The sequence below is a fragment of the Shewanella baltica genome (assembly GCF_900456975.1).
Lineage (GTDB): Bacteria > Pseudomonadota > Gammaproteobacteria > Enterobacterales > Shewanellaceae > Shewanella > Shewanella baltica.
Genome location: NZ_UGYM01000002.1, coordinates 3,574,665 through 3,632,335, shown reverse-complemented (window position 1 = coordinate 3,632,335; position 57,671 = coordinate 3,574,665). Strand labels below are relative to the sequence as shown.

The following is a 57,671-nucleotide window of genomic DNA, read 5'->3' as shown; positions in this document are numbered from 1 at the left end:
CCCTAACCTTTGAAGTTAAAAACAAAGCATTAGAAGTCGAGCGCCAAACCCTTGCGGTGCATGAACTCGAACGCCAAGTTGAGGCCCTGAATATCAAAGCCCCCGTGGGCGGCATTATCGGCAACTGGATCACCGAGCAGAAAACCCGTCTTAGCGCTAATCAACCGATTCTAACCGTTGTGGATTTAAGTGCCTATGAGGCCGAACTTGCTGTGCCAGAGTCCTACGCCGACGATTTGGGTTTAGGGATGGAAGTTGAGCTCAGTTTCGGCAGCGTGAAGTTAATGGGCAAGTTATCGTCCATCTCCCCCGAAGTACGTAACCGTGAAGTGACCGCAAGAGTGCAGTTCGTTCAAGATAACAGCTTGAAACTGCGTCAGAACCAACGTATCTCCGCCCGAGTCTTGTTAGAGCACAGACCCGATGTGTTGATGGTGAAACGCGGCGCCTTTATGACCAGCGGCGGTGGCGATGTGGTGTACCAAATTGAGGGCGATCTAGCCAGCCGCCGCGCGATCAAACTCGGCAGTACAAGCCTGAGCCAAGTCGAAGTGCTGGATGGCGGCAAAGCCGGAGACGAGTGGGTGATATCCAGTGTCGAGCCCTTTAATCACACCGAACAGGTCAGGATTCATTGATGACCGATATTCGTAAATTACTAAATAACCAATCTGATGAATTTAACAGCGCAGTGATCAAGGTGAATGACGAAACCTGCTGCGACATGGACAAGAATAGGAGCCGAATATGCGTGATACACAATTTGATTTCAGCATGTTGATGTCATCAAAAATGTTTGGCGTGTTGGCCTTACTGCTACTGGTGGTCGCGGTGGAGTTGAGTATCGGTGAAGCCAATAGCTGGTTTTTCCTTGGACTGAATGCGCTGGAATGGACCAATCCTTTGGATGAGGTTCGCCAAGTGGGTGAGGTTTCGGTCGAAAGTGCCGACCTTATATTGGGCGTTTTTGTGTGGCTTGTAGAGTCTGTCGTTGAGCCATTTTTCGGCTGATGACGCTGCCATGCATCGAGTCGTTTAGATGCAGCGTAAAATTGATTTGATTATTTTAAGGAAATTAACATGTTATCAATGAAGAGTGTGAGCAAGGTTTTTAAAACGGATTTAGTGGAAACCCACGCCCTGCGCGATTTTAACCTCGAAGTGAATGAAGGCGAGTTTGTCGCGGTCACGGGTCCTTCTGGCTCAGGTAAAACGACTTTTTTAAATATCGCGGGTTTGCTCGAAGGTTTTACCCACGGTGACTATTTTCTCGATGGCATTAACGTGTCTAACCTGAGCGATAACAAGAGCGCTGCTATCCGTAACGAGAAAATCGGCTTTATCTTCCAAGGCTTTAACTTAATTCCCGACCTTAACTTGGCAGAAAATATCGAAGTGCCGCTGCGCTACCGTGGTTTTAATGCCAAGGAACGCCAACGCCGCGTACAGCAAGCATTAGAACAAGTGGGTTTAGCTTCACGACTCAAGCATTTTCCCACTCAGCTTTCGGGCGGACAGCAACAAAGGGTGGCGATTGCTCGTGCTTTGGCGGGTGAGCCACGCTTCCTGCTCGCCGATGAACCGACAGGTAACCTCGACAGCTTAATGGCGCGCCAAGTGATGGAATTACTTGAAAATATCAACCAAGCGGGCACAACCATCATCATGGTGACACATGATCCTGAACTCGCTCGCCGTGCCCAGCGCAATATTCAAATTGTCGACGGTCAAGTGTGTGATTTTACTATGTATCAGCCCCATGGCAGTGTGCAAACTGCGGCGACCCCGCACCCATTAGACAAACTTGTCGCCAACGCTGACTAAGGATACGCATTATGTTTTTTTATTATGTTGATTTAGCTTGGCGCAGCATTAAGAAAACCCCCGCGCTGTCGTTGTTGATGGTGTTGGCGATTTCGATTGGTATTGGTATCACGATCACCACGTTAAACGTGTACAAGATGATGTCATTTAATCCTGCGGGTGAACGCTCTGATGAGTTAAATGCGGTTCAACTTTGGAGCCAAGGCCCAGATTCTTGGGATGAGTTTAACTCATTAGTGACTTATCAAGATGCGATGAATCTGCGCAACAATACCTTACCTAAACGCCAAGCGGCGATGTTTCGCACTGGGATGGCAGTGCAAACGGAGGATGCTAATTTTGCGCCTATTTTAGAAAGCATTCGGGTGACGGACAGTGACTTTTTTAAGCTGTTTGACGTGCCATTTTTGTACGGTAATGCGTGGGATAAATCCGTCGACACTGAACCTGCTTATCAAGTGGTGATTAACGATAAACTCAATCAAAAATTGTTTGCTGGTCAAAACAGTGTTGGCAAGGTTATCTATCTTAATCGTAAACCTTATCAAGTGGTTGGGGTGATTAAAGTCTGGGATCCTAAGCCTAAATATTATGATCCCACTAACGGTGCCTTTAACGACACGGAACAAATTTTTGTGCCGTTTTCGCTGACGCCTATCGAAGAGTTTGATATATGGGGTAACACTTCAGGTTGGAAGTTTGAGACGATGAATAGTTACAGCGATCGCCTTAACTCTGAAAAAGTGTGGTTGCTGTATTGGGTTGAGTTGCCAAATAAAGACGCAGTAGCCAGTTACCGTTCTTGGCTCAGCAATTATGTGGCGGAGCAAAAAGCCCTGGGCCGTTTTACGGATAATAAATCAGCCGCTGACTCAGTCAAAGTCTCCGATGTGGCGACTTGGCTTGAATACAATAATGTGGTGCCCGAAGACAATAAAATCTTGGTTGGCTTGAGTGCACTATTTTTAAGTGTTTGTTTAGTCAATATATTAGGTTTGATGCTGACAAAGTTCCTCAAGCGTGCACCCGAGGTGGGAGTGCGCCGTGCAATCGGTGCTAGCCGTGCCCAAATCTTCGCTCAATACATGGTGGAAGTGGGCATGATTGGTTTATTCGGTGGTTTGCTGGGACTTGCTTGGGCCTACGCGTCACTTTACGGCTTATCGGCACAGTTTGAGGTCTCGAAGGGGTTAACCCATTTATCGGCGAGTATGTGGATTATCACCCCAAGTATTGCGGTAGGCACAGCCTTGTTGGCTGGCTTGTATCCCGCGTGGGTTGTTTGTCGCACTAAACCTAGCGTTTATCTGAAAAGCCAGTAAGGGACTCATTATGTTGCATATTAAACCTATTCTCAGCAGTTTATTGCGCAGTAAAAGTGGCCCAATCTTACTGCTTATTCAGATTATCTTGTCTGTGGCGATTGTGGCGAATGCGAGCTTTATTATTCAAGAGCGTTTAGCCCTGATGCAGCGTGATTCGGGGATTAAAGAGTCAGAAGTTTTGACCTTTAGCTTGTTTAACTTTGATCCATTGATTGATAAAACCGCGCAAAACAAAATTGATCAGCAAATTTTGCGGGGGCTACCCAATGTGATTGATGCGACCTCAACCAATATGTTGCCGTTAAGCGGTGGCGGCTGGTCGAGCACGTTAAATCTGGGCCCCGATCCAGATAGCGCTAAATCGACACCGCAATTTGCCATGTATCTAGGGACAGATCATACCATTGAGACCTTAGGCATTAAGCTGATTGAGGGGCGTAACTTTTATCCCCATGAACTAAAGGACAGCCTCGATAGCCCGAGTCGCTTAGCGATCATCTCCAGTGCGTTAGCTAAAGCCGTTTGGCCTGATGAATCCGCACTTGGCAAAGTGTTGTACGAGGGCAAGGATGCGCAGATCACTGTGATTGGGGTTGTCGAAAAACTGCAAGGCGCGTGGATTGACAGTTCTAGCCTTGAAAACAGTGTGATTCAAAATGTGGATTATGGTAGCAGTTCTTACATGGTAAGGGCTAAACCTGAGTTTCACGCCGAGCTTAAAGACGCGATAAAAAAAGCGCTGCTGGCGGAGAATCCCAATCGAGTACTCGATGGCTTTAAGTCAATCGAGGCCTTAAAAGATAGTTCATACCGCGATCATAAATTAATGATTACTGTGTTAACTATGATGGTGGTGTTGCTGCTGCTGATCACTTCGCTCGGTTTAACGGGCATGGTGATGTTTAATATCCAGCGCCGCACTAAGCAGATAGGTACCCGCCGCGCACTGGGTGCTAAAAAGCGCGATATTATCAGTTACTTCCTCGTGGAGAACTATTTGATTTGCTTAGCGGGAGGCGTGCTGGGCGGCTTGTTAGCGATACAGTTAGGCCAACAGTTAATGAAAATCTATAGCTTGCCTATGTTGGACTTAAGTTACCCACTATTTACTGTGGCAGGTTTATTTATTGTCACCACGCTGGCGGTTTACTTACCGGCGCGTAAGGCGGCAAATATTTCGCCAGCAACGGCAACCCGCAGCGTATAGCGAAATATTTGATGTCACTCAAGGTACGATAAAAGCCCGATAAAAGTGCGATAACAATAGGATGTTATTGCACTTTTTGTTACTTTACGGTTAATAGTTTTATATAGGACAACACTCATACTTATGGATACTATCCTTATCGTCGACGACAATCATGCCATCTGCCAAGCCCTAGGTTTGATGCTAGAACTCAATGATTATCGGGTGCTGACTTGCCATAGCCCAGAGGACGCCCTTGGGTTATTGGCGACGCAGGATGTGGATTTAGTGATCCAAGATATGAACTTTACTCGGGATACCACATCGGGCGAGGAAGGCAAGCAGCTGTTTTACGCCCTGCGCGAACGCCAAGGGGATCTACCGATCATTTTGATGACGGCGTGGACGCAACTCGAAACCGCCGTTGAATTAGTCAAAGCGGGCGCGGCCGATTATATGGGTAAACCTTGGGATGACGCTAAGGTGCTCAATAGCATTACCAATTTGATCGCGCTTTATAAACTCTCCCGTGCTAACCATCGTCTCGAGCGGGTGAATCATCAACGCCAAGTGGCGATCGCCGATGCGGACCTCTGTGGGATTGTTTTTGGTAGTGGCGCGATGCAGCGTTGCATTGATTTAGCCTTGCAACTGGCGCGCTCCGATGTGTCGGTCCTCATCACTGGCCCTAATGGTGCGGGTAAAGACAAGCTTGCCGATATTCTCCATGCTAATTCTCCCTTAAAAAACAAGCCTTTTATCAAGGTCAATGTCGGCGCTTTGCCGATGGATTTATTAGAGGCAGAGTTGTTTGGTGCCGAGGCGGGGGCTTTTACGGGGGCGACTAAAGCGCGTATTGGTCGCTTTGAAGCGGCCGACGGCGGCACACTGTTTTTAGATGAAATCGGTAACTTGCCCTTATCTGGCCAAGTAAAACTGCTGCGCGTGCTGCAAACCGGTGAATTTGAACGCTTAGGTAGCCATAAAACCCAAAAAGTGAAAGTGCGGGTGATTAGCGCGACCAATGCGGATCTGGCCCAAGATATTGCCGAAGGGCGTTTTCGTGAGGATTTGTTTTACCGCTTAAATGTTATCGAACTGGCGCTATCGCCGCTGAATCAACGTACCGACGATATCTTACCTTTAGTGCAGCATTTTATCGGCAGCGATTTTAGCTTGAGTAAACCGGCATTGCAGGCGTTATTGCACCATCGCTGGCCGGGAAATGTACGCGAGCTTGAGAATGCCTGTAAGCGAGCGGTATTGTTGGCGCAAAGTCATGTGTTGACCGAAGCTGACTTTGGTTTAGCACCTGTCGTGAGTGTCGTAAGAGCTACTTCCCATATTTCGGCAGCTTCTGAGCCTCGACGCTTTGATCAGCGACAGTATGATCCGCGCATCTGTGGACAGCGACAATTTGATCCTCAGCCCGTTTATGTGCCAAGTTCTATTCCCACTCATGCCACTTTTTCTGATGGCTCTGAACGCGGTCAAGCACTGTCTGCCAATGAGGCGATAGAGGTGAGTCGAGAAGATATCGAAGCGGCGCTAAAACAGCACCATGGTGTGATTGCTAGGGTCGCCAAAGCGCTTGGACTCAGTCGTCAGGCGTTGTATCGGCGCATGGATAAGTTTGGTTTAGATAAATCATAGGCCAAGCGCAGATGCTAGTTCGTAGCTTTTAGACAGCAGCTACTAGGCTACAGATTCTAAGCTTCAGCTTCTAGGCCACAGAAAGGCTATCGATTAAGGAATGTGAGTGTTAATTCGAACTAAACTGATCATTTATTCAATGGCTTGCTGCGCCTTTGGCGTCTTGCTCAGCTTCGCCTTAGTGAAATATTTCTCACCTAATGCTTCGTCTGTTGCCACGTCTAACACGATTGAAATCCCTGATATGAATGTGCAACTCGATTTTGTGGAGCTGGAGAAAACCGTCGCTTCCATCGAGCTTGCCCTTAAAAATACAGAACAATTACAGCTGATGGCAGCAATGCAAGCGCGCCAGAGGACCGAGCAGATTAAGGCTGAACTGCAAAAACTTGAACAACTTAAGCAAGAACAGTTACAAATAAAACTCTTCAAGTTAGAACAGCTTAAAGAAGGGCAGTTTAATTTCAGCGCCCATATTGCAGAGCCTTTACGTGTAGAACCGCTCTCGATTTTACCGCCCAAAGCCCCAGCATTCCCTGTGGCGCCCACTGAAATAGCAGACAACGAGCGAGTCTCGAGTTTAACCTTAGGTGAAGGTTTGCTGGTGTTATTGCTCGCTTGTGGCGCGTGTGGCCTAAGTGTCGCTTGGTTAACACGGCATCTGGGTCGTAGCTTGGATTCCCTTGAAATAGGTCTGCTGAACTTTAGCGATAATGATTTTAGTGTGAGTATTCCAGAACATGGTGAAGGTCAGCTACAAACCTTGGCCCAGTTATTTAATTATTCTGCGGCAAAATTGCGCCAAGAAAGGCAATACATTTACCAGCGTGAGTTGTTGCTGGATAAGGTGATCCAAAGCTCTCCCAACGTGATGTTATTGCTCGACGACCATCAGCGGCTAATTTACGCCAACGATGCAGCGCGTCACCTATTCCACAAAAAGGGCAAAATGGAAGGTTTGAGCCTAGATGAATTGTTAGTGGACTTGCCCGAAGTATTGGCCTTAGCGCTTAAACATGAAAAGAACGGTCTCTTTGCCATGGGCGAAGATGATGTGGAAACTTGGTATTTGAGTCGCGGCCAGTTTTTGTTGAATAACCAACAACATAACTTGATTTTACTTAAGCAGATGACCCGCGAGCTTAATCGTCAAGAGGTGGCAGTATGGAAGAAAGTGATCCGCATTATTAGCCATGAACTTAATAACTCAGTGGCGCCCATCGCCTCTATGGTGAACTCCGGCCGACTGCTAACCAAAGATATCGATAATCCCAAGTTAACCTTGATTTTCGATACGATCGAGAATCGCACCAGTCATCTGAGCCAGTTTATCTTCAACTATGCCCGCTTTGCTAAGTTGCCGCTCCCGCAGCGGCGTCAGGTGAATTGGACGCAATTTACGACCCAGTTAACCCAGCATTATCCCTTTAAACTTAGGCATGATTTGCCTGAAGTCGATGGTTATTTCGACCAAGGACAGATGGAGCAAGTGCTACTCAATTTGCTTAAAAACGCCCATGAATCGGGTTCAAACCCAGAGGAGGTTACCCTGTCGATTCGGTATCAAACCTTAGTGGATGGTGCGGGTTTTAGCATTGCGATCGAGGATCGCGGTACTGGCATGTCTGGCGAAGTATTAGAGCAAGCGCTGTTGCCGTTTTACTCCACGAAACAATCGGGTACTGGGCTTGGTCTACCTCTGTGCCGTGAAATTATCGAAGCCCACGATGGCAGTATTAGCATGCATAACCGCAGCGACGGTGGCCTGTTGGTTCGGCTGTGGTTACCACAATGACTATGGTTTCCACCATAGGGGCCACAATAATCCGCACGTTTTGTATTAGCACAGCAATGCGACCCTAGGGTCGCATTTTTATTGCTTCTTCATTTGTTCGTTTACCCTATGACTCCGGTCTTAACGGCTTCTTAGCGTATTAGCCAAATGGGCTATTTTTGCCTTTTTACCTTAGCTCTTCGGGCTAATTTGCCTCCCAGCGTAATGACGGGAGATCTTTAACCCTGTTAACCTGCTTTATCGAAAATTGGCGCTTAAACTCCCGTTGTTAAAACAGAAGTTGGCGCGGTTTTTAAGGTTCGATTAAAAGGTTAAGGAGGGATAAGTGAAACAGTTAAAACAGCGTCTGCTGATCTGCGTTTTATGTCCATTCCTGCTGCTGGCTTCCCCTATCACTCTTGCCGACAACGACATTGAAATTAGTGGTTTAGTGATAGATAGAACCTTGACTCGGTTTGGTAAGGATTTTGGCTTCTACTACTCAAGCTATTGGCGCGAGCTGCCCTTTACTCAAGGCTTTAACGTGACGCTGTACGAGACTGTGTTTCCGCAGGCCGGAACCGTTTTAACCTTAGAAGTAAACGGGACACGGATTTACACCACCCATTTTGGTCGTCGTGCAAATCCGGTTAAAGAGAGTGCAGAGCAGGCGATTTTGATCACGATTGATTATTTAGCGCAAGTCAGAGCCAATGCAATAACAGGTGATTTTTCAGGAACATCGGACGACTTTTAGGATAATAATAATGACATACAGGACGTTACTTGCCCTTGTCACGCTATGTGTGGCAAGCAGTGGCCAAGCCACTGAATTGATTTACACGCCAGTGAATCCCAGTTTTGGCGGCAATCCACAAAATGGGGCTTTTCTATTAAATAAAGCCCAAGCGCAGAATGACAATAAATCCAACTCGACCGAGAAGGACTTTGTTACCCGTTTTAAAGAATCCCTAGAGCGTAACATCATCAACTCGATCACCCGCGGTGTCGCTGATGGCGAAATCACCGATGGCGTTTACGATACTGGCGATTTTCGTATTGAAGTGGCATCGACAGGAAATGGCGTGATGTTGACCATCACGAATACTGAAACCGGTGAAATCACAGTGATTGAAATGCCGACGTTTGGAGGTATCAACTAATGGCCCGTTTAGTCTTTTTGGGTCTATTGCTGTTAAGCATGTCGGCCTGTAGCTTGATCCCAAAACCCGATTTAAATATCACGCCTGCCGAGGTTAACCCCTTGAGTGAGGTGATGCGTGGGCTACAAACTCAACCTGGCCCTAAGTTTCCCATCCCAGTAGCCGTGTATTCCTTTCGCGATCAAACTGGCCAATATAAACCACAGGCGAACGTGAGTTCGTTTTCGACTGCGGTGACTCAGGGCGCAACTTCGATGTTGATGCAGACCTTGCTCGATTCTAAATGGTTTACCCCAGTAGAACGTGAAGGGCTACAAAACCTGCTGACTGAGCGCAAGATCAGTAATAAACAGAGCGGTACTAAGGGTGATGATGTGCCCGTATTATCCACCGCCAGATTGTTACTCGAAGGTGGCGTCATTAGCTATGAGACTAACACCAGCACAGGCGGTAGCGGTGTCGAATACTACGGCATTGGCGCTTCGGAAATGTACCGTGAAGATCAGGTGACCATTTATCTTCGCGCCGTCGATGTGCACACAGGTAAAGTGATGATGTCGGTCTCGACCAGCAAACGTGTTTTATCCCAAGAAATGCGCGCGGGTTTATTCCGTTACACCAGTTTAAATCGCCTCGCCGAGGCCGAAATCGGCTTTACTACCAATGAGCCAGTGCAGTTTTGCGTGTTGCAAGCCATTGAATTAGCTGTCGCTGAGCTGATTGATAAGGGCATTAAGCAAGGCTACTGGAGTCCAACTCAAGTCACCCAGCCAGTCGAGAAAGCGCAGGAATTGAGTCAGAGTTAGGCGCTAGACGTCGGAGTTAGATATCGCTGAAAGCAGGCCTCTGCTTTAACTCTTAGTCACTATATGTGTGAATACGTAAAAGAAGACCGAGCCAGTTAAACTGACTCGGTTTTTTATTGGATTAATTTCTGCAGTGGGTGGACATTGGCAGTGTTGTGGGCAGTGTGGTGTTAGTCCGCTTGCATGGCCTTCCAAAACAGTTCAAAACTGGCATCGCGGTACGTTTTATTCGTGCCTAAGTGCGGGTTATCGATGAAGAATCGGGTTGCCGCCAGATATTGGCCATGGCAGTTTTCTAGCATCAGCTCCAGCGGATAGTAGGCGATTAATCCCTCTATTTGTCCTTGCTTAATCAGTTCGCTAATAAAGCCTAAGATGCTGTTCATCGCCTGATCGCGCACCTTAGCGGCAATCATGGGCGACATTGAATATTGTTGAAAAAACAGCTGTTTGACAGGGTTGTCCAGCGACCAATCAATCGCACTTTGCCATAGTTGTAGGGCATTGAGCTTTAGATCGCTGCCCTTATGGGTGTTTAACAGTAAGGTATCGGCAAATTCTTGTTTTATAGTAAGAAACAAAGATTCCATCAAGGCTTCCTTGGAAGGAAAGTGATGGAACAAGGTACCTGTTGCTACGCCTGCTTGCTTAGCTATCGAGGCGGTGGACGTGCCATGAAACCCTTGGCTGACAAAGAGTGCTAAGGCCGTGTCGAGAATGGCTTGGCGCTTATCTGTCATGGTTTTAATAGGTTGCGGCGTTAATGGCTGATTCAAAATTTATCCCCCAATGACTAACGCAAAAATAACTTCATTAAGATGCGCTGGATAACAGTGCCATAGGGCGGGTGCACCAATTTGCCCGTGTTGAATCGACCACGGCTGAGTACCGTTTTAGCGTGGCTGAAGGTTAAAAATCCTTCCTTGCCATGGTAGTGCCCCATGCCAGATGGGCCGATTCCGCCAAAGGGCGCATCGTCGGCGGCGACATGGAACACGGTTTCGTTAATGCACACGCCGCCAGAATGGGTCTGCTGGAGGATTTTTTGCTGAGTTGGCTCATCGAAACTCATCACATATAGCGCTAGCGGTCTTGCTCTCTGGTTGATGTATTGAATCGCTTCATCTAAAGAGTCGTAGCCAATGATCGGCAGTAATGGACCAAAGATTTCCTCTTGCATCAATAGCATGTCTTCACTGGTATTCGTGATTAGCTGAGTTGCGAGTTTGCGATGTTGGTTATCTATGGCTTCGTCTGTCGCCGAAATAACATGGGCACCCTTAGCTTTCGCGTCGTCGAGCACTGTCATCAAGCGGTCAAACTGACGGGTATTAATGATGCTGCCGTAGTCATTGTTGTGGTTTATCGCGCCGTACATGGCATTAAATTTAGTTCGGTAGGCGGCAATAAATTCATCCACTTTTGATTTTGGACATAGAACATAATCCGGTGCGACGCAGATTTGTCCGGCATTCAAACACTTACCATAAATCATTCGTTCTACTGCTATCTCAAGCGGCATATCGGGGGCGATAATGACTGGCGATTTACCGCCCAGTTCGAGTGTCACTGGGGTGAGATTATTGGCCGCGGCGCGCATCACATGGCGGCCAACTGTGGTGGAGCCGGTAAAGAGTAAATGATCGAAGGGCAGGGCTGAAAATGCGGCGGCAACATCGGCCTCACCTTCAACGACTGCCACGTGTGACTCATCGAAAACGTGTGCCAGTAGCTGTTTGATCACTTGGTTGGTCGCAGGGGTAAATTCAGACAATTTGAGCATGGCGTGATTACCCGCGGCGATGGCGGTCACTAGTGGGCCAATCGACAGCATGACGGGGAAATTCCACGGCACGATAATACCGATAACGCCTATAGGCTGATAATGCACTGTGACTTTGGCGGGTGCGAGCAACAGCCCCGCATGGCGAGCACTGGGCTTGAGCCATTTTTTTAGATTTTTCAAACTGTAATTGATGTTGTTGATGACAGGCATAATGTCTGAGATCAGGCTGTCATCAATCGATCTATGGCCATAGTCTTGGCTTAAGGCTTCGACTAAAGGCGTTTTAAATTGCAGTATGGCCGCTTTAAGTCGAGTTAATTGCTCCACTCGCGTAGCGTAATTTGGATTCGGCGCCGCTAAATAACTGCTGCGTTGGCGTTGGAGCAACTGAGTCAGTGGCGAGGCATTACGGTGTTCGGTGGCCATATTCATAGTGGTTGCTCCAAGCGAGATTATAGGCTGAGTCTTATTCGGCACTTTAGTTAAGGTTTAATCTTAACGATTGAACCTGTTATTAAACAAAGACAGATAAATAAGTACCGACTGATTAGTCGGTTTTATCCTAGCTTGCTTAGTGAGATGGTGCAAGGTATCTGGTGTATTTTTGAGCAAGATCACGGCTTGTTGTGGCGTTAGCTTTTACACTAAATCAAGGGTTGTTACATAAGGAGCATGTATGGCATTGTTAAAACATGGAATTTCAATTGGTATTGAACGCTATGATGATGATTTCTTCGTTGCCTTTAAAGCTATCGGTACCTTAACTCATCACGACTGCGAGATGATGGTGCCTGTGTTGGAGTCGGCACTGGCGGGCGTAAAAGATCCCGATATCTTCGCTTTAGTGGATGTGACCGAGTTGGATGGCTTGGAATTACAGGCCGCTTGGGATGATCTCAAACTTGGGGTCAAGCATATTCGTCATTTCGAGAAGATTGCCATAGTCGGTAAGACGACTCTGCAGGAAGTACTGGCTAAATTGGCAAACTGGTTTACGCCTGCTGAGGTCAGGTTTTTTGTTGACAATGGCGACGCCGTTGCTTGGTTAAAAGACTAGTTGCTCAGCAATCCATTCGCGCCATAGAAGGAGTACAGATTATGCGTACAGGTCAAATACTCTGGCCCACAGATTTTTCGGAAACTGCGGCCCATGCACTGAGTTATGCCATTGAAATGGCTAATCTATACCATGTAGGACTAAAAATTTTACACGTGGTTGAACAGCCGCTCGGCGATGAAAACTTTATGATTCTATCGATCACTCCAGAAGAGCTGGCTAAGAGTATGGAGGAAGCGGCAGCAACCAAGATGCAGGCGCTGTTAGAAGGGTTAAACACTGAACTTTCCATCACGACCTTGATCCGCCGCGGCGATCCTGTGTATCAGATTTTAGAAGAGGCCAACAGTAAAGATATTGGCATGGTAGTGATAGCGAGCCATGGCCGAACTGGGATTTCGCATTTTTTACACACCAATGTCGCAGAAGCGGTAGCTAACGGTGCGGCTTGTCCTGTGCTGGTGGTGAAGTAAGTGAGTTAGTGGCTTGACTCAATAAATCCAAAGGACGCTTATTGCGTCCTTTCTTTTTGATTGATAAAGAATAATTAATTGAAATGGGTACGCAAGAAGCATAGCTAACTGCTATAAAATAGTGGTATTTTGACTTTAATAAATAGCCTGATTAAAACTCAAATGATGGATAAGCTTATGCGTACTCAAGAAGTGTTATGCCCTACGGATTTTTCATCCACCGCAGCCCATGCGCTCAAATATGCGGTTGAAATGGCTAATCTTTATCATGTCGATATTCGATTATTGCATGTGACAAGCCCAGCCCGTGGCGCCCATTGCTATGGTATTGCGGTCGATATTCCCGCCACATTGGAAAATGAACTTCAAGCCTTTGTCGATGCAAAAATGCAAAGTTTGCAGCAGGAAATGCAGCAAGATCTCAACGAGGGACTCAATATTAAGCTAGTGGTGCGCCATGGTGATGCTATTGATGAGATTTTAGCGGAAGCCGTCGATGTCGGCATGGTGGTGATTGCCAGTCATGGCAGCAGTGGTTTAGCGGATTTTTTAAAGCCCCATGTCACACAAGACATTGTTAAGTATGCGAAATGCCCTGTGCTAGTGGTGAAGTAAAACTTTTGCATAAAGAGCCTTAAATAAAGAGCTATAGATAAAGCTCCTCGAGAAAACCTAGTAGGAATCGTTTTTAATTATTTTAGGTTCTGTTAGCTTGGTTGACGCCTCGGCTTCATTTTCTAATGACATCAGGCGTCGATATTTTTCCTGCAAGGCCACTAAGCTCCCATCTTGGGTAATTTGTTTGAGTCCCGCATTAAAATCATCTCGAATTTGTTCACTGAGAAACGCAAACTTATACTCCGTTGGTGGGAATATTTGGTGGCAAATGGCCTGTTGTTTTAAATCTTTTTCAGTTAGTTTTCCCTCAAGATAGGCCTGTTTTAGGTAATATTTGAAGATATTTTTATCCATTACCACGACATCGGCTCTGTGTTTCATCAGCATATAAACTTGCTGCACTTGCCTCGCTTGTTCTTGGTAGCCGCTATTGGCCTTAACCATTTTGGCAAATTCTTCCCCCAGTAACGATGATGAGCGCTGAAAGGCGACGACTTGCTTGTTTTTTAAATCATCTATGCTATTGATAGTAAAATTATTGGCTTCGAGGCTAATGGCGCAGTTTTGGTAGGTTATCGCAACATTGGAGTAAAAGACGTTGTCGAGCATGCCATCTTTAATGTTGATGATACCATCGAGTTTACCTTCCTTGAGTTCATGGAAAGTGCGCGCCAGTGGCAAGTAGTGGATAGAAGCGGTATGACCTTTAACGGCGAGGGCTTGGTTCAGTAATTCGAGTTCGAGTCCGCTATTGGTTGCTTGGATAACATAGGGGGGAATAGACAGGCTGACGCCTATCTTAATTTCTGCCGCTTGGCCGAGCTGAGCGCCGCATAAGGTGAGTAACCCCATCAATTTATAGCGGTTACGACGAGCCACTGAGCTATTTGGCTTATTTAGATTTTGCGCCATAAGTTACCAATACCTCCGCGGTACACACTTGCAACTGTGTTTGATACTCGCCAGTCTTTCCATGACTCGATTGAGTAAGTGTAGTGTGCCTGTGAACTCAGCACGGCTTTATTTATTCAAATACGCTAAAGAATGAGCAAATTAAAAGGATGAGCCAGGTTCACGCAGAAAGGCAATTTCCTCTGCTGTCGATTCTCTGCCTAAGATGGCGTTTCTATGTGGATAGCGACCAAATCTGTCGATAATTGCCTTATGTCGCAATTCAAACGCTAAGTTAGCCATCGCCGCCTCGCGATTAAACAGTTTAACCGCGACTTGATGGATCATGGCTGACTCGCTGTGCATATAGGGCATAAAGAGAAACGGCACTTGCTTAGGTTTGATTGCCAAATCAACCTGTTGGGCAACGGCTTCTTGGGCGAGCACTAAGGCGAGGGTATCAGCTTCGAATGCGGCAGGCGTATCACGGTAAATATTACGGGAGAATTGGTCGAGTACTATGATCTCCGCTAATCGGCCTTGGGGCGTGACTCGCCAATGGGAAAGCTCACCACGTTTAGCTTGAGCTAATATGTCCCCAAAGCGCTGTTTGATTTGTTCATCAAATTCAACATCTTTAATCCACCAAAGCTTTGGCTCAATTTCTTCAAACCAAAATGTCAGTATTTGATCGGCTGTAATTGTCTGGCTCATCTTAGCGTTCCCTCATAGGTGGTGAGTGACATTACAAATAACAGTTGTTGGGGGAGGATGACAAGTCGTTTCGCTTGATTTAGGGGGAGATTGGTTATCTGAAGAATTGGTCGCTCAGCGGAAGTATTTAGTGTTGGCTATTGCCTTATTGACTGAATATAAAGTAGTTTTGATGATAATTACTTTTGTCTCTAGGCAGGTCATTCTATGTCATCTTCAATGCCAGTATCCCAACAAGTTTCGAAGCAACATAAGGCGTTTTTGCGTAAGCTCTATTTAGCGCATTTAATGGATGATGACCGCCATAACCTTTTATCACTCAATAAGTTAACTGGAATGCCGCGCCGCACCTTACAGGATGCAATCGCCGCATTTGAGGATATAGGTATTCGGGTCGAGTTTGTGCAGGAAGGAAGCCGTAACAATGCTGGATATTACCGCATAGTGACGTGGGGCCCAATCAGCAGCGCTTGGGTTGATACCCATCTAAGTGAAATCGCCGATCTGATAGGTGTTGTTGAGAGCGGCGAAACCGCAGTGTGAAGCGGTAAGTTTTAAGTTCGGCAATCACGTCATAAAAAAATAGGCGGCAAATCCTGCCCAACTTAACAGTAGTAGGGCGATGGCAACCCAAGTGGCGCGGGTGAACTGGCTTTGGGAGTCGAAGGCTTCGTCAGCATCGTCTAGATCATTGATGTCATTCACTGTGCGAGATTTCGCTTTCAACTGTTGTTTACGGACTTTATCCCGCTCACGGGCTTTGGCTTTAAGCAGTTTTTTATACTCGGCGATGCCTTTTTCAATCCCTTGGGCAATGAGCTTAGTTTGCTCTTTGGTTTGTCCTGGCTTTTGGGTGGCTTTGGCTGCGACCAGTGCTTCTTGCTGAGTTTCTGTCGAGATAGTGGGTTTCATCTGGATTCTGCCTGATTTAACGCGACTTAAGTTAACGCGACTTAAGTGAATGCGGCTTAAGTTAATGCGGTTTGAGTTAACGCGCCTGCGGCTGAAATATACTCGTGAATACGAGAGTCAATATGCCCGCGAAGCTGCTCGCTAATTCGTTAGTAATAAGCGAGCGAAAAGTGTCATAGCCAGATTATACCCACATTAGACATTAAAACTTACAGCCAATATCTTCATTTCATTAAAAAATCAGTGGATGTCCACCTTGTGGTGCAGGGACGTACACAGGTTCATAGTCCCATACTTCACGAATGGTATCGACCGACAAGGCTTCCGCTGGCGTGCCTTCGCTCACTATTCGCCCTTGTTTTAATACAATTAATTGATCGCTATAGCGAGCGGCTTGGTTAAGGTCGTGCAGTACCACTATCACAGTGTACGCGTGCTGATGAGCTAAGTTTTGGGCTAACTCAAGCACTCTGTGTTGCTGGGCGAGATCTAATGCCGATGTTGGCTCATCCAGTAATAGTATGGGCGGGAATGGCGATTGACTGAGTTGAGTCAAGACGCGGGCGAGCTGGACTCGCTGTTTTTCGCCGCCAGAGAGAGTTGGATAACTGCGCTTAGCCAGATGGGTTAAGCCCACTTGCGCTAGCTGCTCGGCAACTAACGCTTCACCCTCTTTGTTACTGATGGTTAAGGGATAAAGACCCATAGCGACCACTTCGGATACAGTAAAGGGGAACGTCAGACTGGCGTGCTGTGGCAGTACGGCTAAGGATTTTGCTAGTTCGCGCCTCGGCCAATCCACCAGCTGGCTATGGCCTAGGCGGATACTTTGCCTTGGCGTACTTATTTCTTGGCAAAGGGCTTTGAGTAGCGTCGATTTCCCCGCGCCATTGGGGCCGAGTAGGGCGGTTACTGCACCGGGTTTAAATTGCACATTAATATCGCTGAGCACCGTTTTCTGCCCAATGCTGACATCGAGCTGACTAATGCAGAGCTCAGTGCGCTCAAACTGTGCATTAGCTGAATGAGTTAGGTGTGCTCTAGGTGCTAATTCAAAATCTGATCTTGATTCTGATTCGGCATAGGAAGTGGCAGTCATAACGCCTCGCTTAGATGAGCTTACTGCGTTGTTGCAGTAGTAAGAAGATGAAGAAAGGCGCACCGATGAGCGCGGTCACTAACCCAACCGGTAACTCTGCTGGTGGCAAGAAGGCGCGAGCGCCGATATCGGCTAAGGCTAATAGGGCGGCACCTAAAAGGGCGCTGATGGGCAGCAGTTGGCGATGATCTGGCCCTAACATCATGCGGACTAAATGCGGTACCACTAGGCCGATAAAGCCAATAATGCCGGTCGCCGCGACGCTTACGCCAACGCCTAAGGCACAAAGTAAAATAAGTCTAAGCTTGAGCCTATCGACATCTATCCCTAAGTGGCGCGCTTCGGATTCGCCAAGCAATAAGGCATTGAGCGCCGCCGCATCTTGGCGAAATCGCCAGCTGAGTAATGCTAAAGTCACGAGACACAGGCTGACATACATCCACTGCGCACCCGCTATCGAGCCCATCTGCCACAAGGTTAAGTCACGCAGCGCCATGTCGTTGGCAAGATACGTGAGCATGCCAATTCCTGCGCCTGCCAGTGCTGCAATAGCGACCCCCGACAGCAGTAACAACACGACCGATGTTCCGGTTGGGCTACTGGCGAGGCGATAGACAACAAGGGTGGTGATTAAACCCGATACAAAGGCACTGATGGGGATCATAAATGGATTTGCATTTGGTAACAGCACGATACAGATGGCCGCGCCAAGAGCTGCGCCAGATGACACCCCGATAATACCGGGATCCGCCAAGGGATTACGAAACAGTCCCTGCATCACAGCGCCGCACTGGGCGAGCGTGGCGCCTACTGCCAGTGCCAATAATGTCCGCGGCAGGCGAACATTGTTGATCACCAGTTGCTCATGGGGTGCAATATTGCCGATGTTTTGCTGGGTCGCCCAATTAAGCACCGCGCTTAGGGTATCCACTAGGCTGATACTGACCGGCCCTGTGCTGACCGAGAGTAAGCAGCTTAGGGCTAACAGTGTGACTAAACTGGGCCAGAGCCAGCGATTGAGGAACATCTCAACTATCCTTTCTATTTTTATCAGGTGACTAATCTGGTGTGTGAGTCAGTGGCGCTAATCTGCGAGTCCGATTAGTGGCTCATACAAGCCATTCAAATAAGTGACTCATATAATCAACATGAGCCCCCTGAGTAGTGACGGTATTCGTTACTATGCAGGTTACCGATTTTGTTTGAGCAACGTGCTAGCAAGCGTATCGGCTGCGCTAATGGCGCTGATGCCTAAACCGCCGAGAAGGGCTTGCGGCGCGAGTGTTTGTATATGGCCATTTTTACCCGCAGGAGTATGAGCGAGTAGTGGCATCTCTTTCATCAGTTCTTGGGCAATTTGTGCGTTGGTTTGCTCGGCGGGTTTATCGCTGCGCTTCGACAGCAAGATAATGTCGGGCTGCAAGGACAAAATCCCTTCCTGAGACATACTTTTGTAGCCATCAAACTCGGCGATATTCTGTGCGCCTGATAGCGCGATAATGGTATCAGCGGCAGTGCCTTTACCGCCGACCCGTGCGCCACGGCCTTCTTGTAGCAGCATAAAGAGGATTTTTGGCTGAGCGCCAGCATCGCTTATTTGCTGTTTTTTATCCGCCAAGCTTTGCAGTTGTTGATGTAAGTCCTGCTTTAACTTAATGGCGTTATCTGGGCGATTGAGTAATTGACCTAAGGTATCCACATTGCTCATTAGCTGCGGCTCATCGTTCGTTGCGGGTAACTGCACAACTTGGATATTGGCTTGTTTTAATACACTGAGCGTGGTCTCAGGCCCCATGACATCCGAGCCGACAACGAGTGTTGGCGAGAGCGCAATAATGCCTTCGGCGGAGAGCATTCTGTGATAGCCAAGCTTAGCCACATGGCTTAAACCGTCAGGTACATAGCTGGTGGAATCTATGGCAACCAGCTCATTACCCGCATCGAGGGCGAGCACGAGCTCAGTGACGCCCGTGCCCGCACTCACGAGTCTTATCTCATGTTCAGATTCAGCACTAAAGACGCTGGACGATAGCAAAGCTGCAAATGCTGAGGCGATAAATACCACTTTGCTTAATGGCTTAAATCGGCTTAACGGATTAAATGCGCACTTAGGCTTATGCGGATGGCCAAGGGCGCTAGTATCTATTTTTAATGACATTTTAGTTGCTTGAAACAACATGGTTGAACTCCTAATACAAACTTGTTCGCCACAGGCTTAGATACTGTTTCTAATCATCAGACTTTTAAAGTAGTTGCTTTAAAAATCAATACGTTAAGTTCAGTAGATTAAAATCAGTAAGTTAACAGTCGTGGTTTACTGCCTGCATCTTTTCGTGTTGGTTTTGGTCTTTAGCTAGAGAGGCTGTACTAGCTGTGTCTCTGGCTCATTATCTAGCTTGCTCATTTGGCTTTTGGGGGCAGATAGCGGGCTTGGCAACGCGCTAATGCTCCATCAATATTTGAGTCTGGCTGATGGACTGCGTCTGCAACAGCGCGAGCAGTTGCATCAAGGGCTCCACGGGCGCGGCCTTATCGGCGGCAATAATGACGGTCGCCTCTGGCATAGTGTTAAAATGTGCGGTAAACGCGGCGGTAAAAGTCGCTAAATCATCAAATGTCTCACTATCGATTGCCCAATAAGGCGCTGTCGCCATGATATTGATGGCAATCGTTGGCTTGTTGTCGATTGCTGTGATGGCCGAACTTGGGCTTTGCGGCACATCTACCGGCAAGCTGAGTAGTTGGGTGTTTGCCGTCAGCAGTAGAAATACCAACACGATAAAAATAATGTCGATTAACGCGGTTAAATCTAGGCTCGGAAGTTGCTCAGGCGAAGCAATGCCTGCCTGCGAGCGCGGTGATGCATCTGCACTTATCATGTCTGTGGCTCAATCTGGGAATGAGAGTTGAATGCCGATTTTTGCTCAGTGCTGCTGTTGCTGACTTGGTTGAATGCTTGGTATTGATTGTTATCGATTGAAATATCTTCGATACCCGCTAACCACAGATTGAGTTGATTGAGCACGTGCCCTGCGCGCAGACATTGTCCTTGAGCCCAAATGCCAAATAGATGGGCGGCGGTAATGGCGGGCACGGCGATAATAAGTCCGGCAGCTGTGGTGTTCATCGCAAGGCCGAGTCCAGCGCTGAGTTGCGCTGGGGTAACTGGGCCTTGTGATTGCCCAAGCTGGGCAAACATATCGATGAGGCCTAGTACGGTGCCAAGTAGGCCGAGTAATGGGCTGATAATGCCAATCACTTGTAGAACCTTAAGCCCGGCTTGCAAGTCGCGTTGCTGTTTGTTGAGCCACAGACTGAGTAATTCTTCCCTTAGCACTTTGGGCTGGTGGACTTGTTTGAGTAACAAGGTCGCGCCACGGGCGAGTAAATCTTGCTGTGCGCTGGTTTGCGCTAGCAGCGCGCTGACGTTTTCAGTGGTCGCCATCGAGCTTGATTGACGCAATGACATTACCCAAGCCTGTTTTTTCGGCCAGATTGACAGCAGAGTTTGATGCAAAAACAAGGCGCTACGTTCAAGGCAGATCATCAAGGCCAAAAATGCACATAACAACAAGGGCCAAGTCAGTACGCCAAGCTGAGTCTGTAGGGTTGAAAAATCAGTTATGGGCATTAAGCCTCTCCAATCGATTGAAAAATCAGTTTTATACGTCAGTGAGTGAATCAAAAAGTGAGCTTTACTATGGCTCACTATTTAGCGCTTTATCTTTCGTACTGCAGGCTTTCCTGTTGCCTGTTTTCCTATGGCTAGCTTTTCAGCGATAAGATTGAGGCCCGCTAGTTAAGCGCGAAACGAATAGGCACTCTGACCTTGTAGTGACTCGCTAACCTTGGCGTCGGCGCCGCAAATTGCCAGTTTTCAACCGCAGCGATTGCTGCTTGATCTAGCAGGCTGAAGCCTGAGCTTGTGACTAACGTCAGTGCTAGCTGCTCGCCGAGTTCGTTAAACATCACTTCTATAGTTGCAGTTCCTTCGAATCCTTTCTTACGTGCTATTCGCGGATAAGTCGGTTGCGGTGGCGCTGTAGCAAACAGCGGTTTGGCTAATTCCACTATGTTGGTTTGGAGGCTGTCGTTAAATGGGGCATTGTCAGCGGCTGCACTGTCTACATTTTGAGTCGCTTTTGCATCTAGTTCGGCTGCGTTAGCGATTAAATTCGTTAGTTCATGTGCTGTTTTGGGCTCTGTTTTTAGCTCTAATTCTTGTTCAACATGTTCGGGTCGCTTATGTGCTAAAGCGTTCGTCACTAAAGGATCTGCATCTGGATGACTTTTAGTCGTGGGCTTTGCGGCTGAAGATTTTTTGACTAACTGGCTGTCAATTCGTTGATCCGCTTTGGTTTTTTCAATAGCCTCGATAACCGTTTTATCGACAGATTCCGCTGTTGATACTTTTCGCGCGGTGCTGTTTACGCTTGCTAGCTTGGATTCTGCTTGCGTTATGGGCTCGACACTGGCGTTGCTGCTTGTCGTGCTCGTCGCAGCAGAAAAATTGAGGGTGACACGATTCGCGCTGGGAGCGTTCGATGCTTGATTTGCACTCGATGCTTGGGCGCTTTGCAGCATAGTGATAGCAGGCTGCGAGGCGATAACACCCGTTTGGATGGCAACAGTTAACGCGCCAAAGGCAAGATATCGTTTCGGTGTCACAGCAACCTCTTTTTCCTAATAAAGCACTTCTGCTCATTTATCTTCGCTAATTAAGATATCTCAATATAAACAAGATCGCAAATGATAATGATTTGCATTTGATCTATTTTGTTATCTCAGGTAGAGTGCCTGCAATAGCTCGAATGAGCGCTTAAAAAAACAGCTAAACCGACAATTTATCCTACTTTATGGGTACTGATTGCCTTGGGCTCGATCTGGAAGTGGCTCAAGTTTGAAAGAGCCTAATTTGGAAAGGAGCATCTGTAACAGACTCAATCTCAAAAGGATTGGTGTCTGGAAAGAGACTCTGGGCTCAGTATTGAATTGCACGGGAACAGCTGATTATCACTTGAGGATGAAGAGATGAAGAAAAAGCCGTTAGTGATCGCCATGGCGATAGCACTGAGCAGTACGGCCCTAAGTTTTACGTTAGCGGCAGAAGAAAATGTTAAGCCTGTTGTGCAAGGTGATACGGATAAAAAACTCGTTACGAGAGAGTTTGATGAAGTGTTAGTGAGCGCAACCCGCATCAGCGAGAAAGCCTCCGAAACCAGCCGCAGCGTAGCCGTGGTGGGTGAAGAGCAACTTGCGGTTGCTCAAGCATCATCCGTGGCCAATGCCCTTAAAAACGAGGCGAATATTACGCTAACGAATGGCCCAAGAGCTTCATCTCAAGGGGTTGAAATCCGTGGTTTAAGTGGCAGTCGAGTACTGCAGACTATTGACGGAGCAAGACAAAATACCGGCTCTGGCCACAGAGCAACTTACTTTATGGACCCTGAGTTGCTGAAATCCATTGAAGTGCTGCGCGGTCCAGCCAGTAGTTTGTGGGGCAGTGGCGCACTGGGTGGCGTCGTTGCGCAAAATACTAAGTCAGCGCAGGATTTCTTAGCGCCCAATGAAACCTTTGGTGGCTATTTCAAACAAGGTTATGAAACCAATGGCTCGCGCACTAAAACCAGTGGCGCGATTTATGGTCAACAAGACAGTATCGATTGGTTACTGAACGGCTCTTACACCGACTCAAACAATATAAAAACCGGTAATGACGAAACCCTAAGCAACAGTTCATCTAATGGCAGCAGTGGTTTAGTTAAATTCGGTTGGCAAGCCGATGAGGCATCACGTTTAGAGTTATCTGCGAGAGTCAATAAGATCAATGAATTAGTGCCAAGTAATCCTTCTGCGGCAGCCAGTAATTCAATACCTTTAGTGCGTCGCAAGACAGACGATCAAAATATCACCTTAGATTACAGTTTCAATCCAGCCAATAACCCGTATCTGGATACTAAGATGCAAGTGTATTGGAACAGTACCGACTACGATGAAGACCGCATCACTAAAGGTCAGCTAGACAGCACTGAGTATCGTACAGTGGGCATTAACCTCAATAACAGTTCGCGCTTGGGCAATACTTTGTTGACCTACGGCGTTGATGGCTTTCGCGATACCATAGAAACGACGCGTGATGATTCGGGTCAAGTGGGCCAGCGTCCGGGAAATATTGATGGTGAAACCACAGTATGGGGCGCTTTTACGCGGGCAGATATTGAGCTGACTCAGACGTTAAATCTGGATGCGGGTCTGCGTTATGATAGCTTTAAAAATGACAGTAATAACCTCAATTTATCCTCCGATGATAATGAGTTATCGCCATCACTAGGGCTAGTTTGGCAGACTCAATCTTGGTTGACCTTAAGTGCCCGTTACGATCAAGCCTTCCGCGCACCTTCGGTAGAGGAAATGTATTCTAGCGGCACCCATTACTGCATTCCACCTATTCCGGGATTTTTGCCCCAAGGTCTATGCAACACCTTTGCGACCAATCCGGATCTAAAGTCTGAAAAAGCCCGCAACAAAGAAATCAAAGCAGACTTACGTTTCAGTGAGTTAGCCGGTGATGATGAATTAGCGTTGACGTTCAACATCTTCCGTAACGATGTGGACGATTTCATCGTGCAGCAAGTGTCTAATCCTTGGCATGGTATTCCTGGGTTCGAGCAAACGACCTCATGGAATAACGTCGAAGATGCGCGTTTAACTGGCTTTGAAATTAGCGGTCGTTACCGAATTGGCCAAACTCGCTTAGCGATGAATTATGGCCAAACCCATGGTGAAGATCGTAAAAATGGCGGCGATATTGAAGGTATACCCGCCAATAAATTTAACGTTGATTTATCCCAAGGCATTATGGAAGGCGACATGAAGCTCGGCACTCGCGTCACTTATGTGGCGACGCAGTCGAATACGCCTGATGGCTTCAAAGTGGCGAAATACGACGATTACACCCTATGGGATGTGTATGTCGCGTGGGAGCCGACTATGGGCGCGATGGCGGGTGTGAGAGTGGATTTCGCCATCGAAAACATCGGCGATGAGAAGTACCAACAAGCGTGGCAAACCTTGTATCAACCGGGCCGTAATATGAAGTTATCGGCGCGCTATATGTTCTAAGCCCTGCATTAAAGTGCTGACTTCCGTTTCGGCAAATGCTGAGTGTTAAATCTGATCAAGCGGTAAACGGGAGCCAGCGTTTAATGCCAAGCCACTCAATAGTCACTACCGCTGGAGACAGTAAAATGAAGATGACACTCGATAGCGAGCTCGATGTCGCGCCAGATTTAGGCTCTGAGCAACGTCAGCTAAGTGAGCAACAAACGCAACTGCGACAACGATTTGAGCAACAAGCTGATTTAATGCCAGCGCAGCTCGCCAGTGAATTAGGTATTGCCGAGCTCGAAGTCGTTGCCGCCCTGCCGCCCGAACAAGTGGTGTTTGTCCCGTTAACTCAGCTCGATACATTACTGCAAGCCTTACCCGAATGGGGAAAGTTAACCACTATTGTGATGTTATCGGGCAGTGTATTTGAATTTAAAGGGGATTTTCCCGAGGGAAAATATGCCCACGGTTATTACAACCTCTACAGCAAGGGCGACGGTTTGCACGGGCATCTCAAATTAGATGCCATGCGTGGCATCGCTTTGATCAGCAGACCTTTTAGAGGCAGCGAGAGCCATTCGATTAACTTCTTCGGCAGCGAAGGGGAGGTCGTATTCAAAGTATATTTAGGTCGTGATAAACAAAGAGCGCTGTTTCCTGAGCAAGTTCGCCAATTTAAAGCACTCGCGACTGCCTTTGCCTCGGTGCAATCACATATCTGAATTGCAGCATTAACGACAGTATTTAAGGAACACAGCAAATGAAGCCTGAAATGACCGAACAAGAACAACGTTTAAGAGACAAGCTTTTACCTGAGATAGAAGCCTTCAAACAGCAAAGGGAAACCTTACAACTGGCCACGCTAGGTACAGATGGCCAGCCTAATGCGAGTTATGCCCCCTTCGCACTGGCTGATGATGGTTTTTATATTCTGGTGAGTGACTTAGCCCGTCATGGTCATAACTTAAAGCACTCATCTAAGGTCTCTGTGATGCTAGTTGAGGATGAAACCGCGGCCAAATCGGTTTTTGCCCGCAAGCGTTTGACCTTTGATGCGATTGCCGAGGCCGTGCCCCGTGATACGCCCGCCTTTATTAAGGGCGTTAGTGTGTTATCGGCCCGTTTTGGCGAAATGTCCGATAACCTTGCGGCATTAACCGATTTTAACTTATACAAGCTCGCGCCCCATCAAGGTCTTTATGTGAAAGGTTTTGGCCAAGCATTTAGCCTGAGCGGCGCAGAGTTGTTAGATGTGGATTGGAAGCGTGATGGCCACCATGGCACGCCAAAAACGCCGGAAAACCAGCAAGTCGCTTAAGTCGCGCTAAGCGATGGCAATAAAACCAACCCGCACTCGCTGCGGGTTTCTTTTATGCTTTTCTTTTGAGTAAAACCACGCTTTGCCCTTGAATTTACCCGCAACAGGTAGCATCTAATTGATATGCTTTAAGCAAAGCTGCGCTGTTAACGGCTTGCAGATACCCAGTTCAGGTGAATGTTATGCTTGAATTGCCGTTCCCTACCCGAAGGATATCCCAGTGACAGAGCCGACCGTCGAATTAGCTAAATCTTCCGAACCCATTAATGCTGGCGCAGAGCAATTGCCCGAAAAGTTAATTCCAGTCACGCCTACAACAAGCGCTGATGCTTCGAAGGTTAAACCAACCTCAGCGCAGCAAAGATCCGTATTGCCTTGGATTATGGGTTTTCTTAAACCCTACAAACTGAAAGTCGTTGCGGCGATTATCTGCTTGATGATAGGGTCACTCGCTTGGCTATCATTGGGCCAAGGTGTGCGCTTAATGGTTGATGAAGGCTTTGTGCGCGACAATGCGCAGCGGCTGAATGAAATCATATTGTTAGTGCTCGGAATTACCGCCGTCAGTGGCACAGCGGTGTTTTGCCGCTTCTATTTAATGACTTGGCTCGGCGAGCGGGTCAGTGCCGATATTCGTCTAACTGTTTACAATCAACTGCTTAAACTTTCCCCCGCCTTTTACGCTAAAGTGCGCACCGGTGAAGTGATCTCCCGTTTTACCGCCGACTCTACCTTGCTGCAAACCGTGGTGGGCTCGAGTTTATCTATGGCATTGCGCTCAAGTGTGACGGTACTTGGTGGTTTGGTGATGATGGGGATCACCAGCGTTAAGATGACATTGCTGGTGTTGTTGGCCGTACCTTTAGTGTTGGGACCGGTGATTTTTTTCGGTCGTAAAGTGCGTACGCTGGCGCGAGAAAGCCAAGACAGGGTTGCCGATCTCGGCGCTTATGTGGATGAAACACTTCATGAAATTCATACGGTACAAGCCTATGGTCATGAAGATAAAGACCGTAGCTTATTCAATACCCGCGTCGAAGATGTGATGTCTGCGGCAAGCGGGCGGATCCGTTACCGTGCCTTGCTGATCTCAACCGTGATGTTTTTAAGTATCGCGGCGATTGCTATGGTGACTTGGGTCGGTGCCCACGATGTGATGGCGGGTAAGATGACGGGCGGTGAGTTATCCGCCTTTATGTTTTACGCTGTGATGGTTGCAGGCGCTGTGGCGACCATTAGCGAAGTAATCGGCGAAATTCAGCGGGCTTCTGGCGCCGCCGAGCGTTTAATTGAACTGGCTGAAACGCCAGTGGATATTCCCGTTGCAACTCATCCTATTGTTTTACCCGCCAAGGTCAGTGGAGAGTTAGTCATAGAAGGACTCAACTTTGCCTATCCAGAGCATGATGCCTTAGTGCTAAAACAGCTCAATATGGCTATTGCCGCGGGTGAGCGGGTCGCCTTAGTCGGCCCAAGTGGCGCGGGTAAGAGTACCTTGTTCCAGTTATTGCAGCGCTTTTATGTGCCTAGCACTGGCAGTATTCGACTGGAAGGGACTGATATTGCCAAGCTTCTGCCACAGGATTTGCGGGCGCAGTTTGCTCTGGTGCCGCAGGACTCTGTGATTTTTGCGACCAGCGTACTTGAAAACGTGCGTTATGGCCGCGTCGATGCGACTGAGCAAGAAGTGATAGATGCTTGTATCGCGGCCCGTGCCCACGAGTTTATTAGCGAATTTACTGACGGTTATCAAACCTATTTAGGCGAGCGTGGCGTGCGACTTTCTGGTGGGCAAAAACAGCGGATCGCCATTGCGCGGGCGATTTTAGCCGACAGACCCATATTGTTACTCGATGAAGCGACCAGCGCCTTAGATGCGGTAAGCGAGCAGAAAGTGAAGCAAGCGTTGGACGTATTGATGGCGGGTAAAACCACCTTAATTATTGCCCATCGCTTATCGACGGTGATCAATGCCGATAGGATTTTTGTGTTCGATAAGGGCGAGATTGTTGCCTGCGGGCGCCACCAAGAGTTGATGCAATCCAATGCGTTATATCGTGAATTTGCCAGTCTGCAATTGTTAACCGAAGAGGCCAATGCCAGCGCCTTGAATGAGACAATTTAGGTAAAATAAAACCCAGTTGCTAGCTGAAACGCTCAAGCTAGCTCACTGGGTCTTTTATTGTGCTTTTGTTGCTAAGCTTTGTTAATCAGCTTTGTCTTTAAGTACGGCACTGTAAGTGCGGTCTTCAAGCCTTATCTTTTAGCTCGCGGCGCAGAATTTTACCTACGGTACTCTTAGGTAATTGCGTCATAAATTCAATGACTTTTGGCAATTTATAGGCGGTCAATTGCTCGCGGCAATAGGTTAGAATGGCCTCTTTAGCCTGTTGATGATCTTGGCTATCATCCTTGAGCGCGATAAAGGCTTTAACCGCTTCGCCCGAGTGTTCATCTTTTACTCCCACCACGGCGCATTCGATCACACTTGGATGGCTCGCCAGCACGTTTTCCACCTCGTTGGGATAAACGTTAAAGCCTGAGACTATGATCATATCCTTTTTGCGATCAACAATTTGATGGAAACCTTCCGCTGTTGCTATGGCAATGTCACCGGTTTTAAAGAAACCTTCTGGAGTCATGGCATTGGCGGTTTCCTGCGGATTATTCCAATAACCCCGCATCACTTGTGGGCCGCGCGCGGCTAATTCTCCCGCCGTACCTAAGGGCACTTCAAGGTTGTTTTCATCTAAGAGTTTAACTTCAGTGCCAATCACAGGTTTACCAATAGTGCCAAGCTTTTGATAACCGGGCGCATTGAGTGAAATCACCGGTGAGGTTTCAGATAATCCATAACCTTCGCTGATCATATTGCCTGTCGTCTGTTGCCAAATATTCGCCGCTGCGGCCGTGAGTGCAGTGCCGCCAGAGATAGTGATTTTTAAGTGGCTAAAGTCCAGCGCCTTAAACTCGGGTTGATGGCATAGGGCGACAAACAGGGTATTGAGTCCTGCAAATCCCGTGAAGGGGTATTTGGCGAGTGTCTTAATTAAGCCACTAATATCACGCGGATTTGGAATTAATACCGAGCAACCGCCGCACTCGAAATACAGCACTAAGTTCACCATAAACGCATAAATGTGGTAAATCGGCAGCGGCGCAACAAAGATATCTTCCCCTTCGGTGATCACGCTCGCGATGCGGGATTTTACCTGCGCCGCATTGGCGAGCATATTGCCGTGGGTCAACATGGCACCTTTCGATAATCCTGTCGTGCCACCTGTGTATTGCAACGCCGAGAGGTCGTTGAGGTTTGAGATGAATCGGCTAAAGGGAAGGTCAGCCCCTTGCTTTAAAATCTGACAAAACTCGACATTCTTAAGCCCTGTTTTTGGCTGCACATGCGGATCGATCAAATCTAAAGGATGGGTGGAGATGACAAGTTCTATTTGAGTGCTGTCGATGACTTTGGCCAAGGTCGGCAATAGGTCGGATAACACCACGAGCGCTTTAGCACCAGAATCATTGAACTGATGAATAAGCTCGCGCTCGGTATATAAGGGATTCGTGTTAACAAGGATTAGCCCAGCCCTGATGGCGCCGTAGGCCGCGATGACAAATTGGGTGATATTGGGCAATTGAATGGCGATGCGATCGCCCGGTTTGAGTGTGGTCTTATTCTGTAAATAGGCGGCAAAGTAACGAGAGTCGCGTTCTATCTCATTAAAACTGCTGGTTTTACCAAGGCAGGCATAGGCGGGTTTATCGCCATAACGTAGGCTGGTTTTCTCGATCAGATCGACCAGTGATGAGTAGTCTAGTTTGAGTTGAGAGTCTTGATCGTATGCCATGCTGAACTACCTCAAAGATGATGTTTATTAGTTGTTATTATTCTGGAGTTAAACAGGTGTTTAGATTAGAGGGTGTTAGCACTAGAGGTCAATGCTTATCGCGAAAAACATCGCTATGCCAATAACGGTATCTTTATGTAACAAATAGTATTTTTACTCTAAAGCTGAGGCGTTAAGGATAGCGTAATTATCGTGTCATCGATAAAGCACTAATAGTGCGTGAGTGGAGAGCATTCGAGATTTTGTAATGGGTATGTTTATAAGAATTCAATTTGCTTTTGCTTAAGCTTATTTTGCGTAACGTCGAATAACAGATGGATTGCAGCCACTGCTAATAGATGCCTAAGATTGGATTTTATTGAACGAAGAAGCGCTAAAGATATCGCAAGAAACACACTGTCTTTTGGGGATGAGTGTTTGATTTAGAACGGCGCTTGGGTTGACTCCCCAAGCGCCGATTTAGCGGTTAATGTAGACGGTTACCGATATTAACCGCTAAAAGCCTAGGGACTGAAGAATCCAGTTTCTTGACTCACTTGCTGGCTTGGCTGTTTCACATCCGTCACCGAGAATTGGATCATTTTGCGCCCCGAGGGGATGGCATCCTTATCGGCTAATACAGTGACGGGATAGTCGACTTGTTCGCCTGCAGCCAAGGTAATAATAGGATCGGCAATCAAGCTGAAGGGCATTTCACTGTCAACAGCGAGTTGATACTGCTTAGTGTCCTGCGTTTTGTTGCGGATCTTCAGCTGATAGGTATTTTCAATCTTATTGTCAGCCGTTTCGCGGTACAGGCTCTGACGGTCTCGGATCACGTTAAGCTGGATCTCGCTGCGGCTATTCAAATCTAAACCTATCACTATCAGCATGATCACGACCGCTGCGCCGTAGCCTAAAAATCGCGGCGAGCGCCAATAGGAGTAGCTGACTCCCTTAAGATCATTCTCACTCATGTAGCCGATAAGGTTCGGTTTATAATCGAATTTCAACATGGTTTCATTACAAGCATCGACACAGGCACCGCAGTTGATGCACTCATATTGCAAGCCGTTACGAATATCTATCCCTGTTGGGCACACTTCGACACATAAATTACAGTCAACACAATCACCAAGATTGCTCTCTCTGAGATTAGTTTCTTGCTTACGTTTACGCGGGCCGCGGGATTCACCGCGCTGTGCATCATAGGTCACGGTTTTAGTATTGGCATCGAACATTACAGCTTGGAAACGTGAATAGGGGCAGCAATGTAGACACATTTGCTCGCGCATCCAGCCCGCATTCAGATAAGTACAAATGGCGAAAAACCAGACCCAGCTAGTCACCCAAAAGCTGGCGTTGCCCGTCAATATGTCGAGATAGAGTTCGCGGGCGGGAATAAAATAGCTGATAAAACCACAGCCGGTGAGCAGGGCGGCGAGACCCCAAAGTAAGTGCTTGGTGCTTCTTTTACCTATTTTGCTGCCAGACCAAGACGCTTTGTCGAGTTGCTTGCGTTTGTTGCTGCTGCCTTCGATGCGTGTTTCAATCCACACATAGATAAAGGTCCACGCCGTTTGTGGGCAAAGATAGCCGCACCAAACGCGGCCCCAGAATACGGTAATAAAGAACAGACCGAAGGCGGCGGCGATAAAAATCCATGCGAGTAGGGTAAAGTCCTGCGGCCATAGCGTGATGCCAAAGAAGAAAAACTGTTGCTGGCTGATATCTAACAATATCGCTTGGCGGCCATCGATTGAGATAAACGGCAAGGCGAAAAACAGCACGATCAGCAGGCTATTCATCATGGTTCGCAGGCGCTGAAAATCACCTTTCTGCTCACGAAAATGGATGTTGCCAGAGGGCGTATTGCTCCCTGTTGCAGTTTCGCTGGAGAGGATTTTAATCGGAATGTGCAGCTCGACTGAGGAAGGTTTCGCGTTCACACTCTTATTCACACTTGGAGAATTGGGGGTAACTTCGCTCTTGGGCATAAAGGGTCCTAACGGCTTAAATAAGATTCGCCTCCCTATAGCAAGCGCTAGGCCAAGTTTTAACTGATTCAACCATATGATATATATGGTTATTTTATGATGCGAGCTAAGTGGTAGTCACGATATATCACACATTGGCGATATATCGCGTTTTTAGCTTGTGTGGTTAGAGTTATATTTCACTCGATTGACGTTGGATCCCCAGTTTTTTCATCCGCGATCTCAGTGTACTTGCCGGAACGCCTAAGACATTCGCCGCGCCGAGTGGACCGGATATTCGCCAGTTTAAGCGTTTAAGAGTCTGTTCTATATGCAAGGCTTCCGCTTCTGCTAAGGTTTGGCCTTGGGCTTGAGCTAAGGGGTTGTTGCTCGGCATCGCATGGATCTGCAGAATATCGCCTTGGGATAGAATGGCTTCGCGCTCGAGGATGTTTTGCAATTCGCGCACATTGCCCGGCCATGTGTAAGCCATGAGTTTTTGCAGCCCTTTTTGGCTCACACCGCGGATTTTTTTGCCTAACTTACGATTCAAACTGTGCAGTATATGGCTGACGAGTTCGGGGATATCTTCGATCCTCGCGCGCAGTGGTGGCACTTGAATAGGGAATACATTCAAGCGGTAATAGAGATCCATCCGAAATAATCCCTGCTCGACCCGCTTGAGTAAGTCGTGGTGACTGGCGGCGACCAAGCGAATATCCACTTGAATGGTTTCGCTGCCTCCGAGGCGTTCGAAGGATTGCTCTTGGATGACCCGCAGTAGTTTTGATTGGGCTTCTAAACTGAGTTCTGCCACTTCATCGAGGAACAGCGTGCCTTGGTGAGCAAGTTCGAAGCGGCCTTTACGGCGACTGGTGGCACCGGTAAATGCGCCTTTCTCGTGACCAAAGAGTTCACTTTCTAACAAAGATGCCGAAAATGCGGCGCAGTTGACGCTGATCATCGGCTTGTCTTTGCGGCGACTGAGTTGATGTAAGTTACGGGCAACGAGCTCTTTTCCTGTGCCATTTTCACCACAAATGAGCACAGTACTGTCGGTATTAGCCACCATATGCAATTGCTGGATCATGTGGCGGATCACGCTACTGGCGCCCGAAATATCCACATCACCCGTTTTGTCAGCAAGTTCAGCCTGCAGATAATGATTCTCCGAGGCGAGTCGCTCCGAGAGCGCCTGCACTTGCGCCAATGCTTGGCGTAATGACTGCTCTGTTTGCTTTTGAATACTAATGTCACGAAATATCGCGACTACGCCAATCAGTTCATTATCACGGTAAACGGGGGTGGAACTGTAATACACGGGGAAGCTGCTGCCATCTTTACGCCAGAACACATCATGGGTGATTTCTCGGGTAATACCATCCTTTAAGGTGTTGTAAATCGGGCAATCTTCTTGGGGATAATGGCTACCATCCGCATGGCTGTGGTGATGGCAGTTATGGATATTTTTGCCCAGTAACTCTTCATTCTTCCAACCTGTCATGCATTCTGCCGCTGGATTGATAAACACCGCATTACCGCTTAAATCAAATCCATAAATACCTTCACCGACAGCGTTAAGCAGTAACTGGTTTTCCGGTAAGAAATGCTTATCTACCGATTTTTCATTATTGACCGAAATCTCATTTGTCATCTGTGGTACTCAGGTTTAGGCGGTATTGCCTGAGTATACCTTAAGTCGTATGACGCGATATATCGTGTTTTTGATTGAACTATTGAGTACTTACCTCTTTATGGTGACATTTGGACTCACATTTTTGGCACTCTGAAATGCATTTTTACCTAATGCGGTACCTTAAAAAATATTTACCTATAACAAACTGATCTAAAAGAGAAATGACTAATATTCATTCAAAAGTCTGATTTAACATTGGATATTGTCTTATTTATGTTATAAAAATGTTATTGTTATGTAAAAAATAACTTTGTATTGACCGTAGTTGCAAGGTTTAGGGATGAGAATCGCATAAAGCAGGTCAGGTATTCTAAAAAAATAATAAGCAGTTGGGATGAATATGATGACCTCAAAGAAGCAGAAGTTTGGATTAAGTGCAGTCAGTTTGGCGATTACATTAGCTTTGTCTGGTAGCTTCATTAGCCCGCAAGCCATGGCTGAGGAAGAAGACGCTGCTGTTAAAAATGAAGGCGTGGAAAAGATTGCGGTTGTTGGTTCACGTGCGGCACCACGCTCAATCGGCGATTCCCCAGTTCCAATTGATATTATTAGTAGTGACGACCTTAAAAAGAATGGTTCGACTGACATGATTGATATGTTAGTGACATCGGTACCTTCGTTTAACTCGCGCGCTCAACCCATTAGTGATGCGGCAACCTTAGTGCGTCCCGTTAACTTACGAGGTTTGCCTTCCGACAGTACCTTAGTGTTAGTCAATGGTAAGCGTCGTCACCGCGCAGCTGTGATTGCGTTCCAAGGCGGCGGCATTAACGATGGTGCTCAAGGCCCAGATATTTCAGTTATTCCTGGTTCTGCATTGAAGCAAGTCGAAGTGCTGCGTGACGGCGCTGCGGCGCAATACGGCTCTGATGCGATTGCAGGGGTCATGAACTTTGTCTTAAAAGATAATTCCGATGGTGGCTCCATCACAGTGACCCAAGGTGAATATTACGAGGGTGACGGTGCTACGACCACAGTCGAAGGCGATGTTGGTTTACCGCTGACAGATAATGGCTTTGTTAACTTAAGCTTCCAGTATAAAAATGCGGATGCAACCAGTCGAAGTGTGCAGCGTCCCGATGCGGCTAACTTAGCTGTGCGGGGTAATACAGCGATTAATGACCCCGCTCAAGTATGGGGCAATCCTGAAATTAATGATGACTACTCAGTGTTCATCAACTCAGGCTTAGACATTAATGCCAATATGCATGCTTATGCCTTTGGTAACCTGTCATCCCGCGATGCCGTAGGTGGTTTCTATTATCGTTACCCACAAAATCGTAGCAACGTGTATTCCAATGACGATGGTCAGAATTTACTCGTGGGCGCGGTTAATGGTGATAAAACGACTTGTGTGGCTGTGCCTATTCCTAAAATTGATACAAATAACGACGGTATTCCTGATACTGACGGCAACGTACTCGATACTGATGCTTACAAGGCGATGGTTGCCGATCCCAATTGCTTTGCCATGAACCAGATATTCCCAGGTGGCTATACGCCGCAGTTCACCGGTACCATTGAAGATATGTCTTTCTTCGCCGGTGTAAAAGGCGATATCGGCGAGTGGAATTATGATTTCAGTGCCGGTACGGGCAGTAACAAAGCCAGCTTTGGCCTTAAAAATTCTTTAAATCCATCATTGGGATTAGACACACCGACTGATTTCGATACGGGTGCCTATGAGCAAGTTGAAACCACAGTTAACTTAGACTTCTCGCGTTTCATTACTATAGGCGGCATCGAAGACATTAGTTTTGCTTCTGGTTTTGAATGGCGTAATGAGTCGTTTGAGATTTTTCAAGGTGATGAAGCCTCGTGGATTGCTGGCCCTTATGCTAGCCAAGGTTTCAATATAGGTGCGCACGGATTTAAAGGCTTTGGTCCAGAATCTGCGGGTAAAAACTCTCGTCACAATATCGGTATCTATACGGATTTAGAAGCTTATTTAAGTGATGACTGGTTAGTCGGTTTAGCACTGCGTTACGAAGACTTTTCGACCTTTGGTGATACGTTAAATTACAAACTGACATTGCAGTATTCCGCAACGGATGAGTTGTCGTTCCGCGCATCACACAGCACAGGTTTCCGTGCGCCAACCGTGGGTCAAGAAAACGTCGTCAACACGCAGACATCGATTATCGAAGGTGAACTGATCCAGACGTTTATTGCGCCACCCACCGATCCGCTTGCGGCATTTTATGGCGGGGAAGTGTTAAAGCCTGAAGAGTCAACAAGCTATGCGTTAGGCGCAGTGTATGAATACGAAAGCTTTTTCTTAACGGTCGATTATTACAACATTGGCGTTGAGGGTCGTATTGCGCAGTCGAGTAAGATTGATGTTGAAGCTAAAGACTATGATGCGCTGCGTGCAGCGGGCGTTGAGTTCCCTGAGTTGATCCAAGGCGTGAGTTATTACACCAACGACTTTGATACTACGACTCAAGGTATCGATATCGTCGCCTCCTATGATGCGGAAATTCTGTCGGGTAATGCTAAATTCAGTCTTGCCTATGGTTGGACCGATACCAGCGTTGATAAATACGATCCCGAAACCACTGATGAAGGCAAAGTTCGCCGTTTAGAAGATGGTATTCCTGCACACCGTGCAACCTTGACCTGGGCGCAGTCATGGGATCAATTAAGCATGTCACTGCGTGGTAACTACTTCGGTGAGTACTATGCGACTCATGCTGACGATACCTCTGATTGGGGTTCTGAAATGGCCGATGCTGCAGTCACCATAGATCTGGAAGTGAGCTATGAGTTATTTGATGGCTTAACCCTGGCAGTAGGGGCAAATAACCTATTCGACCAAAAAGCGCAAAAGCTGAAAGTGGGCGATGATTACGCTTATTCTCAACTTGGTGGCGTTTACTATGAAAGTGGGCCATTCGATTACAACGGTGGCTTCTACTATGGCCGTGTAAATTACCGTTTTTAATGAGTAAGCCAATTTATAGAAGCGATTTCTAACCCACCTTTCAAGAAATTTGGCTTTTATAGATTTGAAGTGAAGTGAGCAAAAAGGCTGCAGTGCAGCCTTTTTTATTGGTTATTTTTCCGTTAGCTGCGATTCGTTTGTGCGGCAGCAAGGCCATTCAGCACATCACTCATACTGAGTTTTGACGGCAAAAGAATGCCATTGGGTGCGCTTGGACCGTAGATTTTATTGTAGGGTGTACCAGGTACACCTTCGTGGCGCATATAGCTTTCAATCGTTTTGTTGGCCTCACTCCAGTTGCCTTGCATCAGGATAATGTTGTCTGCCATTAAGGCATTCACAATTTGTTCCCTGTGGGTGACTTCGGCTTTATTGGTTTGGCAAATGGTGCACCAATCTGAAGTAATATCGACAAATACGGTATAGCCTTGGGCAACCAGAGGCGCAATTTGCTCGGGCGCTAAGGTGTGCCATTGCAGTTTTTGATAGGCTTGATAATCCTCGCCTTTATGCACAAATCCAATAATAGCGCCAAGTCCTAAGGCGAAAAATCCCAGTACAAAGATTACCGCCAGCGGTATGATTTTTCCTTTTTGTCTTTGCCAAATCAGCAGCAAGATAGCGCCGATTAATAGGCAAAGAATGATAATACTGATCAGAGTAATAGTGCTCATAAAACTTCCTGCTGGAGAATGGCGTGCCTTTATTAAACATTGAGGCTTAGGAATACAGACTTAGATTCGTGCTTATCTTAGCGGTTAACGGCTTAAATCAGCGTGAATTTATGGGATTTAATTTGTGCAGCCCTTTGACGCATTCAGTTGCAATTGTGTTTTGCGCCTGCTGTTGAGTCTTTGTAAGCTGGGCAAGATGATAGTTACCGCTATAACAAAAATAAAAGGAAATAAGATGACACCTTTACTATCGCGTCGACGCTCGTCGGCTAGGCCGCTTTGGTCATTATTCGTGTTGCCGTTGATCGTATTCTGCTCGAGCCTTAGCTATGCCGAACCCGCCAAAAAGGCCGAAGATAAAGCCGACAAGCTTGTCCCTGAGGTGGTTAAAACCGAGCATAAGATGACGATTCAAGGGCAAAAAGTCAGTTATCAAGCGATCAGTGGCGAGACTATTTTAAAGGATGATAAAGACGAACCGCTGGCGAGTATTTTCTCTATTACCTATTTACGTGACGATGTTAAAGACAGCAACAAACGCCCCGTAACCTTTATTTTTAACGGCGGTCCGGGCTCGGCATCGCTCTGGTTACACATGGGCTTATTTGGCCCTAAACGTGTGGTGGTGCCGGATGCAAAGGACGATGGCGCAGCACCTTATCGCATTGAATCAAACGACTACTCTATGCTCGATGAGTCCGATCTTGTGTTCATCGATCCCGTAGGTACTGGCTTTAGCCGCGCTTTGGGCGATAAAAAAGGTGCGGATTTTTGGGGCGTGAAAGAAGATGCCCAGTCGATTGCCGAGTTTATTCGCCGCTGGTTGATTGAGCATAAACGTTGGAACTCCCCTAAATATTTGGCCGGCGAGAGTTACGGTACTACCCGCGCGGCAGCACTTGTGAATGAATTGCAGGGCGGTTGGACCGACATTTCGGTCAATGGAATTATGCTGATTTCATCCATTCTCGATTTTAGTCATGCCCGCTACCAGCCGGGTAACAACCTGCCATACATTGGTTTTTTACCGACGATGGCGGCAACGGCTTTTTACCATAATAAAGTCAGCGCTGCGGATAAAGCTTTAGGGCTGGAGGCTTTTATTGAGGAAGCGCGCCAGTTTGCGATCAAAGATTATGCCCTCGCGTTGTTGCAAGGCAGCCGCTTAACACCCGAGGCATATCAAGCTGTACGTCAAAGCTTGGCGCGCTTTACGGGTTTAAGTGAGCACTATTTAGATCGTGTTAATTTGCGCGTGAGCGCCAGTCGATACACTAAGGAGCTGCTCAGAGAGCAAGATTTGACGATAGGACGCTTAGACAGCCGCTACACAGGTAAAGACTACGACAGTGGCGGCGACTCAACCGACGATGATCCATCAGGTTATGGGATTGATGGCGCTTATACGGCTGCCATGCATCAATATCTGTATGACGATTTGGGCGTGACCTTATCCCGTCCTTTCAACGTCCTCTCCGTTGATGTGAACCGGAGTTGGAACTGGAATATCAGCGGTAAGCAGATGCACTATGTCAACGTCGCCCCTTATCTTGGCCAAGCGCAACGTGAGAACAAAGATCTGCGGATTTTTGTCGGCAACGGTTACTTTGACTTTGCGACACCATTTTTTGCCACCGAAAATACCTTTGCCGATAACGGCATAGATAATAGTCGTGTGAGTATGCATTACTATAAAGCGGGGCACATGATGTACGTTGAGCCCGAATCCTTAACCCAGTTAGTGAAGGATATCCGTGCTTTTTATCAGCCTAAATAGCCGTTAATTTATCGACAAACGGATTGATTAGCGTTAACGCCTTAATGGCGCGATGCTAGAATAGCAAACAAGTTAAGGCCCCAGAGTTTATCTACATCAATGGGGCCTTTTTATTCGGCGTAAGGTGTGTTCAATGAGTTTTAGTACTTGGTTAGGTTTATTGGCTATTTGTTGTTTGGGGGCTATGTCGCCGGGCCCAAGTTTAGCTATGGTGGTGCGCCATACCTTAGGCGGTGGACGGGGCAAGGGCATAGTGTGTGCGTGGGCACATTCAATAGGCATTGGGATTTATGCGTTGGTGACGTTACTTGGCTTAGCCGTCGTACTTAAAAAGGCGCCCTTAGTCTTTAATGGCATTGCGATTCTCGGTGCTTTGTATCTGGCTTGGATGGGAGTTCAGGCGCTGCGTTCCAAGGGCGGTATGCAAGCTAAATTGGCCGCAGGGGAGGCGACAGATACCTTGACCGCAGCCCGTGATGGTATCGCCATTTCCTTATTCAATCCTAAAATCATGCTATTTTTCCTCGCATTATTCAGCCAATTCGTGATGGTGGCCGACAGCATGACAGCTAAAGCCTTAATCGTTTTTACCCCATTAGTGGTCGATGGTCTTTGGTATACGCTTATTGCTTTGTTGTTGTCCCACTCAAGCGTGTTGCCTAAGTTACGGGAAAAGGCTGGGTTAATTGATAAGTTGTCTGGCGTGGTATTGATACTGCTAGCGATCCGCGTGGTATATACGCTTTAATTATTTATTGCAGGTAATTTGTTTCAACAAACAAAAACGCCATCAATCGATGGCGTTTTTTTATGTTATCGCGATGCATGAAGGGCGTGCTTAGCCTTTAAACATTTGCACTGAATTGTCGGCTTGTTCTGCCACCGCTTCTTGGAGAATTGGCGGATTCGCGATGTGATCGTCTAAGTTGTCACTCAGCATTTCTTTGAATTCACTGCTAAACCATTCTAATGCACTTTCTTTCTCGGCGCCGAGATCCGCTGATTTAATTGCGGCTTCGAAGGCGTTAAAACGTGCCGCGGCAAAACGGAGTGCTGTGCCCACTTTACCTACATCTGCTTCTTGTTGACTTAGCTGATTGGCTAAGGCAATAAACTGATCGGCAAGTTCGTAAATGGTGGTGTTGCTCGTGTCGGTCATGGCGTTCACTCTAAAAGTAACAGATTAAAGTTCGATTCTAACTTAATTGACGTAAGAAGGAATCGTCAGGCATTAACTATTGGGATCTGTGTCGGTAATGACGACTCCGGTTTGGGAGTCATAACTGATCGAGAGTTTGTCGTTTGTTCGATAGAAATAAGTGCACTTGCCAGGATTGGTATAACTGGCTTTGTAGTCGGTTTCTGTCGCATCAACATTTAAGCGCGAGACACTCGGTTGGGTATTTTGGAATAATACTTCCCATACTGAGATACAGTCTTCGACATTATCAAGCGACGGTGAGGCTTCATTACCAAAGATATAGTGCTGTGCAGGCCAGCCGAAGGCGTTAAAATCCACTTGTTCAGATTGCGCAGTGCCAAATACGGGTAAGTCTTCTTTTGGACCTGAGCCCACTTTTACCGCCCAAACGGAGCGGGCCAGATTAATGGCTGACTTAAAGCCACCGCCTGCGGCTTTGACTGTGGCGATTTGCGCATCTTGCTGCACATTGATAAATTTTGGCAGGGCCACTACCGCTAAAATACCGAGCACTATGATGACCACCACAAGCTCTATTAAGGTGAAACCCGTTTGATGTCGTTGTATCAATTTATCAGAATGTTGGATCATCATGGCGTATTAGACAGTGCGAGAATGGGCGCACTATAGCATTTAAATTCGAATGTTTTAAATTGAAAGTCTTAAAGCGAAACACTGCAAACATAGCCTTATCACTTATCGACAAGCATAACCTTCAAACTTGCCATTCTACAGCAGGGCTTTTAAGCTAACCCGATAATAGGATTGAGGAAGTAAAATCGTGACTCAGGCGACATGGCAAACATTTATCGATGAGCAAAGGGCTTTGCCTTATTTTCAGCAACTAAGTGCATTTGTAGACAATGAACGTAGGGCTGGGAAAGTGGTTTATCCCCCCGAAGCCGATGTTTTTAATGCTTTTACTATGACTCCGCTTGAAAAGGTTAAAGTGGTATTGATTGGCCAAGATCCCTATCACGGCCCAGATCAAGCCCATGGTTTATGCTTTTCGGTCAAACGCGGTATTAAACCGCCGCCTTCCTTAGCCAATATGTACAAGGAATTAGCGACAGATATTGATGGCTTTACCATTCCATCCCACGGGGATTTATCCGCATGGGCGGAGCAGGGGATATTAATGCTCAATACGGTGCTGACCGTTGAGCAAGGCAAGGCGCACTCCCATGCCAAAGCGGGTTGGGAAGTGTTTACGACTGCCGTGCTGGAATTATTAAATCGCCAGACTCAGCCGATTATCTTCGTGCTTTGGGGCAGTCATGCCATCAAAAAAGGTCAAGTGATTAACGCACCGCAACATCAAGTGCTTACTGGGCCGCATCCTTCACCTTTATCGGCCTATCGGGGTTTTTTTGGCTGTGGGCATTTTTCTCAAGTGAATCAATTATTACTTGAGCGGGGCGAGGCGCCGATCCGCTGGCAGGTTTAATCTTAGGGTTGCGGGTTTGAGGCAATAAAAAAGGTCTTACTGAGTAAGACCTTTTCTTTGGGCTAAAAATGAATTAGCGAGTAATCAATGATTACGGTCGACCGAAATCTTAGCTAGCGCAACTAAGGCTTGCTTGTAGTCGCTGTCGGGTAGAATCGATAATGCCTCGATGGCTTTCTCTGATTCTTCAATCGCTTTTTGCTGGGTGTAGTTTAACGCGCCGCAATGGTGCAGTGCTGCCACTATTTTATCTATGGCCTGTGTACCATCGCCTTGCTCAATTGCTTGACGTATGAGGTGTTTCTCTTCGTCTGTGCCATGGGCAATGGCATAGATGAGTGGCAGAGTTGGTTTACCTTCAGCAAGGTCATCACCTATGTTCTTGCCTAGCTCATCACTGTCGGCGGTATAGTCGAGTAAATCGTCGGTAAGCTGGAAGGCGGTACCAAGATACTTACCATAGTTACCTAAGGCGGTTTCTTGCTCTGGCGTCGCACCCGCTAACACACCCGCAAGCAGAGTAGCCGCTTCAAACAACTTAGCTGTTTTACAATAAATGACCCGCATATAGCTTTCTTCTGTGGTATCAGGATCGTTGCAATTCATCAGTTGTAAGACTTCGCCCTCGGCCAACACGTTCGTGGTATCCGCTAACACTCTGAGCACTTTCATGCTGTCGAGTTCAGTCATCATCTGGAATGAACGGGTATAAAGAAAATCCCCGACCAGCACGCTGGCGCTATTGCCGAACAGTGCGTTGGCGGTTTCTCGTCCGCGGCGCAATGTCGATTCATCAACTACATCATCGTGGAGCAATGAGGCCGTATGGATAAACTCAATAATCGCCGCTAGCTTAAGATGCGCTTCGCCTTCGTAGCTCACCGCACGTGCGGCTAATACCGACAGCAGAGGACGAAGACGTTTACCACCACCATTAATAATGTAAAAACCTAATTGATTAATTAGGGCGACATCTGATTCAAGCTGTTTATATATCAGCTGATTGACTGCTTGCATATCAGTGTCAGCCAGTTGACGAATAGCGTTTAAATCCATAGTAGACTCTGGTTGTGGGGTCATTACGTACCGGCCCCTGTTTAGGCTCACGTGTTATAATGAAATGAATTTTACCTAAAATTCTGACATATGACAGCACTAGCTCAACTAATGTGAGAGTTAATCCGGTCTTTTTTTATTCTTTCCTAATTAGGGCTTGCCAGAGTTAGATTCTTCGCGTAAACTCCGCGCCCATTGTCAATAAAGTTTTTATAGCACCCTGCCTCATCCAAGAATGAGCCCGCGTGTTAGGAATTGGAGTAAAATAGCTATGTACGCTGTTTTTCAAAGTGGTGGTAAACAACACCGTGTAGCCGAAGGCCACACTGTTCGTTTAGAAAAGTTAGAAGTTGCAACTGGCGAAACTATCGAATTCGATCAAGTTCTTTTGATCGCTGATGGCGAAACAGTGCATGTTGGTGCTCCTTTAGTAGCTGGCGGTAAAGTCGTTGCTGAAGTTGTAAGTCACGGTCGTGGCGATAAAGTAACTATCGTTAAGTTCCGTCGTCGTAAGCATCACGACAAGAAAATGGGCCACCGTCAGTGGTTCACTGAAGTTAAAATTACTGCTATCAACGCATAATAGGAGTCTAACTCATGGCACATAAAAAAGCTGGCGGTTCTACTCGTAACGGCCGCGATTCAGAAAGTAAACGTCTAGGTGTTAAGCGCTTTGGCGGTGAATCAGTTCTAGCTGGTAACATTATCGTTCGTCAACGTGGTACTAAATTCCACGCTGGTGTAAACGTAGGTATTGGTCGTGACCATACTCTGTTTGCTCTGACTGACGGTAAAGTGAAATTCGAAGTTAAAGGCGCTAATAACCGTAAGTTTATTAGCATCGAAGCTTAATTTTCGAACCTAGCTTATACTGTTAAAGCCCCGCCATTGGTGGGGCTTTCTGTTTTTTGTGCTTCTATTTACGCCGTGTAGATGCTTGAGTTGGTAAATGATTACCAAGAATGAGCATTGACAGGTAAGATTGGGAGCAAAGTATCTCGAGTTTTTTGGCGACCAATGAAGTTAGACGGTATAATTGCTTCATTCAGTGGTGCCAGGAGTAAGTATGAAGTTTGTCGATGAGGCAGTAATTAGGGTCGAAGCAGGCGACGGCGGTAGCGGTTGTGTTAGCTTTAGGCGCGAAAAGTATGTACCTGATGGTGGTCCTGATGGTGGTGATGGTGGCGACGGCGGCAGTGTTTTCCTGCAAGCTGACGAAAACTTCAACACTTTGATCGAGTTCCGTTTTGAACGTTTTCACATGGCTGAACGTGGCGAAAATGGTCGTGGCCGTGATTGTACCGGTCACAGCGGTAAAGATTTGATCTTAAAAGTTCCTGTTGGTACTCGCGCGGTCGATCATGATACTGAAGAAGTCCTTGGGGATTTAACGACCCACGGTCAAAAGCTATTGGTTGCCAAAGGTGGTTTCCATGGTTTAGGTAACACCCGTTTTAAGAGCAGTACTAACCGTGCCCCACGTCAAAAGACGTTAGGAACACCTGGTGAAGTTCGTAGCCTTAAATTAGAGTTGTTACTGCTGGCTGACGTTGGTTTGCTTGGCATGCCTAACGCGGGTAAGTCGACATTCATTCGTGCGGTTTCCCGTGCAACGCCGAAAGTGGCTGATTATCCGTTTACAACACTAGTGCCTAACTTAGGTGTGGTTAATCCACGTCCTGGTCAAAGCTTTGTGATCGCGGATATTCCAGGTCTTATCGAAGGCGCAGCCGATGGTGCTGGTTTAGGTATTCGCTTCTTAAAGCATCTTGAGCGTTGTCGTATTCTACTGCACATCATCGACATTGAGCCTATTGACGGAACCGATCCGGTTGAGTCTGCGCGCGCTATCGTTGGTGAGCTTGAGAAGTACTCTCCAAAGTTGGCGAGCAAGCCACGTTGGTTAGTCTTTAACAAAACCGATTTGCTGCTTGAAGAAGAGCTGCAACAAAAGGTTGATCGCATCGTTAAAGAAATGGGTTGGGAAGGCGACGTTTACACTATTTCTGCCTACAACCGCGACGGCACTAATGAGTTGGCATTAAAGCTCCTCGATTATATTGCGAGCTTGCCACCAGAAGACAATGAAATCGACCCAGACAGTGAAGTCGAGTTCAAGTGGGATAATTATCATCAAGCTAACTTAGATTCTGTAAATGAAGACTATGTTGATGAAGATGATGACGACGACTTTGATGATGACGACTACGACGTAGAAGTTATTTACCAGAGATAATCTTACCGTCTTAATTTTGAGAGTTCCGTGTACGCAGATACTCAAAATGATATTACTCGGCAAGTTGTGCGTGCTGCACAACTGCTACTGGCCTACGGCGCAGAATCTGATTTAGTTGAAGAAATCAGCCAGCGTCTAGGTCAGGCTTTAGGCCTTGCCAGCGTAGAGCTCTCTATTTCCTCCAATTCCCTCGTGTTAACCAGTTTAGTTCATGGTCGCTGTATCACTACGACTCGTCGTATTCGTGAGCATGGCATTAATATGACCATAGTTTGTGAATTACAACGCATCTGTTTATTAGCTGAAAAAGGTCTGTATGGCCCCAACGAAGTCCGTAAACGTTTGGCGCGGATTGAGCCTAAAACCTATCCTCCTAGTTTAGTTGTCTTCATGATTGGCCTGTCTTGTGCCAGTTTTTGTCACCTTTTTAAGGGTGATCTTATCTCGTGTGTGATTACCTTTTTTGCCGCAGCTGTGGGCATGTCGGTACGTTTAGCGATTGCTAAGCAGCATTTTAATTTATTGGTTAACTTTGCCGTCACGGCTTTCGTCACCAGTATGTTGGCTCAAACTGGCTATGTGTTTGCATTGAGTGAAACGCCTAAAGCAGCTATGGCCGCGAGTGTGCTAATGCTGGTGCCGGGTTTTCCGATGATCAATGCGATTTCTGACATGGTGAAAGGGCATATGAATGTCGGCATCTCCCGTTGGGGCCATGCGACCTTGCTGACCGTTTCTTCTGTGATAGGCATTACGATTGCGATGCAGATCGGCGGGATTTTCCTATGATGGAACTACTGATAACGCTGCTGCACGATGCTTTTTTCTCAGCAATTCCTGCCGTGGGATTTGCTATGGTGTTTAATGTTCCTAAACGATTTCTTCCCTATTGCGCCTTAGCGGGAGCCATTGGTCATAGCTCGCGTACCTTAATGCTACAGTTTGGTTTACCGATTGAGTGGGCCACCTTTGCCGCGGCTGCAATCGTCGGGATTATTACGATAGGGTTTGGAAAACGCCATTTAGCACCACCTTTAATGTATGCTGTCGCCGCTATTATTCCTATGATCCCAGGCACTTATGCCTTTAATACCGTTATTGCCTTAGTGCAACTGACTGCTCAGTCTCAGGTGAGTCCTGAACTGACGGCGCAAGTGATTAGTAATGGCCTCAAAACCGTCTTTATTCTCGGGGCGTTAGCTGTGGGGCTGGCCATGCCGAGCTTGCTGTATTTCAGAACCCGCCCCGTCATTCAATAATTCTATTTCAATAAAACAGGAGTGAGCATGCGCATTGCTATGATAGCCGCGATGGCAAACAATCGAGTCATCGGAAAAGAGAATAAAATGCCATGGCATCTTCCTGAAGATCTACGTCACTTTAAAGCCATGACCCTAGGTAAGCCTGTGGTGATGGGGCGTAAGACCTTTGAGTCCATTGGTAGACCCCTTCCTGGTCGACATAATATAGTGATTTCACGTCAAACGGATCTCGTCATTGAGGGCGTGACTTGTGTGACCTCTTTTGATGCAGCCAAACAAGCCGCCGGCGAGTGTGAAGAGTTAGTGGTGATTGGTGGCGGACAGCTTTATGCCGAGTTATTACCTTACGCAGATACCTTATATTTGACGCAAATCAAGCTAGAGGTTGAGGGCGATACATTTTTCCCCCATTGGGATGACGGAACTTGGAAAGAAACGGAATCTTTGTCTAGTATAAATGCGGATGGTTTGGAATATCGCTTTATCAATTTGGTAAAAAAATGTTAAATTGCAGCCTCTGTTGTGTACCCTGTGTGTATGGGGCGTCAGTTTATCTAACGTATTGCATCATATCGGACATTTAGTTTTCACGGAAAGAAGAGATAGCCGATTTCGTTATCCTAGATTTCGAACGAGAGCTAAAGCCAAGAGGTCAATACCCTTGAGAGACGAGATGCAGCCCATACAAAATTGATAATAAAACTATAAGAAAGTATTAAGGAGTATCGGATGCGTCTTATGCCTGTAGCCTTGGCTGCGTTAATTGGATTTAGCTATATCACTGTACCAACCCCTGCTGTTGCGGGCGTTGATCCACTTGTCGCGAGTATTTGCGATTACGTCAAAGCTAACGATAAAAACCGCCTACGTAAAAAATTAAAAGAAAGCCGCGTTAAGCTACGTCAGATTTACAGTGGCATCAGTTGCGATGGCGCAAGTCTATTGCGTACCGCTTACGGCGCGAGTGCTAACGATGCCGGTGAGTTTGTGGCTAAACGTTTGTCGGTGACGGAACTGAGTGTCGCTGAAGCGGATGGTATGACTATCCAAGCTTGGGCTGAAGCAAACGGTCATGGTGATAGCCCTATCACTGCTGCAGTGAAAGAGCGTCTTGGCGCTGCTGCGGGCGGCGAAGAAGAGTAATCGCTGAGCTGGACTCGTTGCACCGAACTAGCGGCACTTTAGCTCTATTTGCAGCTTAGTTATATTAGGCGACGAGTATTAAGCAATGGGTTTAAGCCATTAGCGTTAAGAGCCTAGCATTAAGCGCTTTGCATTAAACGTCTGGCCTTGAATCAGAAAAAATGCCGAACTTAAGTTCGGCATTTTTTATGGCCCTAATTTGCACTAAGTCGGTCAGACCGAGTGATTGGTATGATAGGGAAAGTAAATTTGGCCCAAAAGAAAGGGCCGCTAAGCGACCCTTGGTTTAGAAGGTTTTAGCAATTAACATTTAGACTCTAAATTCGCCGACTGAGGCTTGAAGTTCTTCGGCTAGTTTGGCGACTTGATGGCTAGACTGAGCCGTTTGATCTGCACCGATGGCCGTTTCTTCCGAAATGGCAGCAATATGCTCGAGTTTCTCAGACACTTGCTGACTCACTAAATTCTGCTCTTGAGCTGCATGGGCGATATGAGTGCCTGAGTCATAGGCCTTATGCACAGACTGGCTAATGGTTTCGAGGGCAATGTTGGCTTGCTCAGTTTTTTCAACACAGGCATTTGCCTGAGCACGTCCCATATCCATGGCGGCAACGGCTTGCTCTGCACCTTGTTGCAACACTTCGATCATCTGTTGGATCTCTCGGGTCGATACCTGAGTGCGTGAGGCTAAGCTACGGACTTCATCGGCAACCACCGCAAAGCCACGACCTTGTTCACCGGCTCTAGCAGCTTCAATGGCGGCGTTAAGGGCGAGTAGGTTAGTCTGCTCTGCAATGCCGCGGATCACATCCAAAATTGAGCCAATTGAGGCGCTATCAGACTGCACTTTATTGATCACAACGCCTGCCTTGGCCACTTCATCGGCTAAAGCCAAAATCGTCAGTTTGTTCTCTTCGGCAATGGCTCGCATATGCTGAGTTTCTTGGTCGGCTTGCTTGATTTGCTCAAGGGCTTGATCAGCACTTAAGGACACCTGCTGCGCGCTAGAGCTCAGTTCTGTGGTTGCAGTGGCCACTTGGTCCACTTGGCTTTTTTGCTCTTGAATGCCCGAAGTGGTTTGCGCTGTGATTGCCGACGTTTGTTCAGCTGCCGCGGCCAGTTGGTTCGATCTATCCAAGATACCGATAATCAAACTGCGTAAGCTATCGACGAGACGGTTGCAGTTTTTCGCCAGCTCTGCAAATTCATCGTGTCCAGAGTCATCAAGCTTATGGGTAAGGTTGCCTGAGGCTAAGACGTTAAGGGCATTGTTCACTTGGCTGAGTGAGCGTTTGAGCGGGTTCACTACAGCAAAACTCACAATAACAGCGACAATAATGGCAACTAACACCACAATCATTGTTTGTATGCTAGCAGAGTCAATCTTAGCTATGGTGTCGTTACTCATGTTGGCGGCAACAAGTTCGATGTTATTACTCACATCATCCATGTTCGTGTTAATGACTTTCACGTCTTTTTCGATAATACCGAGTTTGACCACGGCTTCTTTAGCATGGGAAAGCTGGCTCGACTTCAGCTGTAACATAGATTGCGGGCCGGTAACTAGCGCTAAAACTTTTTCAATATCTTTAGTGACTGAACTTAAGGTATTCGCTTCGACGATACCTTGACCGTGACGATTCACATATTCAAGTTTGTTCTTGGTTTCGCTGATAATGTAGTCAAGTTCTTTAGAGATTAGTTCGTGCTTACTGTCTTCTTCATTGGTGACTAAGTCTGCGATAGTGGTGATGATATTCCCGAGGCTAGTATCAATCGCGCTGGCTGACGCGGCCAGACTCTGCTCATCGGGATTTTGACTGCTTTCTAAATCAACAATATCGAGCAGTTCCGATGAGGCATCATCGGCGGCATTTTCGAGTTTTTTCTTTAGATTAACTAACTGTTCTTGCTTGCTTAATGAAGCTTCACGTTCGGCGATCATAGCAAGGCTGTCTCGTTCAAAGCTTGAGAAGCTACCGCTTAATTGGCTGATTAAGGAGGTAAGCTCTGGCTGGCTTTTCACTAATTGGGTGATGTTAGCTATTTCGTTTTTGAACTGAGTTCCATGATCATCGAACACTTTGCGAATACTGGGAATATTGGCCGATTTAGGTGTGTGATAGGCAATCAGGATTTGTCTTTGTTGCTCGCTCAAGGTTTCACTGAGGTGATTGGTCGACTTAAGCGCGGGCAAGCTTAATTCTTGCATCATCGCCGAGCTTGCTTTTAGGCTGTTGTTGGTTAAGTAGGATGTAAATCCTAGCACCACGAGCAAAAGTGTGACAATACCAAAACCGCCAATCACTCTGGTGGCTACGTTAAATTTCATAGGATACTCCGATTTTTATTATATTTTTCCAAATGAAAACAGGGCGATTTCAGGGTTAGGCGGCTCAGTCTGTTATCGACTTTAAGCTGTTTTAGTTTAACTCTTTTTTAACTTTTTTTGCGTAATTTTTTGGTCTTTTTCAAGATGCCATAGGGTTAAGTGTTCACCCCAGCAACAACCTGTATCTAAAGCCTTTAATTTACTATCGCCGACATTGCCCATCAGTGCTGCCCAATGGCCGAAAACCAAGGTGTGGCTCTGGCGCAGGGGCGAAGCAAACTCAAACCAAGGTTTGAGTTGTGGATTAGTACAGTTTTCAGGAGGTTGTTTACAATCAAAATCGAGTCGGCCATCGACATAGAGGTAGCGCATGCGTGTTAATGCGTTGATGCAGTAACGTAGGCGCTCTATGCCAATTGCACTTGGGTCCCATTGTTCGGCGCTATCCGAATACATTTGGCTTATCAGTGCCTCAAGATAATCATCTTGTTTGAGTGCGCAACTGACGAGTGCGGCTTCTTCTCTTAATACTTCAAGCGACCACTGCGGTGGTACACCCGCATGACTCATGATGAGTTGGTGTTCGGGTAATTCACGCATTAGGGGTTGCTGTCTCAGCCAGTCAATTGAGGCTGAAATATCGGGCGATTCAAGAATTTCAGTTAAATTATCGCTGGGCTTAGCGCGTTTGAGCTTGCCGTGTAACGCCATTAAGTGGAGATCGTGATTGCCTAAAACCGTTTTAGCGGAATCACCTAAAGAACGAAAAAAACGTAGTGTAGCTAAGGAATCTGGTCCGCGAGCAACAAGATCACCTACAGCCCAGAGTTCATCACGGGAGGGATTAAAATCGACCTTAGCGAGTAATTTTTGTAATTCAACGAAACAGCCTTGAATGTCACCAACAAAATAATGCGCCACAGTACCCCTTTCCTAACGATATTAGTGTAGTAAGCCTGGGGTCGCTAAACGGAAGGGACGGATCGTCGCTTGGAAATGCTCACCCGATTCGCTGACCATACCATAAGTGCCATGCATTATGCCAAGGGGTGTATCGAGCACTGTGCCACTGGTGTATTGATAGGCGGTATTTGGCGCTATGGTTGGTGTTTCACCGACAACTCCGGCGCCTTGGACTTCACTGGTATTGCCATTGGCATCTGTGATTATCCAGTGACGGGTTTCGAGTTTAGCCGCCTGCTCACCTAAATTGATGATAGTGATGGTATAGCTGAAGAGGTATTTTTCATCCTCGGGCGAGGACTGCTGCTCTATATATTCAGTTTTAACTTCAACCCGAATGGAGGTGTCCAATGCGCTCATTCTTGTTCCTAGGCTCTGGTTAAAGGGCACCTAAGTGCCCAGACATATTTATGCTTTCTTATCGCAAACCATGTTAGCCATAGCAACATACTGTTGCACGCTAATCTGCTCTGGGCGTTGACTTGAGTCAATCCCTAATTGCTCGAACTCATCGTCAGATAACATGTGCTTTAAGTTATTACGCAAAGTCTTACGACGCATGTTGAACGCCGTAGTACAAAGGTGACGTAGTACGGTCACATCTTTGCAAGGGAACGGCTTAACAGCGTATGGCAATAAGCGTACGACTGCTGAGTCGACCTTAGGCGCGGGCGTAAAGCTGTGGGGCGGCACTTCAAGAACCGGAACTACTTGGCAGAAGTATTGCGCCATGACCGTTAAACGGCCATAGGCTTTACAGCCTGGGCTTGCCGATAAACGCAGTACCACTTCTTTTTGCAGCATAAAGTGCATGGTTTCAATCTGTTCGGCAAATTCGAACAGGTGGAACATCAGCGGCGTTGAAATGTTGTAAGGTAAGTTACCAAACACTTTCATCTTTTTGCCTGGCACACTCAGTTGACCAAAATCAAACTGCAGTGCATCACCTTGGTGAATGGTCAGTTTATCTTTAAGGACTGGGTGATGATGTAAGCGTTCAACTAGATCGCGGTCAAGTTCGACGACGGTCAGGTTATCTACAGCTTCGGCTACGGGTTCGGTTAAGGCACCAAGGCCTGGGCCGATCTCGACCATCACATGGTGATTATCGGGGGCAATTGCGCCCACAATGCGGTCAATCACATTGCCGTCGGTAAGGAAGTTTTGTCCGAAACGCTTTCTGGCCGTGTGGCCTAAATGTACTTTGTTGCTCATTAATAATGTAATCGTTTAGTTCTTTGAGGATAACTCAATGGCTTTATTCAGAGCACACACAAAGCTGCCAATATCGGCTTTGCCTGTACCCGCGAGATCGAGCGCCGTACCATGGTCAACCGAGGTACGAATATAGGGTAAACCTAAGGTGATGTTTACCGATTTGCCAAATCCTTGTGACTTGAGAACGGGAAGTCCTTGGTCATGGTACATGGCCAAGACGACATCGGCGTCCTGTAAATATTTAGGTTGGAACAGGGTATCGGCGGGTAATGGGCCGACAATATTCATCTGGAACTCTTCTCGCAACTCGTTGAGTGCAGGAATAATCACGTCGATTTCTTCACGCCCTAAATGGCCGTCTTCACCTGCGTGTGGATTGAGGCCACAGACATAAATTTTCGGTGAAACTATGCCAAATTTGCTGATGAGATCGGCATGTAAAATCTTGATAATATGCTGTAGGCGTTGACGCGTTATCGCTTTTGCAACATAGGCCAGTGGAATATGTGTGGTCACGAGTGCCACTTGCAATCCCGGCGTTGCCAGCATCATCACCACATCGGGGCAATTTGCTTGATGGGCAAAAAATTCAGTATGGCCACTAAAGGAAATACCTGCTTGATTGATAATGCCTTTGTGTACCGGACCTGTCACGACTGCATCAAACTCGCCGCTCATGTTTTTCTCGCCCGCATAACGCAAGGTTTCAACTACATAAGTGCTGTTTTGTTCATCGAGCTGACCGCAAATCGATTCGCTCACTAGCTTGAAGGGGGCAATGGTTAATGTGCCCGCTTCTTGCGGTTTAGGCGCTTGATTTGGCTGGTAAGGGCGGAAAGTCACTTGCAAACCGAGTCGTTTAGCACGGCTGGTTAATAATTCTGGATCCGCACAAACGACTAACTCAGCAGGCCAAGCCTGCTGAGCGAGTTGTACGACTAAATCGGGGCCAATACCTGCGGGTTCACCAGGGGTAACGGCAATACGTTTAGTGCTCAATTAGAATTAACCTCGATTGGTCTCTGGCTGGAAGATTTCAATGTATGCGTCTGAACGCATTTCGTCTAGCCAGTTTTGCAGTTCTTCGTTAAATTTGCGACGGAAGATCAACTGGTGCGCACGGTTACTGTTGAACTGATCCGTGGCATCGGTTTTTCTGCGTTCTTCTAACTGGGTAATGTGCCAACCGTGAGTGGTACGGAATGGCTCACTGATCTGGTCAGTTTTTAAACTGTTAAGGGTTTGAGCGAACTCTGGCACGTAAATGCTTGGCTCTGCCCAACCTAATTCGCCGCCTTTAGTGGCTGAACCTGGATCTTCAGAATATTGACGCGCTAGGTCTTCAAACTTAGCTTCACCTGAGCGAATTTGCTTCAGAAATTGCTCAAGCATGGCTTTAGCACGATCTTCTGACAAAATTGGCGATGGCTTGAGCAAAATGTGGCGCGCTCTGACTTCTTCAATTTCTTTGGTTTGTAGGCCGCGAGCATCCATGATTTTAATAATATGGAAACCTGCACCACTCTTAATCGGGCCGATAATGTCACCCGTTTTCGCACCGTTGATCACTTCGGCGAACAGGGTTGGCATTTCGTTGATGTTCATGTAGTCCCAAATACCGCCTTCGAGTGCTTTAGGGCCCGAAGAAGATGCGATAGCGGTACGACGGAAATCTTCACCACTCTTTAAACGCTCCAAAACGATATTGGCACGTTTGCTCGAGGATTCCAGTTGTTCACTGGTGGGATTATTTGGCACGTCAATCAGGATGTGGCCAATTTGGTATTCCACATCTTTCATCCCTTGTTCTTGGATGAGTTTGACTAGGCTAGTAATTTCCTGTGGTGACACTTGAATACGACGTTGTACTTGAATACGCTGAATTTCACCTAAGGTGATTTCTTCGCGCAATTGCTCGCGGTATTGGCTGAAGCTTAACCCTTCGCTTTCAATTTTCTGTTGCATCTGCGCCACAGACATTTTTTGTTCGCGCGCGATGTTTTCAATCGCTTGGTCTAATTGTAAGTCACCAATATGCAGGCCAATACGATCTGCCATTTGCAGTTGTAAACGGGTCAAGATCAAACGTTCAATCACCTGAGTACGCAGGGCACTGTCAGAAGGTAACGATTGGTTTGCCGTTTTGGCATTGGCTTTAACAGTGTCAATCATGTTAGTGATTTCACTTTCGAGCACTATGCCGTCGTTAATTTGGACCGCAACGCGGTCGAGTGGCTGAGGTGCGGCCAATGTAGGTTGGCTGATAGCGAGTGCAAATAAAGCAAAAATCAGATGTTTACTGGGTTTCATCCACAAAATCCTTGGCACGTTCTAAGGTCAGGTTCGACGGCTTAATTGAAATAACTTTACCATTTATATCGAAATTACAGCGAGTTGCCCTAATGTAATTTTTTGGCGATGCATTTGAGTGCATGGTTAAACCTTAAGATCCGCTTTTATTAGCGTTAGCAAAAGGCAAACGATAAAGCACTCATTAACCTGTTTGGACTCTCAGTCCTTGTTGAGGTTCAGCAATCTATCACAATTCTTTGCTAATTCCTCAGATAAAGCGGTTTTCTGTAGTTAAACAGGCCGTCATTGAGCATATCGGTTACGCCTAATGGGCCAGAACCACCGAGTCCTTTAATGACTAAATTCAGGTAGAAGCCGCTTTCAAACTGCTCACGGGAGTCGATAGCAGCGGAGCCTATGTTGTCGTCATAGTTAGTTTTAATGCGGTAGTGATAACTAAATCTCACCGCATAACAACATGATTCGTATTGAATACCTGTGTAGGTTTCAATGCTGCGGCTTTCGTTTAAGTCATAATACCAATTACCCACGAAGTAGAGATCGTCACTGATGGGCCAAGCGCCACGAACACCCGCTTGGGAGATGTTCACAGTATCATTGGTATTGGAGTTCAATAAATCGGGGACGTACCGATAGCTAAATTGCAGTAATTTGTTCGCTTCGGGTCTGAAATCTAAGGTGACTTCCGTTTTTTTATTTTCACTGGTGTTGGTGTCGTATTGAATTGCCGCACCCATGTACCAATCATTCGTCAAACGGGTATCTAACTCGGCAGCCAGTACTGATGTCGATTGATTTGATTCGAAAATATTGTCTTCGTAGCCGACTTTACTGTCCTGCAGGTAAAAAATTTGCCCTAAGCTGAATTTAGTCGCTTCTTGGTTGTGACTGTCAAAGATACGCGTGGTAACACCTAGCGTGACTTGATTCGCATCGGAAATACGATCTAGTCCCGAGAAGCGGCGATCACGGAATAGACCAAAATAGTCATCCTGTAATTGGGCCGTATCGTAAATTCCTATGCCGCGTTGGTCTTCGTAGCCAACATAAAGATATTGGAATTGCGGTTCCAGTGTTTGGCGATAGTTTTCATCGAAAAGCTCAGTAAAACGCTCGAAGTTAATCTGACCATTAATCCGTACTTGCGGAATGGTACGGCTTACCGTGTCATCGACAACAAGATCAGGGTCTTCATTATGCTGCCAATAATTGGTCTGCATCAGCTTCACTTGGCTGGTCAGTGAGCCCGAAGGTCCGTGAATTGGCAGGGTCACGCTCGGCGCCATATGTAAACGCGTCGCCGTGTTCACATTGTTGTCTTGATGGGCAAAATTCGTCAGCTCTGAATTAAAGCCAAAATCTAAATTGTTCCAAAAATCGGCGGCGCGAAAGTTAAAGTTGACCTGAGGCATCACCTGATACGGTTTTTCGTCTTCACCGAGTACTTTAATATCTTGGACCCGGGTGCTGATATCCCAGTTACTTTCGAAGTAGCTGATTTCACCTATGCGCGACAATTGGTTGTCAGTTGCACGGTTAACATCTGACTTTAAGTCATTGAAATAGTTGTTGTCTGACACGTCGGTAAAATTAGCTAATACCCGCCAATTCTTGTCGATTGACCCTTGGTGTTGCCAGTTGTACAGGTAGCGATTAGGGCTGCCACTGATCAATTGGTCGTTGCCTAGATATTCAAAATTGACTCGACCTTTTTGAGCCTCGCCTGCTAAATAACCAAACTCAGTCTTAGTGAATAAACCACGGTTAGACATATAGTTAGGTGTAAAGGTTAAATCATATTCAGGGGCAATGTTCCAGTAATAGGGCGCAGCAATTTCGACGCCATTAGTGGTACTGGTACTAAAGCTGGGGTAGAGAAAGCCCGACTTACGTTTATCTGAAACCGGCACTGTCATGTAGGGAATGTAGAATACAGGCACGCCGCCGACTCTTAACTTGGCATTCCAAATTTCACCCCATTCTTCTTCACTGTTAATCTTGATTTTCTCGGCTTCGAGCAGCCAAGAGACATTGTCAGGAGGACAAGTGGTAAAGTTAGTATTGGTTAAAATTAAATTGTTATTGATGGTAATTTGCAGCTTTTCTGCATCGCCATGGACCTGTTGCCCATGCAGCCAATATTGTGCCCCTTTGAGGGTGGCACGATTGGAGCGCATTTGAGCTTGCAATGATTCGGCGGTAACAGTGAAGTTACTGTCTTGAAAAACTAAATTACCATTGGCATCAAACTGTTCGGTCGCTTGATCTAGAATCGCCTCATCGGCTGCTATGTGTCTATCGCCTTGGCTAAAAACCACATCCCCGCGGAAAATGGCTTGTTTGCCCATTTCTGCATCAGAGTTATCAGAGACAATACGAATTTTGTTGAGTTCAGCCGCACTCATCCCTTGGGTTTGAGATACGATACGGGGTACTGGCGGTTCGATTAAGCATTGAGATGCCGAAGCGGTTGGAGAGTCGTCTGCCAGGACTAATTGCGGTAACAGGCTCAGGGCCAGAAGGTATCGGATCTGCATCTTTAGGTCAGTAATTATGATTTCTTATTCTGGACAAGTATGGATGGGGAAAGTTGCAATTTACAAACGCAACGCCGCTTAATAAATCTCTCAATTTCTTAGCTGTTTCCAAATTATATGCCAGCTATAATAAAGCAATTTTTCTTTAAGAGCCATGAAATGACTTTATCCGATCCGAGATTTCTTTCCCTAAATCAGTGGCTGAATGCATATTTTTCCGATGAGGTGACACCGATATTGATTTCCGGTGACGCAAGTTTTAGACGTTACTTTCGGATCACGACGCCCGATGCCACCTTTATCGCCGCAGATTCACCGCCACAACTGGTGCCCATCGCACCCTTTATCGCCTTATCTAATGCCTATGCCGCCGTGGGACTGACAGTTCCAAAAGTGATCCATGCCGACGCCGCTCAAGGTTTTATGCTGATGAGTGACTTAGGTGATACCCAGTTGTTATCTGTGCTTAACGTGCAAAACGTGGCTGACTATTATCGTCAGGCGCTCGATTTACTGCCGCAAGTGGCTTCTGTGGTTGCAAGTCAGCATCTTGATAGCGGCCTAGTTCAGTCCTTACCTCTGTACGACGAAGCCTTTGTTCGCCGTGAATTGCACATCTTTACTGAGTGGCTACTCGGCACTCATCTTAATTTGTCTTTGGACGAGTCAGAGCTGCAAATGCTAAGCGATAGCTTCGATCTGCTTGTCGACAATGCGCTATCTCAACCTAGCGTGGGGATGCATAGGGATTTCCATAGCCGCAATCTTATGCTGCAAGCAGGCGAATTGTGCGTAATTGATTTTCAGGATGCCGTCGTCGGCCCTGTGACCTACGACGCGGTATCGCTATTGCGTGATTGTTATATTCGCTGGCCGCAGCCGTTAGTCACAGACTTGATGCAATACCATTATCAGCAAGCACTCGCGCTAGGCTTCATTCCCGCACAGACCACCCTTGAGCAATATCAAACTTGGTTTGATCTCATGGGCTTACAACGTCACATCAAGGCGGTGGGGATTTTTGCACGGTTAAATTATCGTGACAGTAAACCTGCGTATATGGCGGATATTCCACTGACATTAACGTATATTGTCGACATTGCCATGCTGTATCCCGAACTCGTGCCATTTGCACACTGGTTGACTCGTCGCGTGTTGCCTGCGTTTACAGCTAGCCAGTCTTTATCTGAGGTTAAGCAATGAAAGCCATGATCTTGGCCGCCGGACGAGGTGAGAGGTTACGGCCGTTAACGGATAATATGCCTAAACCTATGGTGCCAGTATTAGGTAAACCGTTGATTGTTTATCATATTGAAAAACTTGCCGCGTTAGGCATAGTCGATATCGTCATCAACCATGC

General features: G+C 46.9%; 56 protein-coding genes (2 of these 56 cut by a window edge). 31 read left to right on the top strand and 25 right to left on the bottom strand.

Features of this window, described 5'->3' with window-relative positions; translation table 11 throughout:
* The 10 genes from DYH48_RS16285 to DYH48_RS16240 form a co-directional block, all read left to right on the top strand.
* Positions 1-638: the 3' portion of an efflux RND transporter periplasmic adaptor subunit gene (locus DYH48_RS16285; RefSeq protein ID WP_115335351.1), read on the top strand. Its footprint begins 625 nt before the window's first position; only the last 638 of its 1,263 coding nucleotides appear in the window; the start codon falls outside the window, past its left edge; it ends in the stop codon at positions 636-638.
* Positions 639-747: 109 nt separating this feature from the next.
* Positions 748-1,011 carry a hypothetical protein gene (locus DYH48_RS16280; protein ID WP_115335350.1) on the top strand — a complete coding sequence of 88 codons (264 nt, stop codon included), beginning with the start codon at positions 748-750 and terminating at the stop codon, positions 1,009-1,011.
* Between the two features lie 69 nt (positions 1,012-1,080).
* Entirely contained in the window at positions 1,081-1,824 is a 744-nt protein-coding gene (locus tag DYH48_RS16275) for an ABC transporter ATP-binding protein (RefSeq protein WP_012088444.1), read from the top strand.
* Between the two features lie 11 nt (positions 1,825-1,835).
* Positions 1,836-3,146: an ABC transporter permease gene (locus tag DYH48_RS16270; RefSeq protein ID WP_115335349.1), complete on the top strand. Its 1,311-nt coding sequence runs from the start codon at positions 1,836-1,838 to the stop codon at positions 3,144-3,146.
* Positions 3,147-3,156: 10 nt separating this feature from the next.
* A complete protein-coding gene (locus DYH48_RS16265) occupies positions 3,157-4,356 on the top strand; it encodes an FtsX-like permease family protein (RefSeq protein WP_071940168.1) in 1,200 nt (399 codons plus the stop codon).
* Between the two features lie 123 nt (positions 4,357-4,479).
* Positions 4,480-5,988, top strand: a complete 1,509-nt coding sequence (locus DYH48_RS16260) for a sigma-54-dependent transcriptional regulator (RefSeq protein WP_115335348.1) — start codon at positions 4,480-4,482, stop codon at positions 5,986-5,988.
* A gap of 106 nt (positions 5,989-6,094) precedes the next feature.
* Positions 6,095-7,783 carry an ATP-binding protein gene (locus DYH48_RS16255; RefSeq protein ID WP_115335347.1) on the top strand — a complete coding sequence of 563 codons (1,689 nt, stop codon included), beginning with the start codon at positions 6,095-6,097 and terminating at the stop codon, positions 7,781-7,783.
* 325 nt (positions 7,784-8,108) lie between these two features.
* Positions 8,109-8,519 (top strand): curli production assembly/transport protein CsgE, encoded by a 411-nt coding sequence (locus DYH48_RS16250; protein WP_115335346.1) that lies wholly within the window; start codon positions 8,109-8,111, stop codon positions 8,517-8,519.
* A gap of 10 nt (positions 8,520-8,529) precedes the next feature.
* The gene (locus tag DYH48_RS16245) at positions 8,530-8,925 is read left to right on the top strand and encodes a curli assembly protein CsgF (RefSeq protein WP_006082812.1); all 396 of its coding nucleotides are present in this window, start codon (positions 8,530-8,532) and stop codon (positions 8,923-8,925) included.
* Complete coding sequence (locus DYH48_RS16240) at positions 8,925-9,731, top strand: CsgG/HfaB family protein (RefSeq protein ID WP_006082811.1); 807 nt, start codon at positions 8,925-8,927, stop codon at positions 9,729-9,731. The genes DYH48_RS16245 and DYH48_RS16240 overlap by 1 nt, the downstream gene beginning before the upstream one ends.
* Positions 9,732-9,901: 170 nt before the next feature.
* Here DYH48_RS16240 and DYH48_RS16235 read toward each other — a convergent pair whose 3' ends face one another.
* The gene (locus DYH48_RS16235) at positions 9,902-10,507 is read right to left on the bottom strand and encodes a TetR/AcrR family transcriptional regulator (RefSeq protein WP_172481200.1); all 606 of its coding nucleotides are present in this window, start codon (positions 10,505-10,507) and stop codon (positions 9,902-9,904) included.
* Between the two features lie 17 nt (positions 10,508-10,524).
* Positions 10,525-11,949, bottom strand: a complete 1,425-nt coding sequence (locus tag DYH48_RS16230; protein WP_115335345.1) for a coniferyl aldehyde dehydrogenase — start codon at positions 11,947-11,949, stop codon at positions 10,525-10,527.
* Positions 11,950-12,193: 244 nt separating this feature from the next.
* Here DYH48_RS16230 and DYH48_RS16225 point away from each other — a divergent pair, with 244 nt between their 5' ends.
* From DYH48_RS16225 to DYH48_RS16215, 3 genes are all read left to right on the top strand, one after another.
* Positions 12,194-12,574, top strand: a complete 381-nt coding sequence (locus DYH48_RS16225; protein ID WP_115335344.1) for a SpoIIAA family protein — start codon at positions 12,194-12,196, stop codon at positions 12,572-12,574.
* 41 nt (positions 12,575-12,615) lie between these two features.
* Positions 12,616-13,047: a universal stress protein gene (locus DYH48_RS16220; RefSeq protein ID WP_006085854.1), complete on the top strand. Its 432-nt coding sequence runs from the start codon at positions 12,616-12,618 to the stop codon at positions 13,045-13,047.
* Between the two features lie 177 nt (positions 13,048-13,224).
* Positions 13,225-13,662, top strand: coding sequence for a universal stress protein (locus DYH48_RS16215; protein ID WP_006082806.1), 438 nt, complete (start codon positions 13,225-13,227; stop codon positions 13,660-13,662).
* Between the two features lie 57 nt (positions 13,663-13,719).
* Here DYH48_RS16215 and DYH48_RS16210 read toward each other — a convergent pair whose 3' ends face one another.
* Both DYH48_RS16210 and DYH48_RS16205 read right to left on the bottom strand, forming a co-directional pair.
* The gene (locus tag DYH48_RS16210) at positions 13,720-14,577 is read right to left on the bottom strand and encodes a substrate-binding periplasmic protein (RefSeq protein WP_115335343.1); all 858 of its coding nucleotides are present in this window, start codon (positions 14,575-14,577) and stop codon (positions 13,720-13,722) included.
* Positions 14,578-14,718: 141 nt separating this feature from the next.
* Complete coding sequence (locus tag DYH48_RS16205) at positions 14,719-15,270, bottom strand: DUF924 family protein (protein ID WP_115335342.1); 552 nt, start codon at positions 15,268-15,270, stop codon at positions 14,719-14,721.
* A 207-nt stretch (positions 15,271-15,477) separates the two neighbouring features.
* Here DYH48_RS16205 and DYH48_RS16200 point away from each other — a divergent pair, with 207 nt between their 5' ends.
* On the top strand, positions 15,478-15,813 hold the full coding sequence (locus DYH48_RS16200) for a winged helix-turn-helix domain-containing protein (protein ID WP_012088454.1): 336 nt from the start codon (positions 15,478-15,480) through the stop codon (positions 15,811-15,813).
* Between the two features lie 24 nt (positions 15,814-15,837).
* Here the strand turns inward: DYH48_RS16200 and DYH48_RS16195 are convergent, their stop codons facing one another.
* The 7 genes from DYH48_RS16195 to DYH48_RS16165 all read right to left on the bottom strand — a co-directional run bounded on the left by DYH48_RS16195 (position 15,838) and on the right by DYH48_RS16165 (position 21,949).
* A complete protein-coding gene (locus DYH48_RS16195) occupies positions 15,838-16,182 on the bottom strand; it encodes a DUF2956 domain-containing protein (RefSeq protein WP_071940176.1) in 345 nt (114 codons plus the stop codon).
* Positions 16,183-16,414: 232 nt separating this feature from the next.
* Positions 16,415-17,281 (bottom strand): heme ABC transporter ATP-binding protein, encoded by an 867-nt coding sequence (locus tag DYH48_RS16190; protein ID WP_115335341.1) that lies wholly within the window; start codon positions 17,279-17,281, stop codon positions 16,415-16,417.
* 10 nt (positions 17,282-17,291) lie between these two features.
* Positions 17,292-18,308 (bottom strand): FecCD family ABC transporter permease, encoded by a 1,017-nt coding sequence (locus tag DYH48_RS16185; protein WP_115335340.1) that lies wholly within the window; start codon positions 18,306-18,308, stop codon positions 17,292-17,294.
* Positions 18,309-18,470: 162 nt separating this feature from the next.
* The gene (locus DYH48_RS16180) at positions 18,471-19,460 is read right to left on the bottom strand and encodes a hemin ABC transporter substrate-binding protein (RefSeq protein ID WP_115335339.1); all 990 of its coding nucleotides are present in this window, start codon (positions 19,458-19,460) and stop codon (positions 18,471-18,473) included.
* Positions 19,461-19,722: 262 nt separating this feature from the next.
* Positions 19,723-20,160, bottom strand: a complete 438-nt coding sequence (locus tag DYH48_RS16175) for an ExbD/TolR family protein (RefSeq protein ID WP_063883735.1) — start codon at positions 20,158-20,160, stop codon at positions 19,723-19,725.
* Complete coding sequence (locus DYH48_RS16170) at positions 20,157-20,912, bottom strand: MotA/TolQ/ExbB proton channel family protein (protein WP_115335338.1); 756 nt, start codon at positions 20,910-20,912, stop codon at positions 20,157-20,159. The genes DYH48_RS16175 and DYH48_RS16170 overlap by 4 nt, the downstream gene beginning before the upstream one ends.
* Positions 20,913-21,076: 164 nt before the next feature.
* Positions 21,077-21,949: an energy transducer TonB gene (locus DYH48_RS16165; protein WP_115335337.1), complete on the bottom strand. Its 873-nt coding sequence runs from the start codon at positions 21,947-21,949 to the stop codon at positions 21,077-21,079.
* Between the two features lie 363 nt (positions 21,950-22,312).
* On the opposite strand from DYH48_RS16165, the gene DYH48_RS16160 reads away from it, so the two are divergent.
* The 4 genes from DYH48_RS16160 to DYH48_RS16145 all read left to right on the top strand — a co-directional run bounded on the left by DYH48_RS16160 (position 22,313) and on the right by DYH48_RS16145 (position 27,831).
* On the top strand, positions 22,313-24,403 hold the full coding sequence (locus DYH48_RS16160) for a TonB-dependent hemoglobin/transferrin/lactoferrin family receptor (RefSeq protein WP_115335336.1): 2,091 nt from the start codon (positions 22,313-22,315) through the stop codon (positions 24,401-24,403).
* Between the two features lie 125 nt (positions 24,404-24,528).
* Positions 24,529-25,110 (top strand): heme utilization cystosolic carrier protein HutX, encoded by a 582-nt coding sequence (hutX, locus tag DYH48_RS16155; RefSeq protein ID WP_172599556.1) that lies wholly within the window; start codon positions 24,529-24,531, stop codon positions 25,108-25,110.
* Between the two features lie 38 nt (positions 25,111-25,148).
* Positions 25,149-25,706, top strand: a complete 558-nt coding sequence (gene hutZ / locus DYH48_RS16150; RefSeq protein WP_115335335.1) for a heme utilization protein HutZ — start codon at positions 25,149-25,151, stop codon at positions 25,704-25,706.
* A 220-nt stretch (positions 25,707-25,926) separates the two neighbouring features.
* On the top strand, positions 25,927-27,831 hold the full coding sequence (locus tag DYH48_RS16145) for an ABC transporter transmembrane domain-containing protein (RefSeq protein WP_115335334.1): 1,905 nt from the start codon (positions 25,927-25,929) through the stop codon (positions 27,829-27,831).
* Between the two features lie 124 nt (positions 27,832-27,955).
* Here DYH48_RS16145 and DYH48_RS16140 read toward each other — a convergent pair whose 3' ends face one another.
* From DYH48_RS16140 to DYH48_RS16130, 3 genes are all read right to left on the bottom strand, one after another.
* On the bottom strand, positions 27,956-29,557 hold the full coding sequence (locus DYH48_RS16140; RefSeq protein ID WP_115335333.1) for an AMP-binding protein: 1,602 nt from the start codon (positions 29,555-29,557) through the stop codon (positions 27,956-27,958).
* Positions 29,558-30,060: 503 nt separating this feature from the next.
* Positions 30,061-31,533, bottom strand: coding sequence for a cytochrome c oxidase accessory protein CcoG (gene ccoG, locus DYH48_RS16135; protein ID WP_115335332.1), 1,473 nt, complete (start codon positions 31,531-31,533; stop codon positions 30,061-30,063).
* 172 nt (positions 31,534-31,705) lie between these two features.
* A complete protein-coding gene (locus DYH48_RS16130; protein ID WP_115335331.1) occupies positions 31,706-33,166 on the bottom strand; it encodes a sigma-54 interaction domain-containing protein in 1,461 nt (486 codons plus the stop codon).
* Positions 33,167-33,548: 382 nt separating this feature from the next.
* Here DYH48_RS16130 and DYH48_RS16125 point away from each other — a divergent pair, with 382 nt between their 5' ends.
* Positions 33,549-36,152 carry a TonB-dependent receptor plug domain-containing protein gene (locus tag DYH48_RS16125; RefSeq protein WP_115336151.1) on the top strand — a complete coding sequence of 868 codons (2,604 nt, stop codon included), beginning with the start codon at positions 33,549-33,551 and terminating at the stop codon, positions 36,150-36,152.
* 122 nt (positions 36,153-36,274) lie between these two features.
* Here the strand turns inward: DYH48_RS16125 and DYH48_RS16120 are convergent, their stop codons facing one another.
* Positions 36,275-36,826: a thioredoxin family protein gene (locus DYH48_RS16120; protein ID WP_011846020.1), complete on the bottom strand. Its 552-nt coding sequence runs from the start codon at positions 36,824-36,826 to the stop codon at positions 36,275-36,277.
* A 235-nt stretch (positions 36,827-37,061) separates the two neighbouring features.
* On the opposite strand from DYH48_RS16120, the gene DYH48_RS16115 reads away from it, so the two are divergent.
* A complete protein-coding gene (locus tag DYH48_RS16115; RefSeq protein WP_115335330.1) occupies positions 37,062-38,603 on the top strand; it encodes a S10 family peptidase in 1,542 nt (513 codons plus the stop codon).
* Positions 38,604-38,736: 133 nt separating this feature from the next.
* Positions 38,737-39,351: a LysE family translocator gene (locus tag DYH48_RS16110; protein ID WP_006085833.1), complete on the top strand. Its 615-nt coding sequence runs from the start codon at positions 38,737-38,739 to the stop codon at positions 39,349-39,351.
* 90 nt (positions 39,352-39,441) lie between these two features.
* On the opposite strand, the gene DYH48_RS16105 is transcribed toward DYH48_RS16110, so the two are convergent.
* Positions 39,442-39,762 (bottom strand): DUF3144 domain-containing protein, encoded by a 321-nt coding sequence (locus tag DYH48_RS16105; protein WP_006080519.1) that lies wholly within the window; start codon positions 39,760-39,762, stop codon positions 39,442-39,444.
* A 72-nt stretch (positions 39,763-39,834) separates the two neighbouring features.
* Positions 39,835-40,398 carry a prepilin-type N-terminal cleavage/methylation domain-containing protein gene (locus tag DYH48_RS16100; protein ID WP_012088469.1) on the bottom strand — a complete coding sequence of 188 codons (564 nt, stop codon included), beginning with the start codon at positions 40,396-40,398 and terminating at the stop codon, positions 39,835-39,837.
* Between the two features lie 187 nt (positions 40,399-40,585).
* Here DYH48_RS16100 and ung point away from each other — a divergent pair, with 187 nt between their 5' ends.
* A complete protein-coding gene (ung, locus tag DYH48_RS16095) occupies positions 40,586-41,251 on the top strand; it encodes a uracil-DNA glycosylase (protein WP_115335329.1) in 666 nt (221 codons plus the stop codon).
* Positions 41,252-41,335: 84 nt separating this feature from the next.
* Here ung and ispB read toward each other — a convergent pair whose 3' ends face one another.
* Positions 41,336-42,307: an octaprenyl diphosphate synthase gene (gene ispB, locus DYH48_RS16090; RefSeq protein WP_037391117.1), complete on the bottom strand. Its 972-nt coding sequence runs from the start codon at positions 42,305-42,307 to the stop codon at positions 41,336-41,338.
* A gap of 271 nt (positions 42,308-42,578) precedes the next feature.
* Here ispB and rplU point away from each other — a divergent pair, with 271 nt between their 5' ends.
* From rplU to DYH48_RS16055, 7 genes are all read left to right on the top strand, one after another.
* Positions 42,579-42,890 carry a 50S ribosomal protein L21 gene (rplU, locus tag DYH48_RS16085; RefSeq protein WP_006080526.1) on the top strand — a complete coding sequence of 104 codons (312 nt, stop codon included), beginning with the start codon at positions 42,579-42,581 and terminating at the stop codon, positions 42,888-42,890.
* 14 nt (positions 42,891-42,904) lie between these two features.
* Positions 42,905-43,159 (top strand): 50S ribosomal protein L27, encoded by a 255-nt coding sequence (rpmA, locus tag DYH48_RS16080; RefSeq protein WP_006080527.1) that lies wholly within the window; start codon positions 42,905-42,907, stop codon positions 43,157-43,159.
* A 214-nt stretch (positions 43,160-43,373) separates the two neighbouring features.
* Positions 43,374-44,543: an Obg family GTPase CgtA gene (gene cgtA, locus DYH48_RS16075; RefSeq protein WP_006080528.1), complete on the top strand. Its 1,170-nt coding sequence runs from the start codon at positions 43,374-43,376 to the stop codon at positions 44,541-44,543.
* Between the two features lie 27 nt (positions 44,544-44,570).
* Positions 44,571-45,332: a threonine/serine exporter family protein gene (locus tag DYH48_RS16070; RefSeq protein WP_012588377.1), complete on the top strand. Its 762-nt coding sequence runs from the start codon at positions 44,571-44,573 to the stop codon at positions 45,330-45,332.
* The gene (locus DYH48_RS16065; protein WP_006080531.1) at positions 45,329-45,802 is read left to right on the top strand and encodes a threonine/serine exporter family protein; all 474 of its coding nucleotides are present in this window, start codon (positions 45,329-45,331) and stop codon (positions 45,800-45,802) included. The genes DYH48_RS16070 and DYH48_RS16065 overlap by 4 nt, the downstream gene beginning before the upstream one ends.
* A gap of 27 nt (positions 45,803-45,829) precedes the next feature.
* A complete protein-coding gene (folA, locus tag DYH48_RS16060) occupies positions 45,830-46,312 on the top strand; it encodes a type 3 dihydrofolate reductase (protein WP_006085830.1) in 483 nt (160 codons plus the stop codon).
* 222 nt (positions 46,313-46,534) lie between these two features.
* Positions 46,535-46,948: a DUF3718 domain-containing protein gene (locus DYH48_RS16055; RefSeq protein ID WP_006080534.1), complete on the top strand. Its 414-nt coding sequence runs from the start codon at positions 46,535-46,537 to the stop codon at positions 46,946-46,948.
* Between the two features lie 310 nt (positions 46,949-47,258).
* Here DYH48_RS16055 and DYH48_RS16050 read toward each other — a convergent pair whose 3' ends face one another.
* The 7 genes from DYH48_RS16050 to lptD all read right to left on the bottom strand — a co-directional run bounded on the left by DYH48_RS16050 (position 47,259) and on the right by lptD (position 56,311).
* Complete coding sequence (locus DYH48_RS16050; protein ID WP_006085828.1) at positions 47,259-49,280, bottom strand: methyl-accepting chemotaxis protein; 2,022 nt, start codon at positions 49,278-49,280, stop codon at positions 47,259-47,261.
* 96 nt (positions 49,281-49,376) lie between these two features.
* Positions 49,377-50,201, bottom strand: coding sequence for a symmetrical bis(5'-nucleosyl)-tetraphosphatase (locus tag DYH48_RS16045; protein WP_115335328.1), 825 nt, complete (start codon positions 50,199-50,201; stop codon positions 49,377-49,379).
* Between the two features lie 21 nt (positions 50,202-50,222).
* The gene (gene apaG, locus DYH48_RS16040; RefSeq protein ID WP_006080538.1) at positions 50,223-50,603 is read right to left on the bottom strand and encodes a Co2+/Mg2+ efflux facilitator ApaG/CorD; all 381 of its coding nucleotides are present in this window, start codon (positions 50,601-50,603) and stop codon (positions 50,223-50,225) included.
* Positions 50,604-50,651: 48 nt separating this feature from the next.
* Positions 50,652-51,458 (bottom strand): 16S rRNA (adenine(1518)-N(6)/adenine(1519)-N(6))-dimethyltransferase RsmA, encoded by an 807-nt coding sequence (gene rsmA / locus DYH48_RS16035; protein WP_006085825.1) that lies wholly within the window; start codon positions 51,456-51,458, stop codon positions 50,652-50,654.
* A 15-nt stretch (positions 51,459-51,473) separates the two neighbouring features.
* Entirely contained in the window at positions 51,474-52,460 is a 987-nt protein-coding gene (gene pdxA / locus DYH48_RS16030) for a 4-hydroxythreonine-4-phosphate dehydrogenase PdxA (RefSeq protein ID WP_011846028.1), read from the bottom strand.
* 6 nt (positions 52,461-52,466) lie between these two features.
* Positions 52,467-53,771, bottom strand: coding sequence for a peptidylprolyl isomerase SurA (surA, locus tag DYH48_RS16025; protein ID WP_006085822.1), 1,305 nt, complete (start codon positions 53,769-53,771; stop codon positions 52,467-52,469).
* A gap of 242 nt (positions 53,772-54,013) precedes the next feature.
* Entirely contained in the window at positions 54,014-56,311 is a 2,298-nt protein-coding gene (gene lptD, locus DYH48_RS16015) for an LPS assembly protein LptD (RefSeq protein ID WP_115335327.1), read from the bottom strand.
* Between the two features lie 159 nt (positions 56,312-56,470).
* Here lptD and DYH48_RS16010 point away from each other — a divergent pair, with 159 nt between their 5' ends.
* Together DYH48_RS16010 and murU are read left to right on the top strand one after the other, a co-directional pair.
* Positions 56,471-57,514 (top strand): aminoglycoside phosphotransferase family protein, encoded by a 1,044-nt coding sequence (locus DYH48_RS16010; RefSeq protein WP_256613080.1) that lies wholly within the window; start codon positions 56,471-56,473, stop codon positions 57,512-57,514.
* Positions 57,511-57,671, top strand: the 5' end (the start) of a protein-coding gene (murU, locus tag DYH48_RS16005; protein WP_115335325.1) for an N-acetylmuramate alpha-1-phosphate uridylyltransferase MurU. It continues 517 nt past the right edge of the window; the window shows 161 of its 678 coding nt (coding positions 1-161); its start codon is at positions 57,511-57,513; the stop codon falls past the right edge of the window. Before DYH48_RS16010 ends, murU begins: the two co-directional genes overlap by 4 nt.

Excerpts from the sequence above, each read along its gene's own strand:
- DYH48_RS16280 (WP_115335350.1), top strand. The coding sequence starts at position 748 with ATGCGTGATACACAATTTGATTTCAGCATGTTGATGTCATCAAAAATG.
- DYH48_RS16275 (WP_012088444.1), top strand. The coding sequence starts at position 1,081 with ATGTTATCAATGAAGAGTGTGAGCAAGGTTTTTAAAACGGATTTAGTG.
- DYH48_RS16270 (WP_115335349.1), top strand. The coding sequence starts at position 1,836 with ATGTTTTTTTATTATGTTGATTTAGCTTGGCGCAGCATTAAGAAAACC.
- DYH48_RS16265 (WP_071940168.1), top strand. The coding sequence starts at position 3,157 with ATGTTGCATATTAAACCTATTCTCAGCAGTTTATTGCGCAGTAAAAGT.
- DYH48_RS16260 (WP_115335348.1), top strand. The coding sequence starts at position 4,480 with ATGGATACTATCCTTATCGTCGACGACAATCATGCCATCTGCCAAGCC.
- DYH48_RS16245 (WP_006082812.1), top strand. The coding sequence starts at position 8,530 with ATGACATACAGGACGTTACTTGCCCTTGTCACGCTATGTGTGGCAAGC.
- DYH48_RS16240 (WP_006082811.1), top strand. The coding sequence starts at position 8,925 with ATGGCCCGTTTAGTCTTTTTGGGTCTATTGCTGTTAAGCATGTCGGCC.
- DYH48_RS16230 (WP_115335345.1), bottom strand. The coding sequence starts at position 11,949 with ATGAATATGGCCACCGAACACCGTAATGCCTCGCCACTGACTCAGTTG.
- DYH48_RS16225 (WP_115335344.1), top strand. The coding sequence starts at position 12,194 with ATGGCATTGTTAAAACATGGAATTTCAATTGGTATTGAACGCTATGAT.
- DYH48_RS16220 (WP_006085854.1), top strand. The coding sequence starts at position 12,616 with ATGCGTACAGGTCAAATACTCTGGCCCACAGATTTTTCGGAAACTGCG.
- DYH48_RS16215 (WP_006082806.1), top strand. The coding sequence starts at position 13,225 with ATGCGTACTCAAGAAGTGTTATGCCCTACGGATTTTTCATCCACCGCA.
- DYH48_RS16210 (WP_115335343.1), bottom strand. The coding sequence starts at position 14,577 with ATGGCGCAAAATCTAAATAAGCCAAATAGCTCAGTGGCTCGTCGTAAC.
- DYH48_RS16205 (WP_115335342.1), bottom strand. The coding sequence starts at position 15,270 with ATGAGCCAGACAATTACAGCCGATCAAATACTGACATTTTGGTTTGAA.
- DYH48_RS16200 (WP_012088454.1), top strand. The coding sequence starts at position 15,478 with ATGTCATCTTCAATGCCAGTATCCCAACAAGTTTCGAAGCAACATAAG.
- DYH48_RS16195 (WP_071940176.1), bottom strand. The coding sequence starts at position 16,182 with ATGAAACCCACTATCTCGACAGAAACTCAGCAAGAAGCACTGGTCGCA.
- DYH48_RS16190 (WP_115335341.1), bottom strand. The coding sequence starts at position 17,281 with ATGACTGCCACTTCCTATGCCGAATCAGAATCAAGATCAGATTTTGAA.
- DYH48_RS16185 (WP_115335340.1), bottom strand. The coding sequence starts at position 18,308 with ATGTTCCTCAATCGCTGGCTCTGGCCCAGTTTAGTCACACTGTTAGCC.
- DYH48_RS16180 (WP_115335339.1), bottom strand. The coding sequence starts at position 19,460 with ATGTTGTTTCAAGCAACTAAAATGTCATTAAAAATAGATACTAGCGCC.
- DYH48_RS16175 (WP_063883735.1), bottom strand. The coding sequence starts at position 20,160 with ATGATAAGTGCAGATGCATCACCGCGCTCGCAGGCAGGCATTGCTTCG.
- DYH48_RS16170 (WP_115335338.1), bottom strand. The coding sequence starts at position 20,912 with ATGCCCATAACTGATTTTTCAACCCTACAGACTCAGCTTGGCGTACTG.
- DYH48_RS16160 (WP_115335336.1), top strand. The coding sequence starts at position 22,313 with ATGAAGAAAAAGCCGTTAGTGATCGCCATGGCGATAGCACTGAGCAGT.
- hutX (WP_172599556.1), top strand. The coding sequence starts at position 24,529 with ATGAAGATGACACTCGATAGCGAGCTCGATGTCGCGCCAGATTTAGGC.
- hutZ (WP_115335335.1), top strand. The coding sequence starts at position 25,149 with ATGAAGCCTGAAATGACCGAACAAGAACAACGTTTAAGAGACAAGCTT.
- DYH48_RS16140 (WP_115335333.1), bottom strand. The coding sequence starts at position 29,557 with ATGGCATACGATCAAGACTCTCAACTCAAACTAGACTACTCATCACTG.
- ccoG (WP_115335332.1), bottom strand. The coding sequence starts at position 31,533 with ATGCCCAAGAGCGAAGTTACCCCCAATTCTCCAAGTGTGAATAAGAGT.
- DYH48_RS16130 (WP_115335331.1), bottom strand. The coding sequence starts at position 33,166 with ATGACAAATGAGATTTCGGTCAATAATGAAAAATCGGTAGATAAGCAT.
- DYH48_RS16125 (WP_115336151.1), top strand. The coding sequence starts at position 33,549 with ATGATGACCTCAAAGAAGCAGAAGTTTGGATTAAGTGCAGTCAGTTTG.
- DYH48_RS16120 (WP_011846020.1), bottom strand. The coding sequence starts at position 36,826 with ATGAGCACTATTACTCTGATCAGTATTATCATTCTTTGCCTATTAATC.
- DYH48_RS16115 (WP_115335330.1), top strand. The coding sequence starts at position 37,062 with ATGACACCTTTACTATCGCGTCGACGCTCGTCGGCTAGGCCGCTTTGG.
- DYH48_RS16110 (WP_006085833.1), top strand. The coding sequence starts at position 38,737 with ATGAGTTTTAGTACTTGGTTAGGTTTATTGGCTATTTGTTGTTTGGGG.
- DYH48_RS16105 (WP_006080519.1), bottom strand. The coding sequence starts at position 39,762 with ATGACCGACACGAGCAACACCACCATTTACGAACTTGCCGATCAGTTT.
- DYH48_RS16100 (WP_012088469.1), bottom strand. The coding sequence starts at position 40,398 with ATGATGATCCAACATTCTGATAAATTGATACAACGACATCAAACGGGT.
- ispB (WP_037391117.1), bottom strand. The coding sequence starts at position 42,307 with ATGGATTTAAACGCTATTCGTCAACTGGCTGACACTGATATGCAAGCA.
- rplU (WP_006080526.1), top strand. The coding sequence starts at position 42,579 with ATGTACGCTGTTTTTCAAAGTGGTGGTAAACAACACCGTGTAGCCGAA.
- rpmA (WP_006080527.1), top strand. The coding sequence starts at position 42,905 with ATGGCACATAAAAAAGCTGGCGGTTCTACTCGTAACGGCCGCGATTCA.
- cgtA (WP_006080528.1), top strand. The coding sequence starts at position 43,374 with ATGAAGTTTGTCGATGAGGCAGTAATTAGGGTCGAAGCAGGCGACGGC.
- DYH48_RS16065 (WP_006080531.1), top strand. The coding sequence starts at position 45,329 with ATGATGGAACTACTGATAACGCTGCTGCACGATGCTTTTTTCTCAGCA.
- folA (WP_006085830.1), top strand. The coding sequence starts at position 45,830 with ATGCGCATTGCTATGATAGCCGCGATGGCAAACAATCGAGTCATCGGA.
- DYH48_RS16055 (WP_006080534.1), top strand. The coding sequence starts at position 46,535 with ATGCGTCTTATGCCTGTAGCCTTGGCTGCGTTAATTGGATTTAGCTAT.
- DYH48_RS16050 (WP_006085828.1), bottom strand. The coding sequence starts at position 49,280 with ATGAAATTTAACGTAGCCACCAGAGTGATTGGCGGTTTTGGTATTGTC.
- apaG (WP_006080538.1), bottom strand. The coding sequence starts at position 50,603 with ATGAGCGCATTGGACACCTCCATTCGGGTTGAAGTTAAAACTGAATAT.
- rsmA (WP_006085825.1), bottom strand. The coding sequence starts at position 51,458 with ATGAGCAACAAAGTACATTTAGGCCACACGGCCAGAAAGCGTTTCGGA.
- surA (WP_006085822.1), bottom strand. The coding sequence starts at position 53,771 with ATGAAACCCAGTAAACATCTGATTTTTGCTTTATTTGCACTCGCTATC.
- lptD (WP_115335327.1), bottom strand. The coding sequence starts at position 56,311 with ATGCAGATCCGATACCTTCTGGCCCTGAGCCTGTTACCGCAATTAGTC.
- DYH48_RS16010 (WP_256613080.1), top strand. The coding sequence starts at position 56,471 with ATGACTTTATCCGATCCGAGATTTCTTTCCCTAAATCAGTGGCTGAAT.